This is a genomic window from Flaviflagellibacter deserti, from assembly GCF_042652085.1.
In the GTDB taxonomy this organism is placed as follows: Bacteria; Pseudomonadota; Alphaproteobacteria; order Rhizobiales; family Methylopilaceae; genus Flaviflagellibacter; species Flaviflagellibacter deserti.
The window spans coordinates 38,253-89,244 of sequence record NZ_JBHSJF010000008.1; the positions used below are offsets into that span (position 1 = coordinate 38,253).

The window sequence follows — 50,992 nt, forward strand, 5'->3', positions numbered from 1 at the left end:
GACCATGACCATGGCCGTGGCCGTGGCCGTGGCCGTGGCCATGTCCGGGATCGGGATCTGGATCTGGATCGGGATCTGGGTCAGGACCCGGACCGGGCCCCGGACCCGGACCTGGGCCCGGCCCAGGATCGCGGTCGTTATCGCCCCTCCGATCGCGGGCCGACGGAATCGCGGCTGTGGGGAGCAGCGAGCAGCGCTCGAAGTTCAGCGGGGTGATGCGAGGATTTCCTCGCTCGTCATAGCATTCCCGAAAATTGGGATCGATCACAGGGCCTGGGCCCGATCTCGTTTGAGCGGATGCACCTTGCATCATCAGCAATGAGATAGACGAACAGGCGCACAGAAGGACGATTTCTCTGGTAACGCGCATTTGCTTGCTCCGCGAGCTCGCTCGCCCCCACAAGCAAATGAAGTTCGTTTTTTAGGCAATTCGCAATAAACTAATTATAATACTTATATTTAGTTAGAATAGATGACGGATAAAGGTATTGGGCCTTAGGTCCTAATTACAACGATTTACATCCCATCGATTGACTGAACGGGCTTCTCGGCTACCCTATCCTCGGCAGTAGCCTTTGCAATCAGGGGGCAGAACTGTACGCGGGTGGTCCGATGAGCAGCGTTGTGAGCTCGGTGGAACAATCCTGTTCCGAGAGAGTCGTCCTAGTCGATCATCGCGAACTGACGAGGATCGCCCTGATCCGCTCCCTGAGCCACGCATTGTCCGGCACACTCGTCATCGGCGCCTCCTGCATATCCGACCTCTCCGGCCACGTGACGTCCGATATCCGCGCCGTCGTCATTCACGTCGACCAGTCCCCCAAAGCGGCACATTCGATGGCCGAGGTGATCCTCATGGCCCGGGCGCTGCTCGGCGCGGTGGCGATCGTGGTTCTGGCGGAATCGGATGATCGCGATGCGGTCGCTACGGCTTCCGACGCGGGCGCCAGCGCCTTCCTGACCACGTCGACACCGCTGGAACTGGCTGCCGCGACGCTTCGCTTCGTCATGGCCGGCGGAAGTTCGCTGCCAACGCCCGGTTCGGTCGGCTTTTCGCTGCCGCGGCTGGCATCCGCGATCTACCAATCCGATCCTCAACTCGAGAAACTGACCCAGAGGGAAGAGCAGGTCCTGCGTTTGGTCGGACAGGGCGCGCAGAACAAAACCATCGCCTTCATGCTGAACATGTCGGAGAATACGGTGAAGGTGCATCTTCACCGGATCATCCACAAATTCGGACTGCACAATCGCACCGAAGTCGCCCTTCTCTCCGGACGCTATTTCGCAACGACGGGTGCGCAAGAGAGAATCGACGTTGCATTGGCCTCGCCTCCGCCACCCGCTTTCGTGCTGGATCTCGGCGCATAGACCGCCGAAGACAATGCCACGCCTGATTCCCGGGCAGGCTGTTCCTGGCGCGGAGTTTCCGTTGCCCGAACAAGACGGTTTCGCTAATGTCCGCCCGCGTTCCTCGCGCATGCACCCGTAGCTCAGCTGGATAGAGCGTTGCCCTCCGAAGGCAAAGGTCACAGGTTCGAATCCTGTCGGGTGCGCCAGTTCGGTTTAAAACTGCGAGCCATGCCGAGCAAACTCGTATTGTTGGGGTTTCTTGTACTGGCACAGGCCCGATCTTTGAAATCCGCCAGCTATGGGCGGCACGGACTGCGAACTCGTTGACAAGAAACTGATACGACGTTCCGGGTGCCCGGCTGCGCCGATCGTGATTTGGGTGTGCGCGGTATCAGGCCCATCGGAACGATACGAATGGCAGCTTGATCATTGATCCTGCTCAGATGGGCAGGTCGGCGGCAGGAGAGCGACGGAATGCTGATCCGCGTGGGGAAAACTTCGCTGCAGCTTCGCCGACGCGTCGTATATCCTCATCAAGGTTGAGCCCGTTCTCCGCCCGCTTCAGGGAAATGAGGGAATGCTTTCGAGCGGCGTTGAAAAACTCGTCATCGTCGGTCCGCGACAGCGCGATGAAGGCCTTTTGAAGCCGAATCTGAACCTCGACCATAGCCGCGCCGTCGCGGGCGATCGGCGCGAATACATCGTCGAAGATATCTCCAACCTCGATAGCGGGTACCCATACATGCGGGTAGTCGATGACAGCATCGGGTTGAGACTGGTCCAGGCGCTCCCATCCCGCCAGCAACCGTACTGCCCGACCGACAACATCGATGGCCGTCCCGGGATCGTTTATGGCGGGCGAGAGCGCTCGCGACGCGATCTCGGCCAAAACGCAGAAGCCAAAACGTGGATCTTGATCGAATGTCCGCTCCGCGCCGACGGTAAAGGCTTTCGCGACCAAGCGGCTGACCTGTTCATCTTCGCCGCCGCGCACCATGGCTACCGGCCTTGCCGGGTCGGCAAATGCTCCGGGTAGCGCCATGACGAACACGTCGCGATCAGTTGCATTCGCGCAAGCTTCCAACGCTCCCATGTCGACATGCTGGACATAACCGATCGTCCCAGCGAAGACCGGCCGTGCGGCATCCGGGGCGCCCCGCCCTTCCATAGGTCGCCCTCCGAGGTAGCGATGAGCCAGGTGTGCTTCCATGGCTTTCCATGTCGCATCCTCGACCCGCTGAATCGTTTCCCCGAGCCGGCCGAACCGGGAGAGATAGTCGATCCAACGCAGGATGGTAACGGCGATCAACGCAATCAAGCCAACGGTTGCGACCAGCAAGACAGCTCGTCCCTGCGAGCCATAAAGACCGGTACTCAGCGCGATGATGCCGACAAGGCTGAAAAGGAATGATCCGATGAACGTGCCCAGCACATTCTGCGAGGTATCGTCCTCCATCAGCAGTTTTGTAGCGCGCGGCGTGACATTGTTGGTCGCCGCGCCATAGGCAGCTACCATCGTACTGACCGAAAACACCGTAACCGCCAGCATACTCGATGCAAGAACATTGAGGATTCCATCGATTGCTTGTGCGCCGATCTTGATGGTCCAATTGTCGGGAACATACGGCGCCAGCACGATGCCGGCCGCGGCGGTCCCTACGCCGATCAATGCCAGTATGGACACTCGCAGCCAGAGCTTTCGCGAGAGCAGCACGAACAGCCACTGCCAGCGCGGCATCATAGTGAGGCTTCCAGTTGGCCATCCTCGACGGTTAGCGGCGATTCAACCGCCGGCTCCCGCCCGAGCGACGACGCTCTGGCGCTAGACAAAGAGGCGTTTCGCCAGGAAGGCGAGCGCCGCCGAACCGCGAGCTCTATCGCGCGCAGAAGCGACGCCATGTCCGGCGCCGGGCCAGGACGTGTCACGGCTGCTCCTCTTCTCGAAACCGCTCGACCTCCTCAGGCTCCTCATTATCCAGCCGAGAGAGGCGGGTATCTGCGCCCGCCTGAACACGCAGCAGCTCGTCGATCTTGGCCTGCAATGCTTGCGTATCTCGATGTTCCGACCGTTGGATGAACAAGGTCATCATCCACGTGGCGAGCGTTGCGACGCCATGCCAGTCGAACGTCTCGCGCTCGAAGACCAGCCACAGAATGGCGTAGACGATGACGATCAGGAACGCCGTGGGGCGGGCGAAGAAGGTGCCGATTTGCGTGAGCCAAGGAAACGTCATGCAGTTCAACCGTGCGCACGGCAGGTTGTTCCTGCAGGCATTGCGAGCACCTGGGACGGCGAGCGGTCGGCGAAGAGCCGCTGAATGCTTTACGTGTGCCGGACCGGTATCGGGCCTGAACGCTCGTCGACGTCGGCACGCGCTTCGATCAATCCCGTTTCGGCTGATGGGTCCAGAGCGGGATGACGTGCTCCAGGAATAGAACCAGGACGACCAGTCCGAGAGCGATCGCGATAAACCAGCCGCCGGCCTCCTGAGCCGGCGCCATGCACTGCGTGATCTGTTGGGTCATTTCAGAGACCTCTCGCTAGCGTTTCTCTGCTAACGCCGACCGAGGCCTGACCGATGCGGAATGGATCGAATTTAATGCGGCCGATCAACAGCCTCGCCTTCGACCAACGTCGAGAGGCGGAAATTCGGCCGATGCTATAGACCGTTTCCGTCTAGATTCCGTTCCCTCGAACGGGTTCTATTCTTCCCATCTGCCCCGCCGGTTCGCCTGCGGGGCTTTTTTCGATGATGGGACAGGCCTGAGTGGTCGGGCCGCCGCCTCAGCCACGAAGGCGACGGCCCTGCGAGTTCGCGCTTGCAGGCGGGACATCTCGCATCCGGAGATTATCGGACGGGGCTTGGCCGGGTCTATCCGCAAGCCCTTGTCGGATCACGTTTTGTTCGCGTAAAACGTGTATTCCTTATTCATTTTACTGTTAACACTCAGTCCATGTTGCTGCCGGGCAACGCCGCAACCATGCCTAGTTGTAGGTCGGCCCGCGCTTCGCTTCCCCAAGAGCACGACCGAATTCATCGGCGAAAGCGGCGCGTTCGACAGGGGCCAGAAAGCCGCCGACATCGAGCAGGCGCTGGCGTTCCGCAATGGCCAGCCGCATCAATCCGTAATCATCGTCGACCTCGCGATGAAGCCGTACCCATGCCGGATTGAAGTGCCATTCCGAGGCTTGGCCCCAGTGCGAGATCTTCCTGACCGTCAGTTCGAACCAGGTCAGGATGACTTCCTCACGGGCGCGCGCGGTCCTGTAACTCCACTTGAAGGCCCAGTAGAGCAGGAGCACGTCGAGACCGAAAAAGCCGACGACCGGCCAGGCGCCCATGATGAAGAAAGGCAGGCTAGCGAACGCCGAGCCGAGCCCGACCGCAATCATCAGAATCCGGAACCCTCTCGGGCTGAGCGAACGGTGCGGCCTGAGAACCGTTTGATAGAGGGGGTCGGATGGGTTGCCGGGTTCCATTTCAGGGCATATTAGCGCGGTGATGCCCGCCCGCCAGTCACCGAACAATCCCAAAACCGCGATCAGGAAGCCGAAAAAGCTGAGTCGCGAGGAGATCGAGGAGGTCTTCCGCCGCTTCTCGGCGGCCAATCCCGAGCCCAAGGGCGAGCTGGAATACACCAACGCCTTCACGCTCCTCGTCGCTGTCGTGCTCTCGGCGCAGGCGACGGACGTCGGGGTCAACAAGGCCACACGCGACCTGTTCGCCGTCGCGGACACGCCCGAGAAGATGGCGGCGCTCGGGGTAGAGGGCGTCTCGCGCTATATCAGGACGATCGGCCTCTTCAACGGCAAGGCCAAGAATGTCGTCGCGCTGTCGGAGCTGCTGATCGAGCGCCACGGCGGCGAGGTGCCGACCACACGTGAGGAGTTGGAGGCCCTGCCCGGCGTCGGCCGCAAGACGGCGAACGTGGTGCTGAACATCTTCTTCGGCCAGCCGACGATCGCGGTCGACACCCACCTCTTCCGAGTCGGCAACCGCACCGGCCTCGCACCCGGCGCGAACCCGCTGAAGGTGGAACTGGCGCTGATGAAGGCCGTGCCCGGCTGGGCCATGCTGCATGCGCATCACTGGCTCATCCTGCACGGCCGGTACGTCTGCAAGGCGCGCGTGCCGGAATGCTGGCGCTGCCTCATCGCCGACATCTGCCGGCATGAGCCCAAGACGCCGGCGCCGGTGGCGAAGGGAGGCGGGCTCGCGCCGCCGCGGTAACCCCCCTCCTGCGAAGCGGGAGAGGCAAAGAAGCTCAGAACTGCACGCCGCGCGTCAGCGCACCGTCCACCACCAAATTCGTCCCCGTCGTGAAGCTCGCCGCCGGGCTGGCGATGAAGGCGACCGCGTTGGCGATCTCCTGCGGCTTCGCCATCCTGCCGGTCGGATTGAGCGCCAGCGAGGCGGAGAAGAGGTCCGGCAGGTTTTTCTCGATGTTCTCCCAGACGCCGCCGGCGAAATAGGTGTTGCCCGGCGAGACGGTGTTGGCGCGGATGTTCTTCGGCGCGAGATTGTAGGCGAGGCCCTGCGTGTAGTGGATGAGCGCCGCCTTGAACGCGCCGTAGGGACCGGAGGCGAAGTCGATCTCGCGGCCGGAGACGGACGAGATCGTGACGATCGAACCTGCCGCGCTCTTCTCCAGATAGGGCATCGTGGCGTCGACCAGCCGGACCGTGCCCATGATGTCGGTCTCGAAGCCCTTTCTCCAGCTCTCCTCGTCGGCCCCGACCGCCAGCGCGCTGACATTGGCGACAACGATGTCGATGCCGCCCAGTGCTTCCGCCGAATCCGCGACCCATCTGGTCAGCGCCGCGCCGTCGGACACATCCACCTGCGAGCCGACCGCCGTCACGCCCGAGGCGGACAGTTTCGCGGCGACATCCTTCGCCTCCTCGGCGTTGCGTGAGCAGATCGCCACATCGGCGCCCTCCGCCGCGAGGGTTTCGGCAATCTTGAGGCCGATGCCCTTGGTGCCGCCGGTGACGAGCGCCTTCAGGCCCTTGAGACCCAGATCCATGATTGAATTTCCATAGGTCAGCGCGCCCGAAACCGCTGGGGTTCACGAGCGAAGATGGGTCACGCCGGAGAGCATGGTCCGACATCGAACGTCTCGGAGCAACCAGTCATCGGATATTTTTTGAGCAGGCCAGATTTTAGGCAGGAGTTCAGCCGACGAGAACCGCCGTCACCAGACCACGGACCGAATTCCCGAGAAAAATCGCATCCGCATTTCTGAGGTCCGCCGGACGCAAGACCGACTCGCTCGCCTGCCCGGTCGCGATCAGCTCCGCGCGCAGCACGCCGGGCAGGAGCCCGGACGACAGCGGGGGTGTCAGCAAGATGCCGTGCTTCTCGACGAACAGATTGGTGAAGCTGCCTTCGGTCAGCTCACCCCGCTCGTTGACGAAGACGACCTCGTCGACGCCATGCAACTTCGCTGCCTCGGCGCGCGGCTGGTCGTAGACGGCCCGGCGCGTCGTCTTGTGCGCGAGTAGCGGATCTGTCGAATCCATCACCTGTGTGGCGATGAGGAAGCTGAGTTTCTCCGTCGGAGGCAGGGGAACGGCAACGGTCTCGACCCCACCGTCGGGCGCGAGAACCAGTCGAACGCGAAGCAGGTCTTCGCGATCCCGGACCACCGCATCGAGCGCGACCATGATCGCTGCTCGATCGAACGTCATGCCAAAATAGCCAGCCGACTTTTCGAGCCGTTCGAGATGGCGCTCCAGCAGCCAGAACCCGCCCACCTCCTTCCAGAGCAGCGTCTCGATCAGCCCCGGCGCGATCGCCGCCTCCCGGAAGAAGCCGAGCTTCAGCAGACATTCCTCGTATTCGGCGTTCAGCACCGAGTCCGCGACGATGCCGCCACCGATGCCGATCTCGCCGCGCCCGTCCGAATGGATCACCGCGGTGCGGATGGCAACGTTGAACGAGAAATCGCCGTTCGGCGCGACATGGCCGATGCTGCCGCAATAGACACCGCGCGATCTACTCTCGATCTCGCCGATGATCTGCATCGCCCGGATCTTGGGAGCGCCGGTCACCGAGCCGCACGGGAAGAGCGCGCGCAGCACCGCCCCCAGACCCGCACCGGGCTTGAGCCGCGCCGCCACCGTCGAGGTCATCTGGTGCAGGCTTTTATAGGTCTCGATTTCGAACAACGCCGGAACCTCGACGCTGCCCGTCTCGGCGACCCGACCGAGATCGTTCCGCAGGAGATCCACGATCATCAGGTTCTCGGCGCGGGACTTCTCGTCCGCCTGCATCGCCGCCTTGATCGCCTCGTCGTCCTCCGGCGTGGTGCCACGCGGAGCCGTGCCCTTCATCGGTCGGGTAACGATCCGGCCGGCGCGGTTTTCGATGAACAGTTCGGGTGACAGCGAGAGCACATGGTCCTCTCCGGTATTGACCAGCGCGCCGAACGAGACAGGTTGGCTGCGGCAGAGCTCGCGGTAGAACGAGACGGGATCGCCCGAAAAGCCGAAGCGGGCGAGCATGGTCAGGTTGATCTGATAAACATCGCCCGCGCGGATGTACTCCATGACATTGGCGAAGGCGGCGTCGTATTCTTCGCGCGACATCGAAAGCGATACTTTGCCCACTTTGGACGGGGCGGGCGAAGAATGCCCGGCGAGCCAGGCCCAGGCGGCCTCGCGGTCGAGTTCGACCGGAGCGTCATAGACGCCGAGCCAAACCAGTGGCATCTGTCTTGCGCTTGCCAGAAGCGGGACCAGCCGCTCCTCGAAGCAGAAGCCGAGTTCGTATGAGAGGAAGCCGGCGAGATGCCGGCCGTCGCCAATCGCCGCCTCGGCTTCGCCCAACAGGGCCGGCACGTCCGCCGGATTCCGCGTCGTCAGCACCCGGCGGGGATTTTCGAACAGCAGCGAGCGGCCGGCATTGGGCGCGTTGTCGTGCAGAAGGACGGTGCCGGCGGAGATCATGTTCGTAGTCTAGTACGACTAGCCGCGCGGTCCGGCGATGATGACCGCCGCGCCGACGAGGCAGATGCTCGCGCCGATGACATCCCAGCGGTCCGGCCGCGAGCCTTCGACCGCCCAGAGCCAGAGCAGCGATGCCGCGATGTAGACGCCGCCATAAGCGGCATAGGCACGGCCGGCAGCCGCCGAATCGACCAGGGTCAACAGCCAGGCGAACGCCGCGAGAGATACGCAGCCGGGGATGAGCCAGAGCGGCGACTTGTCGAGCTTCAGCCACACCCAGAAGGCGAAACAGCCGGCGATCTCGCAGAGCGCAGCGAGGACGTAGAAGACCGGCGTCATGCGGTGCGCCGCGATCCGTTCATACCCTTGAAGATGTGGACCATGAAAGCGGAGGCGACGAGCGGCGTCGCGAGATTGAGGACCGGGATCGCCATGAACGCCGCGACGAAGAGACCGGCAAAGAATACTCGGCCCTGCCGCTCTCTGCGCAGGTTCCGCGCCTGCGCCTCACCGAGGAAACGCATGGCCGCGAACTCGAAATATTCGCGGCCGAGCAGATAGGCGTTCGCTGCCCACCAGGCGATCAGGTTCACGCCCGGCACCAGCAGCAGGAGCAGCGCGCCGATATTCACCACGAGGACGAGCAGCGCGAACCGCATGGCGAGCAGGATCGAGCGGCCGGTCGGCAATTCCTTGCCCGGCGGGTCGCCCGGATAATGCTCCGCCTCGACCTTGGCGGCGATCTGGTCCTGGAAAAAACCGGCGACCAGCGAGACCACCGGGCCGACGAGGAAGAACAGCGCGATCAGTACACCCGCGCCGCTGAGGAGATCGGCGACGAAGTCCCAGGTCGTGCTCTCAAGATCGATCAGCTTCACCGCGAGCGTCTGCACCAGCACGCCGAGGAGGACGAGCAGCAACAGAGCGAGACCGACCGACTTGAAGAGGATCGAGCGGAAAGCGGGAGAGAAGGCTTCGCGAAGGGCGAGAGATGCGGACTGGATCATGCCAGCTCATCTTCCTTCGGCGCGCGCCGCCACACCAGTGCCTTGTAATCGAACCCGAATTCGATCGTCGGCTTGACGATCTGGAAATAGGGAGACAGGTCGAAATCGCGCGGCGCGTAGAGCGAATAATGCCGGATGTGCAGGATCTCGCGCCGCTGGCGGCGCTTGCGCCGGGTATTTGCCGAGGCGCGGGTGATCTTCGGCAGGACCGGATAGTTCACCGACTGGAAGGCCTGCGCCAGCAGGGTCGAGCAGATCGCGCGGGTCGGATCGCCCGAGCCGAGCGCCAGCAGACGACGGCGGAAGCGGACGGGAACCGGGGGACGCGGCAACAGGAAACGCGCTAGATCGAGGACGTTCTTGGTGTCGTAGCCAAGTCCGATCTTGCCGACCATGAACTGGATGAGAGCGTCGACCCCGGCCTCGTCGAGGCCGACCGGCCGGCAGATGCGCGTCTGAACGGCCTCATATTTCTCCAGCGGAACGGCGATGCAGCCATCCTCGACATCGACCTCGATCAGCATATGCGGCTTGCCGAGCGCGTTGCCGACATAGAGCGCGGAATGGCTCCAGGTCGATTGCGTCAGGTATTTGATGATGCCGGCAATGCGCGTCGAGCCCTCGACCAGAAGCACGTCGCCCGGTCTCAGCGCACGACGCATCTTCTCTGGATCGGACGTCGAGGCGGGCTCGAAGCCTTTGCTCTGCTGCGTCAGATAAGTGACGATTCGGCGGCCGATGGCCCGGCGCAGCGGGTCGAAGAGTCCCATATCCGACAGACAGCGGAAATATGTGACGGGATCAAGAGTGTCCCGGACAAACTGTGCACAGCACAGTGCAGATACGGGACCCGGCGCCTACTCGCGAAGCTCTTTGGCTATCGAGCACCGCCCCGGCGCGCTCATACGCTGGGCCTCGGATCACGCGACACGGCTGCGCCGTGCGCGGTCCGGAGAACGTCAGCTCCGAAGCGTCGCGCCGGTCGCCTTCGTCACCGCGGCGACGATCTTCTCGGCCACGGCCTCGATCTCGACGTCGGTCAAGGTCTTCTCACGCGGCTGCAGCGTGACCGCGACCGCGACGGACTTCTTGCCCTCGGGAACGCCCTGGCCTTCGTAGATGTCGAAGATGTCGGCACCGGTCACGAGCTTGCGGTCGACGCCGAGCGCGGCCTTCAGCACGTCCGCCGCCTTCACGGAGCGGTCGGCAAGGAAGGCGAAGTCCCGGCTGACCGGCTGGAGGTCGACCTTTTCGAGCGCGGGCTTCGCCTTGGTCGGCTTGGCCTTCGGCTCGGGCAGATTATCGAGAACGATCTCGATGGCGACAAGCGGACCGTCGACCCCGAGTGTCTTCAGCAGCCGGGGGTGAAGCTCGCCGAAATGGCCGAACACGTTCTGCGGACCGAGTTGCAGCGTGCCCGAACGCCCCGGATGGAACCATTCGGGTGCCGTCTGAGCGATCTGGACGCGATCGGCCGGAAGACCGAGCGCACCGAGCAAGGTCAGCGCATCGGCCTTGGCGTCGAACACGTCGACCGTCTCGGGCTTGGCCGACCAGTGACGGCCGGAGCCCACGGGCTTTGCCGAGGCACGGCGGAGCACGGTCGCGGCCATGCGCTGGTCTTTCGGACCGGCACCCAGGAATATCTGGCCGACTTCGAACAATGCGGAATCGGCGAAGCCGCGATCGGCGTTCTTCTGGGCGGAGGCGATAAGGCCCGGCAGCAGGCTTGGACGCATGTCGGAAAGGTCGGAGGCGATCGGATTGGCGAGCGCAAGCTCCGGCGCGCCGCCACCGAATGCATCGGCCTGCGCCTTCGAGACGAACGACCAGGTGACGGCCTCGACGAGACCACGCGCAGCAAGCGTTCGGCGGGCGGTGCGGACACGCTTCTGCAGCGGTGTCAGGACCGGACGGCTGACGCTTTCGATCTTCGGCAGCGGAACCGAGTGCACACGGTCGAGGCCAAGAATGCGGACGACCTCTTCGACGAGATCGGCCTTGCCGTGCACGTCCGGACGCCAGCTCGGCGCCGCGACGCGGACGACTTCGCCCGAACCGACCAGCGAGAAGCCGAGCGCCTGGAGGACGAGCTTCTGTTCGACGGCCGGCGCCTTGAGGCCAGTCAGGCGCTCCACTTCGTGGAACGGAAATTCGATCGCGTGGCGGTCGTCCGGGACTTCGCCGACGACGAAGACCTCGGAGGCCTCGCCGCCGCAAAGATCGAGGATCAGTTTCGTTGCGAGTTCGAGGCCGGGAATGGTGAAGACCGGATCGACGCCGCGTTCGAAGCGATGGCGGGCGTCAGAATGGATCGACAGCCGACGGCCGGTCTGGGCGATGTTGAGCGGATCCCAGAGCGCGCTCTCGATCAGGACGTCGACCGTCTCTTCGGTGCAGCCCGTGGCCTCACCGCCCATGATGCCGGCCATGCTCTCAGGGCCGTGCTCGTCGGCGATGACGACGATGTTCGGATCGAGATTGTAGGTCTTGCCGTCGAGCGCTAGCAGCGTCTCGCCGTCCTTCGCGCGGCGAACGGTGAGGTTGCCCTTCACCTTGGCGGCGTCGAAGACGTGCAGCGGGCGTCCACGGTCGATCGTCAGCAGGTTGGTGATGTCGACCAGCGTGTTGATGGGCCGGAGGCCGATCGCGCGGAGCTTCTTCTGCAACCAGTCCGGCGACGGGTCGTTCCTGACGCCGCGCACCATGCGCAGGCCGAACATCGGGCAGAGCTTCGGATCGTCGAGATCGAGTACGACCTTGACCGGACTCGGATAGGAGCCGCGCACCGGCTGGACCATTTTCGGCGTGGTCAGGACACCCAGTTCCGTCGCGGCGAGGTCGCGGGCGATGCCCGATACGCTGAGGCAATCCGGACGGTTCGGCGTCACCGCGATCTCGATCACCGGATCGTCGAGGCCGAGCAGCGGCGCGAACGGCTGGCCGATCGGTGTATCGGCGGCGAGATCGATGATGCCGTTGTGCTCGTTGGAGAGCCCCATCTCGCGCTCGGACACCATCATGCCCTGCGAGGCCTGTCCACGGATCTCGCCAGCCTTGAGGGCGACGCCCGTACCGGGCGGTACGGTGCCTTCCCTGGCGAACACGCCGACCATGCCGGCGCGTGCGTTCGGGGCGCCGCAGACGACCTGCATCAGCTTGCCGTCGCCGGCATCGACCTTGAGCACTCGGAGCTTATCGGCATTCGGATGCTGAGCCGCCTCGACCACCTTGGCGGTGACGAAGGGCGCGAGCGCCTTGGCGCGATCCTCGACCGCCTCGACCTCGAGGCCGACCTTGGTCAGCGTCTCGGTAACCTGATCGAGGGTCGCCGTGGTGTCGAGATGCTCCTTGAGCCAGGACAAGGTGAACTTCATGACTGATGATCCGGCTCGGAATCGGAGGAAATGTGCGGCGACCACTCCTCCCCCCCTGAGGGGGAGGTCGAGTCGCCGAAGGCGAACCGGGAGGGGGGTACCCCACGCACGGCGACCATGATCGCTTCCAGCACGCCATCCATGTTCGAGAAAATATCCGAGTTCCAAATCCGCAGGACGTGATAGCCAAGGCGGCTCAACTCCGCGTCTCGGATTGCATCGCGTGCGGCGTGTGCGTCCTCCGCATGCTGTCCGCCATCAAGCTCAATGACGAGGCGATGCTCGTGACAGACGAAATCGGCGATGTAGGCACCGATTGGAGTCTGGCGACGGAAAGACAGGCCGTCGAGACGGTGCGCGCGCAGTCGAAACCAGAGCTTCCGCTCAGCATCCGTCATGTCGCGGCGTAAGCGCTTCGCCGAGGAGCGCAGGCGGGCGGGGACAGAACGATGCGTCGGCATGCTTGGCACCCCCCTCCCGGTCGCGCTCCGCGCGCTCGGCCTCCCCCTCGCGGGGGGAGGCGAAAGGCGCGGCATCTCCCCGTTCACGAGCTCAGCCCTCCGATCAGGCCCGGCAGATCGAGCGGACGGAAACCGTAATGCTGCAGCCAGCGCTGGTCGGCCTCGAAGAAGGCGCGCAGGTCCGGCATGCCGTATTTCAGCATGGCGACGCGATCGATGCCCATGCCCCAGGCAAAGCCCTGCCACTCGTCGGGATCGAGCCCGCAATTCCTGAGTACGTTCGGGTGGACCATTCCGCAGCCGAGGATTTCCAGCCAGTCGTCGCCCTCGCCGAAGCGGATTTCGGACCCCTGGCGCGAGCAGCGGATGTCGACCTCCATCGACGGCTCGGTGAACGGGAAAAAGCTCGGACGCATCCGCATCTCGACCTTCGGCACTTCGAAGAAGGCCTTGCAGAACTCTTCGAGGATCCACTTCAGGTGGCCCATATGGGCCTGCTTGTCGATCACCAGCCCCTCGACCTGATGGAACATCGGGGTGTGGGTCTGATCGGAATCGTTGCGATAGGTGCGGCCAGGGCAGATGACCCGGATCGGCGGCTCCTGGCTCCGCATGGTGCGGATCTGCACGGGCGAGGTGTGGGTGCGCAGCACCTTGCGCTCGCCGTTCTCGTCGGGCGCGAAGAAGAAGGTGTCGTGCATCTCGCGCGCGGGATGGCCGACCGGGAAGTTCAGCGCCGTGAAATTATGCTCGTCGTCCTCGACGTCCGGGCCTTCGGCGACCGAGAAGCCGAGATCGGCGAAGATCGCGACGATTTCCTCGGTGACCTGGCTGACCGGATGGATGCGGCCGATGTCGATGCCGTTGGGGCGGACCGGAAGCGTGACATCGACGGCCTCGGAGGCGAGGCGCGCATCGAGCGCGGCCGAAGCAAGAGCCTCCTTGCGGTCGCCGAGCGCCGACTGGACACGGTCACGCAAGCCGTTGATGGCCGGGCCGAACGTCTTGCGTTCGTCGGGCGACATCTTGCCGAGCTGGCCGAGCTGTTCGGAGATGACGCCCTTCTTGCCGAGGGCGGACACGCGGACGGTTTCGAGTGCCGTCTCGTCGGAAGCCGAGGCGATCTCGGCGAGAATCTTGGATTCGAGCTCGTTCAGGTCGCTCATATGGCGAATTTTCCGGTGCGTCGCCCTCCGGCTCGACCGGAGGGCCCATCGAGAGATCGATATAGATGCTCCGGTCAAGCCGGAGCATGACGGCTGTGGCCGGAGGAAAACTCCGCCCCGAAGGGCGGAGAGAATTTTCAGCCGAGAGCGGTCTTCGCCTGCGAAACCAGCGCCTGGAAGGCAGCCGGCTCACGGATGGCGAGGTCGGAAAGGACCTTGCGGTCGATCTCGACGCCAGCCTTCGACAGACCGTCGATGAAGCGCGAATAGGTCAGGCCGGCCTCACGGACGGCAGCGTTGATGCGCTGGATCCAGAGGGCGCGGAAATTCCGCTTCTTCACCTTCCGGTCGCGATAGGCGTACTGCATCGAACGATCGACGGCGGCCTTGGCTGCGCGGATCGTATTCTTGCGACGGCCATAGAAGCCCTTGGCGGCCTTCAGCGTCTTCTTGTGCTTGGCGTGCGAGGTGACGCCGCGTTTCACACGGGACATATCAGTTCTCCTGTGTTGCTACGGGGCGGCTCAGCGAGCGCCGTACGGAAGGAAGGTCTTCACGATGTTCGCATCCGACTCGCAGAGCACCGAGGTGCCGCGCTGGTTGCGGATCTGCGCGTTGGTGCGCTTGATCATACCGTGACGCTTGTTGGCCTGGCCGGCTTTCACCTTGCCAGACGCCGTCAGACGGAAGCGCTTCTTGGCTCCCGACTTCGTCTTCATCTTGGGCATTTCGGCTCTCCTGAATGAGGAAGGCCGGCAAGCCAACGCTGCCGGCCGAGCAAAAACTCCCGCCACGGCAGCCCTTATCAGCCGGTCGGGAGAAGAGGCGGGGTTATTACAGTGGAGAATTGGGGAAGGCAAGCGCTGTTGCCGCCATCTTTGCCGCGGCGAAGCGGAGAGCTGGAACTGCTCTCCGCCCATAGCGACCCCGGATCGACCTGCGGTCGTCCGGGATGACGCCGGAATTACCTCGGCGAGAGGATCATCACCATCTGGCGGCCTTCGAGCGAGGGCTCGCTCTCGACCTTGGCAAGCGTCGTGACCTCGTCGCGGACGCGCCACAACAGCTTCAGACCGAGATCCTGGTGGGCCATTTCGCGGCCGCGGAAGCGGAGCGTCACCTTGACCTTGTCACCCTCGTCGAAGAAGCGGCGCATCGCCTTCATCTTCGTGTCGTAGTCGTGATCGTCGATGTTCGGACGCATCTTGATCTCTTTGACCTCGACGGTCTTCTGGTTCTTGCGCGCCTCGGCGGCCTTTTTCTGTGCGGCGAACTTGTACTTGCCGTAGTCCAGCAGCTTGCAGACCGGCGGCTCGGAATTCGGAGCGATTTCAACGAGATCAAGCCCGGCCTCTTCGGCGGCAGCCAGCGCGTCGTGGATTGGCACGACACCCCGGTTCTCGCCTTCGGCATCGATGAGCTGGACGGCTGGAACCCGGATTTCCCGGTTGGTGCGCGGTCCTTCTTTCTGGACCGGCTGAATAGATCTCATTGGACGACGAATGGCAGTCTTCTCCTGATTGTTGATACGGCCGGGGCGGCAAAGCGCCACGCGCGGCGGAGGATGGGTGATTTTCCTGCGAAGTCAACCAGCCCTACAGGTGGTTTACTTAACCGCCCCTCTCGGGCATGTCGCGGCTTGCGGAGGAAAGCCTTGGAAAGCCTCAATCATATAGTGACGGCATCGGGCCGGCGCATCGCCCTGAAATTCCAACCCGGCGAAGGGCCAACGGTCGTCTGGCTCGGCGGGTTCAAATCCGACATGGCCTCGACCAAAGCAAGCTTCATCACGGAATGGGGCAAGAATGCCGGTCGCGCTACCCTCCGGTTCGATTATTCCGGCCACGGCGAGTCCGAAGGCCGGTTCGAGGACGGCACGATCTCGCACTGGCTGGAGGATGCGCTCACCGTCGTCCGCGCTCATGCGGGCGAGGCGCCGATCCTCGTCGGCTCATCCATGGGCGGCTGGATCTCGCTGCTCGCGGCCCGCATCCTCGCCGCCGAGGGCAGGACGCTCTCCGGCCTCGTGCTGATCGCGCCCGCAGCCGACTTCACGGAAGACCTGATGTGGAAGCGCTTCACGCCGGCGCAGAAGAAGGCGATCGAGAAACACGGTGTCTACCGCCATCCCTCCGAATATTCCGACGAGCCGACGCCGATCACCCGCGCACTCATCCTCGACGGCCGCAATCACCTGATCCTCGGCGCCCCGTTCAAGGTCGGCGCCCCGGTCCGCATCCTGCAGGGCATGCAGGACCCGGATGTACCCTGGAAACACACGATGACCCTTGTCGAGCATCTCGCCGAGGACGATGTCGTCGTCGGCCTGATCAAGGACGGTGACCACCGTCTCTCGCGGCCGGAAGACTTGGACAGGTTGATCGCTGCCATCGAGGCGGTCGGGAAGTAACCCACCCTCGAATCGCCTCGATCCCTGCTAAAGTCGCCGCGTGCTGCGCCGTCTCTTCACTCCCGCTTCACCGCCTGAGCCCGAGCAGATCGGGGTGATGGTGCGTGGCCGGCCGGTCCAGATATCGGTTCGACGGACTGCTGCGGCGCGGCGGATGACGCTCCGGGTCAAGGGCGCCACGGGCGAAGTGGTGCTGACGCTGCCCGCCCGCGCGAGCTTCCGGTCCGGCAAGGCCTTCGTCGAACGGCAGGTCGACTGGATCGCCGCCCGGCTGGAACAGCGCCCGGCGGCTAAGCCCTTCGTGGAGGGCGCCGAGATCCCGTTGCGCGGCGAGCCGCATGTCCTGGTGCACCGCGGCCTTCGCGGCGTCACCCGCGTCGAGCCGGGTCTTCGTGGCCAGCCGCCGGTCATCGCCGTTTCGGGCCCGCGCGAGCACTTCTCCCGCCGCGTCACCGATTTCCTGAAGCGCGAGGCCAAGCACGATCTCGAACCGGCCGTCGCCCGCCACGCCGCCGCACTCAATGTCGCGATCGGGCGGATCAGCGTGAAGGATACGACGAGCCGCTGGGGCTCATGCTCGGCGAAGGGTGGCCTCGCCTTTTCCTGGCGGCTGATCCTCGCCCCGCCCTTCGTGCTCGATTACCTCGCCGCCCACGAGGTCGCGCACCGCCGCGAAATGAACCACGGCCAGGCGTTCTGGGATCTCGTCCATCGGCTCTGTCCGGAGACGGACGCGGCCGAGCGCTGGCTGAAGAAGAACGGGGTGGACCTGCACCGCTACGGGGCGGCGGAGTGATCTTCCCCTCTCCTGCGAAGCGGGAGAGGGTCGAGTGCGTGTCAACGCACCGGGGTGAGGGGCCAGCACGACGCTCATTGCAATCCTGCCCTCACCCGCTCGCTTCGCGAGTCGACCTCTCCCGTAAACGGGAGAGGCATTATCCCCCAAACAGGCGCTTCAGGAAATTGATCGGCGCGCGGATCGGCTGGGGCAGATCCTCGATCGGCCGGGCGCCCGCCCAGGCATCGTCGCGGGCGTAGCGCGGCTGCTGCTGGTCGGCGTAGGCCGGACCGGGGCCATAGAGACCCGGCAGACCCGCGACCGGCAGGCCGCGATGGGCGACCGTCATGAACCGGCTCCAAATCTCTACCGGCAGGCCGGAGCCCGATGCCTTCTTGGTCGGCGAATTGTCGTCATTACCGAGCCAGACCGTGGTTACGAGCTGCGCCGTATAGCCGACGAACCAAGCATCGCGGAAATCCTGGCTGGTGCCGGTCTTGCCCGCCGCCGGCCAGCCGTCGAACTCGGCCTTGCGCGCGGTACCGATGCGAAGCGTCTCCGACAGCATCTGGTTCATCATGCCGAGATAATGCGGATCGACGACCTGACCGAGGCCCGAGCCCCGGCGCTCGTAAAGCACGTCACCGTTTTCGCTGGCCCGGATGCGCTTCACCACATACGGCATGACGCCCCGGCCGCCATTGGCGAACGGAGCATAGGCACCGGCGAGTTCGAGCGGCGTCACCTCGGACGTGCCGAGCGCGATGGACGCGTTCGGCTGCAGCACCGAATTGATGCCCATGCGATTGGCCGTCGAGACGACGCTCTGCGGCCCGACATCGAGGGCGAGCCTGACCGCCACCGTATTCAGTGAGGTCGCCAGGGCCTCCGTCATCGTGACGGTGCCGCGATATTTCTTGTCGAAGTTCTCGGGCTGCCAGTTCTTGACCCGGATCGGCGCGTCCTGGACCAACGTATTCGGGGTCATGCCTTGTTCGAGCGCCGTGAGGTAGACGAACGGCTTGAACGCCGAGCCCGGCTGACGCTTCGCCAGAACGGCGCGGTTGAACTGACTTTGGGCGTAGGATTTGCCGCCGACCAGCGCCTTGATCGCGCCCTGGGGGTCGAGCGCGACCACCGCGCCTTGGCTGACGCCAAGCCGGACTCCATTTGCGCCGAGCCCGGCGACGAGGGCCTGCTCGGCCTCTGCCTGAAGGATCGGATCGATGGTCGTATCGACGATGACATCGCGGTCGACCTTTCCGGCGAGATCATCGATCTGATCGACCACCCAGTCGGCCACATAACCGACCGCGCCTTCGCTGCGGACGTTGGCGAGGTTCGCCGGGGCCGACATCGCCTTCGCGGCTTCCTTGTCCGATATGAAGCCCTGCTGCGCCATGGCGGTCAGGACCAGCTGGCCGCGCGCCTCGGCGGCATCCAAATCGCGCGTCGGCGCGAGCCGGGATGGTGCTTTCACGAGGCCTGCGAGGATCGCCGCCTCCGACAAGGTCACATAGCTCGCCGGTTTGCCGAAATAGCGCTGCGAGGCCGCCTGCACGCCATACGCGCCGGAGCCGAAATAGACGCGGTTGAGATAGAGTTCGAGGATCTGGTCCTTGGTCAGCTTGGTCTCGAGCCAGACCGCCAGGATCGCCTCCTGCACCTTGCGCTCGAAGGAGCGCTCGGGGGTCAGGAACAGGTTCTTTGCCAGCTGCTGCGTCAGCGTCGAACCGCCCTGCACCACCGACCCGGCGCGCATATTGATAAAGGCCGCGCGCATCAGGCCGATCGGATCGACGCCGAAATGGCTGCGGAAGCGCTGATCCTCGATCGCGACGAAGGCCTGCGGCAGATAATCCGGCAGGTGCTTAATCTCGACCGTCGAGCCGACGCCGTCGCCGCGGCGGGCGAGGACGGTACCATCGGTGCCGACAAGCGTCACGCTTGGCGGGCGCGGTGGAATCTTCAGATCATTAATGCTCGGAAGGTTCGTCGCTTCGTACGCGACGAATCCTGCCAGAACGACACCGCCCCAGACCGAGGCGACGAGGCCGTATTTGATCAGGCCGCCCAGCGCGAAAAAGCCGATGCCGGGACGCGAGCGGCGTTTCTTCTTCGAACGTCGCGCGGAGCCGGATCGAGACGAGGAGCGCTTCTTCCTGGGCTGCGGAGGCGGCGGTTCGTCCTCCATCTCGTCCTCGAAATCCTCGTCCTCATCATAGTCAGGTTCAGGCTCCGGCGCCCGGCGTGCGGAACGGCGCGGCGGCGGGGCCGGTTCGTCGTCTTCGTAGAAATCTTCTATGGGACGGCGGCGCGCACCGGCGCGGCCGTGACCGCCCGCCCGGTCCTCCGGGCTCAGACGGAGATCCAGCAGTTCCTCAGGATGGGAATCGAATCGGGGCTCGCGCTTCTTGCGCGGCTTCCCGCCGAAACCGAACATACCGCTAGCCCCGCTCAGCACAGACCGCGGCGCCACGCCGGCGCCGCCCTGCTCGCCCAGTGCCGCACCTTCACTTTGAATGCGGCGGGTTTATGGGGTGTTAACCCAATTGCGGTTTGGACTCAGGCCCGTTGCGGATCGAGCGTGATCGACCAGAGATCGGCGTCGGCGACGTCCTTCAGCGTTACCGTCATCTGCTCCGTGTCGCCGTCGATCGCGACCAGGCCGAAGAACTGCAGGCCAGCCGCGGGCGACAGATTCGCCTGTCCGTTTTCCGGTGCCTTCACGTAGCGAAGCTGCGGGCCGAACGTATTCTCGAGTTCGTTAGGACCGAACGTGCCGGAATGGATCGGGCCGGAGACGAACTCCCAGAACGGATCGAAATCCTGGAACTGGGCCTTGTCCGGATCGTAGTAGTGCGCGGCGGTATAGTGGACGTCGGCGGTGAGCCACACCGTGTTCTTGATGCCCGCATGCTTCATGAAGCTGAGGATATGCGCGAATTCGTGTTCGCGGCCGGCCGGCGCGCCATTGCCCTGCGCCACCCCCTCCTGCCGCATCGAGCCGTCGGCCTGCTTGTCGGGAACGATCAGTCCGAGCGGCATATCGGCCGCGATGACCTTCCAAGTCGCACGGGAATTGAGCAATTCGCGCTTCAGCCAAGCGATCTGTTCTGCGCCGAGGAACACCGTTTCCGCCGACTCCTTGGTCTGGCCATTAGCGGTGTTCGGGCCGCGGTAAGTGCGCATGTCGAGGAAGAAGATGTCGAGCAGCGGACCGTAATTGACCCGACGATAAACACGGCGCGGCTCGACGATCGAAGTGCGAAGCGGCATCATCTCATGGAAGGCGCGCGCCGCGCGGGCGGCCAGCACGCCGATGTTCTTTTCCTTGTAAGCATCACCGAGAATCTTCGAGGAAGACCAGTTGTTGGTGACCTCGTGGTCGTCCCACTGGGCGTATATCGGCACCGCCGCGTTGAAGGCGCGGACGTTCTCGTCCATCAGATTGTATTTGTACTGGCCGCGATATTCCGAGAGCGTCTCGGCGACCTTGGACTTCTCCTCGGTCGTGACGTTCTTCCACATCGTACCGTCGGGCAGTTTCACTTCCGACTTCAGCGGACCGTCGGCATAGACCGTGTCGCCGGAATGGATGAAGAAGTCCGGCTGGTGCTTCAGCATGGTGGCATAGGCCTTCATGCCGCCGCGATCGGCATCGATGCCCCAGCCCTGACCGGCGGTGTCGCCAGACCAGGTGAACTTGACACCGCGGCGATTGCCCGGCGCGGTGCGGAAGCGACCGACCAGGGGCTCGCCGATCACGTTGACGTCGGCAATGTCGCGGAAGCGGACGCGGTAGAAGATGTCCTGCCCGGACGGCAGGTCGTCGACGAGGAGCTTGCCGGTGAAATCCCCTTCCGGGTCGACGGTGAGGGCCGGCAGCGTGCGAGCGTTCTTGAAGCTCTCCGTCGTCGAGATTTCGACCATCATCTGCGACGGACGGTCGGCGCGTGCCCAGATCATGCCGGCGTCCGAGCCGATGTCGCCCGTCTGCAGGCCGTGCGTAATCAGCGGGCGATCGGCGGCGCGGCTGAGATAGGGGCGGGCGAGGCCGCCAGGCAGCGCGAAAGAAGCGGTCGCGGCTGCGCCGGTGAGGAGAATCTGACGGCGGGAAATGGTCGGCATGGAAGCGTCCTCCGGGTCTCGTCGAGTCCAGAAGACTTCTAAAAACCGCCGATGACGTGACTGTTTCGCGAAGGCGACGAAGCTGTGACGCGTGTTTTGTAGCCGCAGCTAAGAAAATGGGTTTCCCATTCGGCGCCTGTAAGTTTACGTTGGACTCGCAGCACGTGGCCAATCAGCCACAGGTCTGATTTAACCGGACTATCAGGGTTGCGGGTCACATTCGTGGCCCTGATCTACCCGCAAATTGCAGTTTCCATTTCACAGGCATCTTTATGTTGCGCCCGCTCCTTTCGGCCGTTGCCGCTTTCGCCATTCTCGCTCCAACCGTGGTCATCGCGCAGGCACCGCCAGCGCCTCCGGTCTCGGTGGCAAAGCCCGTGTCGCGCAAGGTCGTCGACTGGGTGGAGTTTCCGGGACGTTTCGAACCGGCCGCCTTTGTCGAAGTCCGCGCGCAGGTCGCGGGTGAACTTGCCCAGGTCGCGTTCACTGACGGTCAGGAGGTCAAGGCCGGCGATCTCCTGTTCAAGATCGATGACAAGCCTTTCGCTGCCACGCTGCGCCAGACGCAGGCAGCGGTAGTAGGTAACCAGACCCGCCTCGACCTCGCGACGTCGGAACTGAAGCGCGCACAGGAGCTGCGCCAGACCGGCAATATTCCGGAACAGACATTCCAGCAGCGCCAGCAGACCTTTCTCGAATCGCAGGCGAACCTGAACGCCTCGACCGCCGAGGTGGAGACCGCGCGCATCAATCTCGGCTATACAGAGATCCGGGCGCCGATCTCCGGCCGTATCGGCCGCAAGCTGGTCACCGAGGGCAACCTGATCTCGGCTGGCTCGTCTGGCACGCTGCTGACGACGATCGTCTCCTTCGATCCCGTGCACTTCTACTTCGACGTCGATGAGGGCTCGTTCCTCGCCTATACCCGCGCGAATAGGGGCATTTCGAGCAACAGCGACCAGAAGGTGTACGTCGCCCTCTCGGACGAGACCGACTTCACGCGCGAAGGCACGCTCGACTTCCTCGGCAACCGAGTCGACGCGCAGACTGGCACGATCCGCGTCCGCGCATCGGTTCCCAATCCGGAACACTTCATCACACCCGGTCTGTTCGGCCGCGTGCGTCTCGCTACCCGCCCCGCCTATGACGCTATGATCCTGCCGGACGAGGCGATCATGCTCGACCAGACTCGCCATCTCGTCATGACGGTTGCGGCCGACGGAACCGTTGTTCCGAAGCAGATCCAGGTCGGTCCGAAGCTCGGCCCGTACCGCGCGATCGCCAGCGGCCTCACCGCCGACGACACGGTTATCATCAATGGTCTGATGCGTGCCCGTCCCGGCGCCAAGGTGACACCCCAGCCGACGGAACTGAAGGTTCCCGACGATCTGACGCGCCCCAGCGTCACCCCGACTAACTGAGCGGACAGGGGAACAAATGCGCTTCGGTCATTTCTTCGTCGACCGCCCGATCTTCGCGGCGGTCGTTTCGATCGTGATGGTGGTTATCGGCGTCGTTGCGCTGGTGCAGCTTCCCATCGCCCAATATCCGCAGATCGCACCGCCGACGGTCGTGGTCAACGCGACCTATCCGGGCGCAAACGCCGAAACGATCTCCGAGACGGTGGCAACGCCGATTGAACAGCAGATCAACGGCGTCGAGAACATGATCTACATGTCCTCGCAGTCGACGTCGGACGGCTCGCTGCAGATCACCGTCACCTTCGAGATCGGCACCGACCTCGATATCGCGCAGGTTCAGGTCCAGAACCGCGTCAACCAGGCGGAACCCCGCCTGCCTGAAGACGTGCGCCGCCTCGGCATCACGGTCAACAAGTCGTCGAGCGACTTCTTGATGGTCGTGAACATGTTCTCGCCGGACAACAGCCTCGATGAGCTGTATGTCTCGACCTACACCTTCCTGAACATCCGCGACCGGCTCGCACGCCTCTACGGTGTCGGCGACATCTTCGTCTTCGGCGCCCGCGAATTGTCGCTCCGCGTCTGGCTCGATCCGCAGAAACTCGCGTCGTACAGCCTGAGCGCAGGCGAGGTCGTCGCATCTTTGCAGGAGCAGAACGTCCAGGTTTCGGGCGGCTCGCTCGGCCAGCCCCCGTCACCACAGGGCACCGATTTCCAGGTCATGGTGACGACCCAGGGACGTTTCCGCACGCCGGAGCAGTTCCAGCAGGTCATCATCAAGGCCGATCAGGGCCGCCTCTTGAGACTGAAAGACGTGGCGCGTGTCGAGTTCGGCGCGCAGCAATATGCCACCAACTCATATCTCGACGGCCGCTATTCGATCGGTCTCGGCATCAACCAGCGCCCGGGCTCGAACGCACTCGCGGCGTCGGAGGCCGTGATCCAGGAGATGGAGCGTCTCAAGAAGGACTTCCCGCAGGGCCTCGACTACGCCATCGCGTATAACCCGACCGAATTCGTGGCCGACTCGATCGAGGCGGTGACGCACACGATCTGGGAAGCGATTGCGCTCGTCGTACTCGTGGTCCTGATCTTCCTGCAGTCCTGGCGCGCGGCGATCATCCCGATCCTCGCGATCCCGGTCTCGCTGGTCGGCACCTTCGCGATGATGGCGGCCTTCGGCTATTCCATCAACATGCTGACCCTGTTCGGCCTGATCCTCGCGATCGGTATCGTCGTCGACGACGCCATCGTGGTGGTCGAGAACGTCGAACGAAACATCGCCGAGGGAAAATCGCCCCGTGAAGCGGCGCACATCACCATGGACGAGGTCGGCGTCGCGGTCATCGCGATCGCGCTCGTTCTGTCCGCGGTGTTCGTGCCGACCGCCTTCATCCCCGGCATTTCCGGTCAGTTCTACAAGCAGTTCGCGCTGACCATCGCCGGCGCAACGGTCATCTCGGCCTTCAATTCGCTGACCCTGTCGCCTGCCCTCGCGGCGCTTCTGCTGAAGCCGCATAAGCACGGCGGACACCGCAATCTGCTCGGGCGCGCGGCCGACGCCTTCAACCGGCGTTTCGACTGGCTGTCGCTGAAATACTCGCACGGCGTCCGCGGCGTTGTCGGCCACAAGGTCATCATGCTCGGCATCTATGGCGTTCTGGTCGCGGCGACGATCTTCGTGTTCGGCCGGGTTCCGGTTGGCTTCATCCCACAGAGCGACCAGAGCTACGCGATCATTGCCGTGCAGTTGCCGGAGGGGGCGTCGCTCCAGCGAACCGACGAGGTGGTGCGCCGCATCTCCGAAATCGCGCAGAAAACTCCGGGCGTTGCGCATTCGGTCGGCATCGCCGGTTTCTCCGGCGCGACTTTCACCGCAGCGTCGAACGCGGCGGCGATCTTCACGCCGTTCGACACGTTCGAAGAGCGCGTGCCGAAGGGCCAGACCGCGAACTCGATCATCGCCTCGCTGCAGGAGCAGATGGGCGCGATCGAGGAAGCCTTCGTCATCGTCATCGGACCGCCCTCGGTTCAGGGGCTCGGCAATGGCAGCGGCTTCAACATGCAGGTGCAGGATCGCGGCAATGTCGGCATCCGCTCGCTCGAAGCGGCCGCCGGCGAGGTAATTGCGGCCGCCGCGCAGGAGCCAACCCTGATGGGCGTCTTCACGACGTTCAACACACGCGCGCCGCAGGTCTACGTCGACATCGACCGTGAGAAGGCCCAGCAGCTGAACGTTCCGATCGGGAACATCTTCCAAGCCATGCAGGTCTTCATCGGCTCGGCCTATGTGAACGACTTCACCGCCTATGGACGTTCGTTCCAGGTCAACGCACAGGCCGACGGCCCATACCGCATCGCCAAGTCCGACATCACCCAGATCAAGGTCCGCTCGTCGGACGGCGCGCTGGTCCCGCTCGGCACGCTGGTGAAGCTCCGCGACGATACCGGCCCCTACACCGTCAACCGGCACAACCTCTACACCTCGGTGTCCATCCAGGGGCAGGCGGTGCCCGGCATCTCGTCTGGTACGGCGCTCGATAAGATGGAGCAGATCGCGGCCCGGGTGCTACCGCCCGGAGTCTCGTTCGAATGGACCGAGCTCGCCTTCCAGGAGAGAAGCGCCGGCAATCCGGTGTTCATCTTCGCGATCGGCGTGCTGTTCGTCTTCCTCGTTCTCTCCGCGCAATACGAGAGCTGGTCACTGCCGTTCGCGATCATCCTGATCGTGCCGCTGTCGGTGCTTGCCGCGCTGCTCGGCGTGATGCTGCGGGGACAGGACAATAACATTCTGACGCAGATTGGATTTGTCGTTCTGGTCGGCCTAGCCGCAAAGAATGCCATCCTGATCGTCGAGTTCGCCAGACAGCAGGAAGACGAAGGAAAGGCCATTGTGCCGGCCGTCGTCGAAGCCTGCCGCCAGCGCCTTCGCCCGATCCTGATGACCTCGCTCGCCTTCACGTTCGGCGTCATTCCGCTCGCCATCGCCAAGGGCGCGGGCGCGGAACTCCGCCAGGCACTCGGCACGGCGGTCGCTTTCGGCATGGTCGGAGTGACCGTGCTCGGCCTGTTCCTGACCCCGGTGTTCTACGTGACGATCCGCATGCTCGGCGAGAAGCTGCGTCCGTCCCATCCGCCGGTCCAGACGGCCGTGGCCGCTCACGACGACGACTAGTCACGGTTGCGACGGCGAGAATTAGGCGTAGAAGCGGGGCCATGAGAATGGCCCCGCTTCATTTGGTGCTGCTGCGCTGCATTCTCGGCTGGGTCCTCGTGCTCCAGCCGATGGCGCTCGGCGCACGCGCGGCCGAAGCCATCAACAGCCCGTTTGCGATGGAGATCTGCCGGGGCTCAGCGCCCGGGCAGACCCAGATCCCCGCGAACAACCGGCCCGGCCACGACACCTGCTGTCTCGCAGGCTGCACTTTCGGCGGTGGCATCGTTCCGATTGAGGTGCACGCCTCTGCTCTCTCCCGTCCGGTTCTCATCGAGATCGCCCGGGGCGTCCAGTTGGATGCTCCCTCGCTGCGGAACGCAGGCCTCGGCCCGCAATCGGCCCGCGCTCCGCCAGTCTGAACCCTCCGATCAAACGCGCGGCCCTCCGCGCATTCTCATTTCCGGAGAGTTCAATCATGTCGTTTCTCAATGGCCGCCGCCGCGGCCTAATCCTGTCCGCATTCCTTCTCGCGACACCTGTTTTCGCGCACGGCTACAAGGCCGGCACGCTCGAAATCAGCCACCCGTGGTCACGCGAGACACCCCCCTCCGCCACGACCGGCGTCGGCTATCTCTCGATCCACAATTCCGGCACTGACGCCGATCGCCTGGTATCGATCGAGACCGCCGCCGCGCAGAAGGTCGAGGTCCATGAATCCACGGTCGAGAATGGCGTCGCCAAGATGCGTCCCGTCGGCCCTCTAGAGATTCCGGCCGGCGGCGACGTCACGCTGAAGCCCGGCGGCCTGCATCTGATGATGGTCGGGTTGAAGGAGGGTCTCGCCGAGGGCGAGCGCGTTCCCGCGACCCTCGTCTTCGAAAAGGCCGGCCGCGTCGATATCGAATTCGAGGTCGATTCCATGGGCGCCAAGGGCCCGGACGCAAAAACCGACGTCGGACACCAGCACCACTGATCATCAAGGAGCCCGTTCCGGCGGGCTCCTTCCCCAAGGGAACAACTTGCCAACCCGTCGCCGAGCGGGTTTGGTTACCGAATGGAACAAAACGAGATTCTTTCAGGGCTCGCACCCGGCGACCGTCTCCGCCCGGACGGGCGGCAGTCCCCCGCCGCTTCCGACATCGCCCGCGGCACGATGCGGCTGATGCGTTCGCTTGGCCTCGCCTGCGTGCCGGAATTGCCGCTCGCCTCCGGACGCCGAGCCGACCTCGTCGCCGTCTGTCCGCGCGGCCGCATCTGGATCGTCGAGATCAAATCCTGCCTCGCCGACTACCAGGCCGACCACAAATGGGAGGATTACCGCGCCCATTGCGACCGCCTCTATTTCGCCGTCGATCCACGCTTTCCGCGCGACATCCTTCCCGAGGAAGCGGGGCTCATCCTCGCCGACCGCTACGGCGCGCAGGTCCTGCGCGAGCCGGAAGAACATCCGCTCGCCGGCGCGACGCGCAGGATGATGGCGCTGCATCTCGCGCACACGACCGCGATGCGGTTCCACGCGCTGTGCGACCCGGAAATGGATCGCGAGCTGATGTAACCGTCCCCCGGACAAGTGCGCGAAGCGCGCGGCGATCCGGGGTAGCGTCACCTCGCCGGCGGCGGGCGGCGCTTTTTCTTCGCAGGCTTCGGCTGGAATTCCTTCCGCTCGCCCGGCTTGAAGTCCTTGCGCGGCGGCCGCGCGGGGCGATCCGTCCTCGCATGCTCCTCGCGCTTCGGGCGCGGCCCCTGCTTCGCGGGCCGTTCCGTGGGCGCGGCAGCGCCGCCGTCCCGCAGCGGCACGATCTCGATATCGCCGTCCGCCTTGCGCACCGCATGCGCGAACCGGTCGGCCGCGGAGGCCGCGACCTCGAATTTGGTCTCGCGCTCGAAGATGCGGATCGCGCCGATCTCCTGACGCGTCACGTTTCCGCGCCGGCAGAGCATCGGCAGCAGCCATTTCGGATCGGCGTTCTCGCGCCGGCCGATGCGCATATGGAACCACGCGCCGTTCGCGAACGGTTCGCGCTGCGGGCGGGCTTCCTGCGGAGCGCGTTCCTGCCTCGGGTCGCGGGAGTCGCGCCGATCGCCGGGATCGAACACTTCTTCCGCCGCCGGAAGCTGCGAGCGCCACACCCGCACAAGCGCGGCGGCGATCTCCTCGGCCGAGCGGCTGACGAGAAGCGTCTGCGCCATCGCGATGTCTTCTTCGGCCGGTGCTTCCTGAAGCATCGGGTCCTGCATCAGGCGCTGCTGGTCGAGTTCGAGGATTTCCTCGGCCGTCGGCGGGCCGCTCCACACCGGAACGACGCGGGCGGACGCCATCAGGCCCTCCGCCTTGCGGCGCCGCGACAGCGGGACGAGCAGCACGCTCGTCCCCTTCTTGCCGGCGCGGCCGGTGCGGCCGCTGCGGTGCTGGAGCACCTCCGGGTCGCTGGGCAGTTCGGCATGGATGACGAGGCTGAGATTGGGCAGGTCGATGCCGCGCGCGGCCACATCGGTGGCGACGCAGACCCGGGCCCGGCCGTCGCGCAGCGCCTGGAGCGCGTGATTGCGGTCGTTCTGGCTGAGTTCGCCCGACAGCGCGACCACCGAGAAGCCGCGCTCCAGCAGCGTCGTCTGGAGATGCCTCACCGCGTTACGCGTATTGCAGAAGATGATGGCGCTCGGCGCCTCGAAGAACCGGAGCAGGTTGACGACCGCGTGCTCGATCTCGTTCGGCACGATGCGGACCGCGCGATATTCGATGTCGGCGTGGCCGCCGCTGTCGCCCTTGACCTCGATCCGCATCGCGTCGCGCTGGTAGCGCTTCGCCATGGTCTCGATGCTGCGCGGCATGGTGGCCGAGAACAGCAGGGTGCGGCGCTCGCGCGGCGTGGTCTCGAGGATGAATTCGAGATCCTCGCGGAAGCCCATGTCGAGCATCTCGTCGGCCTCGTCGAGGACGACGGCCCGGAGTTGCGAGACGTCGAGCCCGCCGCGCTCGATATGGTCGCGAAGACGGCCCGGCGTGCCGACGACGATGTGGGCGCCGGACTGGAGCTTTCTCCGCTCGACCTTGGGGTCCATGCCGCCGACGCAGGCGACGATCCGGCCGCCGGCCGGCTTGTAGAGCCATTCGAGTTCGCGATGGACCTGCAGCGCGAGTTCGCGCGTCGGCGCGACGATCAGGGCGACCGGCAGGGTCGCGAAATCGAGCCGCTCCGCTTCGCCGAGAAGCGTCCCGCCGATCGCGAGGCCATAGGCAACGGTCTTGCCGGAACCGGTCTGCGCCGAGACCAGGAGATCACGGTCGGCGGCATTGTCGGCCAGCACGGCGGACTGGACCGGTGTCGCCTCGATATATTCCCGCTCCGCGAGGGCGCGGGCGAGAGAAGGATGGGTAGATGGAAAGGCCATTGGGATTTGCCGCGCAGATTCGAGAAAACGAGCGCCGGCATAACGAAGACGCCGGCCCTGGAGACCGGTCGTCATTTCCCGCGCGTTGAAATTTTGGGCTTACTTGCCCGCTGCCGCTCTTAGAGCAGCATTGATGCGGTCCTGCCAACCCGCTCCGTCGGCCTGGAAGTGCTCGAGCACATCCTTGTCGATGCGAAGCGACACCATTTCCTTGGCGCCGGGCACGGACGGAGCCGAAACCGGCCCGGGGGCCGGCTTCGTCGTTGCGGACTTGAAGGCCGCCTCGGCGGCCTTGCGGGGATCGTAGCGGGGGCGATCGATCATCAGCGCGGCGCGCGCTTCGCGAGGATGCGCTGCAGCGTGCGGCGATGCATGTTCAGACGGCGCGCCGTCTCGGAAACATTGCGGCCGCAGAGCTCATAGACCCGCTGGATGTGCTCCCACCGGACGCGATCCGCCGACATCGGATTTTCCGGCGGCTTCGGCTTGTGGTCCGGCAGCGCCATCAGCGCGGCGTGGATCTCGTCCGCGTCGGCCGGCTTGGCGAGATAGTCGATCGCCCCGAGCTTCACGGCGGTCACGGCTGTGGCAATGTTGCCGTAGCCGGTCAGCACGATGCCGCGAGCGTCGGGACGGCGCTGCTTCAGAGCCGAAATCACATCGAGGCCGTTGCCATCGCCGAGGCGCATGTCGACCACGGCGAAATTCGGGGCGTGGGCGTCGACCTGCTGCAGGCCTTCCTTCACGGTTTCCGCAACGGCCACCTTGTAGCCGCGGCTCTCCATGGCGCGCGCGAGGCGCTGAACGAAGGCCTTGTCGTCGTCGACAATGAGTAAGGAAAGATCGCCGTTCGGCGCGTCATCAGTCATTTTCGGGTCCTCAGCGCAGACCAGCGCGATGTGCGCATGTACTGCCCAAAAGGCCCATCACACAAGAGCGGGCTGTAATTGCTTCAGTGTTTGGCTAACGCAAAAGCGGATTTCGGCCAGCTGATCGAAACCAGCGCGCCGATCTCTCCATTGGCAAATTCGACTTTGGCCCCGGAGCGTTCGAGCAGGGTCTTAGCGATGAATACGCCAAGACCGAGACCCGGGCGCTCATGATCTTCCTCCGATCGCCGCGCGCTGCGGGTCGTGAGATAGGGATCTCCCAGGCGCGCTAACACGTCGTAGGGGAAGCCCGGGCCGTCGTCCGAAATCGCGATCGTCACCCGATCGCCGCTCCAGCCGGCGTCGATCCGGACCCTCTCATTGGCGAAGTCGACCGCGTTCTCGACCAGATTGCCGAGCCCGTAGAGCACGCCCGGATTGCGTCGAAGCGCAGGTTCCTTGCCCGCGCCTTCAGCCACGATCTCGATGGCGACGCCGAACTCGCGGTGCGGCGAGACCACGTCCTCGATCAGATGGCGAATCGTCATGTGCTCGTGCGGTGCGTCTTCCTCGTGCAGCGAGGTCAGCTTCTGCAGAATCTCCCGGCAGCGGTCGACCTGTTCGCGCAGCAGCACGACATCGTCCTTCATCGGTCCGTCGGGCACCGCGCGTTCCAGCTCGCGGGCGACGAGGCGGATCGTGGCGAGCGGGGTGCCGAGCTCATGCGCGGCAGCGGCGGCAAGGCCATCGAGCGCCGAGATGTGCTGCTCGCGGGCAAGAACGAGTTCGGTCGCGGCGAGCGCTTCCGACAACTGCCGGCCCTCCTCCGCGACGCGCCAGGCGTAGATGCCGATGAATCCGAGCGCGAGCGACAGCGCCGTCCAGACGCCGACCACATAGAGCGTCGGCAGGTCGAAGCGCTGTTCCGGCCACGGCAGCGGCATGTGAGAGACGGTCAGTACGCTGACCAGCGCAAAGGCGAGCAGCCCAAGCAATGTCGTCGGCAGCGGCGGAAGGCTGGTCGCCGAGATCAGCACCGGCGCGAGGAAGAGGATCGCGAAGGGATTGTCGAGCCCGCCCGTCAGTGCGAGCAGCGCCGCCAACTGCACGATGTCGAAACCGAGCATCAGCGCCGCCCGCATCGCATCGAGACGTTCGGTGACCGGATAGGCCACGCGCAGGAGCACGTTCAGAATCGCCGACACCGCGATGACCGCGAGACAGGCCAGGAGCGGCAGCTCGACGCCGAATCCGTAATAGACGCCGAGCACCGTCAGCGTCTGGCCAACGATGGCGAGCCAGCGGAGCTTGATGAGCGTGTCGAGGCGCAGCCGGCGATGGGTCGGCGTGACGGTGTCGCGAGCCTGAAGATCGATCATCATGAGCGCCTTCTATTCACCGCGCTCCGTCGTGGAAAGAGCGTCGAGTCTCGATTATTCGCCCCTCCCGGCCTAGATAGACGGCTCCGTTCACCGCAGAGCGCGTCCGATGCACGCCCCGCCACCCGCCATCGAGGTCGAGAACCTCGTCAAAGTCTACCGCCGCACCACCGCCGTCGACGGCATCAATCTGTCGATCGCGTCCGGCAGCGTGGTCGGATTGCTCGGCGGCAACGGTGCCGGCAAGACCACGACCATCTCCAGCATCATGGGCCTGCTCCGACCAACCTCCGGCTCCGTCCGGGTGCTGGGCGCCGATATGATGCGTGACCGTTATCGCGTTCTGCACCGGATGAATTTCGAAAGCCCCTATGTCGACCTGCCCGGGCGCCTCACCGTGCGGCAGAACCTGCTGGTCTTCGCCCGGCTTTATGGCGTGCCGGACATCGTGGCCCGGATCGCGACGCTCGCCGACGAACTCGATCTCCTGGATTTCATCGACCAGCCCTTCGGTCGCCTGTCGGCGGGTCAGAAGACCCGCGTTTCCCTCGCCAAGGCGCTGATCAACGATCCGGAAGTGCTTCTCCTCGACGAGCCGACCGCCTCGCTCGATCCGGATACCGCCGATTGGGTCAGGGCCCGCATCGCACGCCACCGCGAGGAGAAAGGCGCAACGATCCTCCTCGCCTCGCACAACATGAACGAGGTCGAGCGACTCTGCGATCGCGTGATCTTCATGCGCAAGGGCAAGATCGTCGCCGACGCCACGCCTCATCAGCTTCTCGAACGCTACGGCCGCGACACGCTGGAAGAGGTCTTCCTTGATGTCGCCCGCGGCCGCGCCAAGGCTGCCGCACTGGCGGAAACATTATGACCCTCGCAACCTCGCCCAGCTTCTCGCCCGCCCGGATCGGCGCCATGGTAATGCGCCATTGGTATGTGCTCCGTTCGTCCTGGCCGCGCCTTCTCGAACTCGTCTACTGGCCAGCCGTGCAGATGCTGACCTGGGGCTTCCTCCAGGTCTATGTCGGACAGGCCTCGGGCCGCGTCGCCCTCGCCGCTGGCACGTTCCTCGGCGCAGTCCTCCTCTGGGACATTCTCTTCCGCGGCGGCCTTGGCTTCTCGATCTCATTCCTCGAGGAGATGTGGGCGAGAAACGTCGGCAATCTGATGATGAGCCCGCTGCGTCCGGCGGAGTTCATCGCCTCGCTCGCGATCATGAGCGTGATCCGGCTCGTCATTGGCGTCGTTCCGGTGACATTGATCGCCTGGCCGCTGTTCGGCTTCAATCTCTGGTCGATGGGTCTGCCGCTCGCCGCCTTCTTCGCCAATCTGATCCTGACGAGCTGGGCCTTGTCCCTGATGGTCTCCGGGCTGATCCTCAGGAACGGCCTCGGCGCCGAAGGGCTCGCGTGGACGCTGATGTTCATCCTGATGCCGCTTTGCGCGGTCTACTATCCCGTCTCGATCATGCCCGAATGGCTGCAATGGGCGGCCTGGACCATGCCTCCGACCTATGTCTTCGAGGGCATGCGCGCTCTCCTGCTCGATCATCAATTCAGAGGCGACCTCATGCTGATCTCGTTCGTCCTGAATCTTCTGCTCTTCGCGGTCGCGGTCGTGGTCTATCTTTATCTCCTGGAACGCTCCCGCGTCGCCGGCTCGCTTTTGGGTTCCGGCGAGTAGCGCTTGATTTTCACGACAACCCGCCTGATATCCGGACCACCATGACACAGAGCGATATCGACGACCGCGACGAGCGGACCGAGGCCATGCCCGAAAACGAGCAGACCGCGACCGAGCAGCAGCCGGACGAACTCACGCGGCTCCAGACCGAGCACGCGGAAATGCGCGACCGCGTTCTGCGCACGCTTGCCGAGATGGAGAACCTGCGCAAACGCACCGAGCGCGAGGTTGCCGACGCCAAGGCCTATGCGGTCTCGACGTTCGCGCGCGACCTCCTCAGCGTCGCCGACAATCTCGATCGCGCGCTGAGCGCCGTTCCCCCCGACGACGAGGATCCTGCGCTGAAATCGCTCGTCGAGGGCGTCGCGATGACCGGCCGCGAATTGCAGTCGACACTTGCCAAGCACGGCGTCACCAAGATCGAACCCGCGCCCGGCGAGAAATTCGATCCGAACCTGCATCAGGCCATGTTCGAGGTACCGGATCCGAACCAGCCCTCGGGGAGCGTCGTCCAGGTCGTCGTTCCGGGCTTCGCCATTTCCGGTCGCCTGTTGCGTCCGGCCATGGTCGGCGTGTCGAAGGGTGGGCCCAAGGCCGCCGCCAACGGCGAAGGCGCCGGAATCGACAAATCGGCCTGATCAGACCCTTAATGGCTCGTTAACTCTGGATTTATTGGGCGGGATCAAATCCTTCGCTGCGCGATTGACAAAATGTCGCAGCAGCGGAGGGTTAGGCCATGCCGCGTTTCAATCTCAGGAATCACTCCGATCCTGGCGAAGTTTGCGTCACGATCAGCAGATCGGGCGCCACGGCTTCGATCACGCCGCCGGCGAGCTATCGGCCCGACCTCGACATCCGCGACATGCGGCTTTCGACCGCGCTGCACGTGGCCGCCGCCCTCGCTCTGCGGCTCGGGACCGACGTCACCATCGTCGACGAGAACGATGCGGTCTTCTTCATCGAGGACGATTTGTCGGATCTGACTTTCGTGGATGCCGGACCGACCGACCTTCTGCCGTTCAAGCGGGCTTCGTAACCCGCCTCAGCGTCAGGTTGATCCTTCCGCCCTGCGGCAGGAGGCTCGACGAACCGGCGATCACCCGGTCCACACCGTGAAAAGCAAGCCGGGACGCTCCGCCGAGCACGAAGGCGTCGCCGCTTTCCAGACGAATCGAGCGCGTCGGGTGCTTGCGATCCTGTCCGCCGATTCGGAACACCGCCGTATCGCCCAGCGACAGCGACACGACCGGCGCATGGAAATCCTCTTCGTCGCGGTCCTGGTGCAGACCCATTCGCGCACCCTCATCGTACCAGTTCACGAGGCATGCCTCGGGCGGATGAGGATAATCCGCGAGTCTGTCCCAGGTATTCCGCACGACCTCCGGCATAGCGGCCCACGGCCGCCCGGTATCTGGATGCTCGGCCTGATAGCGGTAGCCGGTTTCGTCCGACACCCACCCAAGCGCACCGAGATTCGTCATGCGAACCGAGAACGGTTTGCCGGTTTTCGGCATGCGCGGCTGGAACAAGGGGTTTTCGCGCAGCAGGGCTCGCAAGTCATCGACAAGCTTTTCTTGCGCCGATCGGTCAAGGAATCCGGGCACATAGCGTGCTCCGGGGGCCAATAATATCTCGCCGCTCACCATTCTACGATCTGCCCTCTTGCCGAGCGGCTTTTTTGCGCTTTCTCTTATAGTTAGGGCACGTCAGAGGCCCGGAGGAAACGCGCATGACCAGCTATGTCATGAAGAACCTGCAGGTCGATCTCGTCGGCAATACAGCATCCGTTTGCATCTCCTGCGATGGTGGCAAGGGACCGACGGTCATCAACATGAACTTCCCGATGCATGTCAGCTCGCAGCTCGGCGAGAAGGATCTTCGCGCACTAACACGCGATAAAGTGAAGCTCGTACTGACCCGCGCGCTGGAGTGCATCCAGCAGGAAGCGTGATGGGATTCATCACAGAGGCTTGATGAGGCTCCTTGCGGCCAAATTGACCCTTCTTATATAGCTGCCATCGCTGCGCAGAGGGCGCGGCTCAAGGGGACCGGCCTCCCGTTTGCTGAAAACGGGCCGGGCTTCGAACCCGGGCCGCTTCGGGGCCCGATCATGGTCTCGCTTAAGAGAAGGGAACAGACACATGGCCAAGGTCATTGGCATCGACCTCGGAACGACCAATTCATGCGTCGCCGTCATGGACGGCTCGACGCCCAAAGTCATTGAGAACGCCGAGGGCGCGCGCACGACGCCCTCGATCGTCGCATTCACCGATGATGGCGAACGCCTCGTCGGCCAGCCGGCCAAGCGCCAGGCGGTCACCAACCCGGAACACACCATTTTCGCGGTGAAGCGCCTCATCGGCCGTCGCTACGACGACGCCGAGGTCGTGAAGGCCCGCAATCTTTCTCCGTTCAAGATCGTCAAGGGCGACAACGGCGACGCCTGGGTCGAGATCGAGGGCAAGAAATATTCGCCCGCCCAGATCTCCGCCTTCACCCTGCAGAAGATGAAGGAGACCGCGGAAGCCCATCTCGGCCAGCCGGTGACGCAGGCCGTCATTACGGTTCCCGCCTATTTCAACGACGCGCAGCGCCAGGCGACCAAGGACGCAGGCAAGATCGCGGGTCTTGAGGTTCTCCGCATCATCAACGAGCCGACGGCGGCGGCGCTTGCCTACGGCCTCGACAAGAAGAATTCCGGCGTCATCGCGGTCTACGACCTCGGCGGCGGCACCTTCGACGTGTCGATCCTCGAGATCGGCGACGGCGTGTTCGAGGTGAAGTCGACCAACGGCGACACCTTCCTCGGTGGCGAAGACTTCGACAACCGCCTTGTCGGCTACCTCGCGGACGAGTTCAAGAAGGAGCAGGGCATCGACCTGCGCAACGACAAGCTCGCGCTGCAGCGCCTGAAAGAGGCGGCCGAGAAGGCGAAGATCGAGCTGTCGTCCGCCCAGCAGACGGAGGTCAACCTGCCGTTCATCACGGCCGATGCCTCCGGCCCGAAGCATCTGACGCTGAAGCTGACCCGCGCCAAGTTCGAGGCTCTGGTCGACGATCTCGTCCAGAAGACCGTCGAGCCGTGCCGCAAGGCGCTGAAGGATGCCGGCCTGTCGGCGTCCGACATCGATGAAGTGGTCCTCGTCGGCGGCCAGACCCGCATGCCGAAGGTCCAGGAGATCGTGAAGCAGTTCTTCGGCAAGGAGCCGCACAAGGGCGTCAACCCGGACGAAGTCGTCGCCATCGGTGCCGCCGTCCAGGCCGGCGTTCTCCAGGGCGACGTCAAGGACGTGCTCCTGCTCGACGTGACCCCGCTGTCGCTCGGCATCGAGACGCTCGGCGGCGTGTTCACTCGTCTGATCGACCGCAACACGACGATCCCGACCAAGAAGTCGCAGACCTTCTCGACGGCCGAGGACGGCCAGACGGCGGTCACGATCCGCGTCTTCCAGGGCGAACGTGAGATGGCGGCCGACAATAAGGCGCTCGGCCAGTTCGATCTCGTCGGCATCCCGCCGGCGCCGCGCGGTACGCCGCAGATCGAGGTCACGTTCGACATCGACGCCAACGGTATCGTGAACGTCACCGCGAAGGACAAGGCGACCGGCAAGGAGCAAGCGATCCGCATCCAGGCCTCTGGCGGTCTTTCGGATTCCGACATCGAGAAGATGGTCAAGGAAGCCGAGGCACACGCCGAAGAGGACAAGAAGCGCCGCGCGCTCGTCGAGGCCAAGAACCAGGGCGAGAGCCTTGTCCATCAAACCGAAAAATCGATCGCCGATCTCGGCGACAAGGTCCCGGCGGCCGACAAGTCGGCAGCGGAAGGCGCGATCGCGGAACTCCGCACCGCGCTCGAGGGCGAGGACGTCGACGACATCCGCGCCAAGACCGCGACCCTGATGCAGGTCTCGATGAAGATCGGCGAAGCCGCCTATGCGGCCGGCCAGGGAGGTGGCGAGAGCGCCTCCGGCGCCTCGCAGGGCCCGAACGAGGATGTGGTCGACGCCGACTTCGAGGAAGTCGACGACGACAAGAAGTCGGCGTAATAGCTCGCCGGAACTGACGATGCGCGCCCGTCCGCACCACGTGGAATCCGCGACTGCGGACGGGGCACATCCTTTGCAGGCCCCGTCGGGCGAGATGCGTCTTGCGTGTCTCCGGACGGGGTTTTCTGTTTTTGGGGCTGAAGACTGACCGATGGCCATGCGCTGCTTTTACGAAACGCTCGGTGTCGATCGCACCGCCAAGGATGGAGAGCTGAAATCGGCCTTCCGCAAGCTCGCGATGGAATGCCATCCGGATCGCAATCCGGGCGATGCTGCCGCCGAGGCGAAATTCAAGGAAATCAATGCCGCCTATGAGGCGCTGAAGGATCCGCAGAAGCGTGCGGCCTATGACCGTTTCGGCCACGCGGCGTTCGAGAACGGCGGCGGCATGGGTGCCGGCGGCTTCGGCAACGATTTCGGCGCCTCGATGTCGGACATCTTCGAGAGCATGTTCGGCGACATGATGAGCGGCGGCGGACGCCGCGCCGGACGCTCGTCCGGCCGCGAGCGCGGCTCTGATCTCCGCTACAACATGGAGATCACGCTCGAGGACGCCTTCAATGGCAAGGTTGCACAGATCAAGCTGCCGACGCCGGTCACCTGCGAGAAATGCAGCGGCTCAGGCGCCAAGGCCGGCTCGAAGCCGCACACCTGTCACACTTGCGGAGGCGCCGGAAAGGTCCGTGCGAGCCAGGGCTTCTTCCTGCTCGAGCGCACCTGCCCGACCTGCCACGGCCGCGGCGAGACGATCGACGATCCTTGCGATGCCTGCGCGGGCGCGGGTCGTGTGACACGCGAGCGCACGCTCCAGGTCAACATCCCGGCAGGCGTCGAGGAGGGGACCCGCATCCGGCTCGGCGGCGAGGGCGAAGCCGGCCTGCGCGGCGGTCCGTCGGGCGACCTCTACATCTTCCTCACGATCGAGGAACATCCCTTCTTCCAGAGGGACGGGGCGGATCTCTATTGCCGGGTCCCGGTGGCGATGTCGGAGGCCGCTCTCGGCACCGAAATCGAGGTACCGACTATTGGCGGAGAGCGCTCGAAACTGAAGATTTCTGAGGGAACGCAGCCCGGAAAACAGTTTCGCCTTAAAGGAAAGGGGATGCCGGTCTTGCGTTCGCGCGAATTCGGCGATCTTTATATCCAGGTCGACGTCGAGATTCCGAAGAACCTCAGCAAACGGCAGCGCGAACTTCTCGAGGAATTCCGGCAGGCTTCATCTGAAGCCAACCATCCCGAGTCATCTGGCTTCTTCGCCAAGGTGAAGGACCTGTTCGGCGGCTGAGGAACAACGGAGTTGCGACGCGGCGTCCGGGCGGATGGAACCCGGAGCGCGTCAGTTCTGTTCACATCCGCGATAAGACATGCCTCGCCCAGCACCCCTCGCCGAACGCCAGAAGAAACCGGTCTTTCAAGACGAGGCGCGCTTCATTCGTTCGTGGCTCGAAAAGCCACTTTCGATAGGCGCTGTCAGCCCGTCCGGAAAAGCGCTCGCCCGCATGATGGCGGCGCCTATGGATCCGGACCGAGATGGACAGATACTCGAACTGGGACCCGGCACGGGACCGGTCACTGAAGCCCTCATCGAGCGCGGGGTGCCCGAGGAACGGCTTCTACTCATCGAGTATAACCCGGGCTTTGTGACACTGCTGCGAAACCGTTTCCCGCGCGCCACGATCCTGCAGGGCGATGCCTACAACGTCCGTGGTGTTCTTCATGGCGTGCTCGACACACCGCTTGCGGGCGTCGTCTCCAGCCTGCCGCTGCTGACGCAGCCGGTGCCGCGCCGCGTTCGCCTGCTGCGCCATTGTCTGGCGCTGACTCAGCCGGGCGCGCCGTTTAGCCAATTCACCTATTCGGTCGCGCCACCTATCCCGCTTCTCACCATCGGCGACGCCAATGCCGAAGGCAGTCCAGTCGTTTGGCGCAATATTCCCCCGGCAAGGGTCTGGACCTACCGTCTTCCCTCCGCGTAAACCTTGAGGAATATTCTCGGAGGCGTGCGTACATGGCTGGCCCGAAAATCCTCGTTTTCGCGGGCAGCTTGCGCACCGGCTCGTTCAACGAGACGCTCGCGGCCTATGTGGCGCGGAAGCTGACCGAACTCGGCGCCGAGGTAACGCATGCCAGCCTCCGCGATTATCCGATGCCGCTCTATGACGGCGACCTCGAAGCGCGCGAGGGCGTTCCGGAGCGCGGCCAGGCTTTCGCGCTCCTGATGAGCCAGCACCTGGGCATTTTCATCGCCGGGCCGGAATACAATGCCGGCATCACGCCGCTGATGAAGAACACGCTCGACTGGGTCTCGCGGGTCGATCGCGGCTCGGCCTATAAGAACCGCATCTTCGCACTCGGCGCCGCCTCCGACGGTCCGCGCGGCGGCTATCGCAGCCTGATCCACACCCGCCACGTCCTCGAGCTCGGCTGCGCGGCCATGGTCCAGCCGGAGATGGTCGCGGTCTCGGGCGCCTCGAAGGCCTATGACGAGAACGGCGAGTTGATCGGCCCGACGGCGAAGGTCGCCGCGAACACGCTCTCGGCCCTTGTCGCCAACGCGAAGCGGTACGCCGCGTGAGCCAAATACCCGCCCGCGACCGGCTGATCGTCGCCCTCGACATTCCGGACGTCGAACGCGCCTCGCGACTCGTCGCGGAACTCGGCGACAGCGTCACCTTCTACAAGATCGGCTACGAGCTCGGCTTCGCCGGCGGCCTCCCGCTCGCCGAGCGGCTGGCCGGCGAGGGCAAGCAGATCTTTCTCGATTTCAAACTGCACGACATCGGCAATACCGTCGCCCGCGGCGTCGCTAGCCTGTCGAAGATCGGCGCGACCTTCCTTACCGTGCACGCCTATCCGCAGACCATGCGCGCGGCCATCGAGGGCCGGGGCGACGCCCAGGTGAAGCTCCTCGCCGTGACCGTCCTGACCTCCTATGACGACCAGGACGCCGCCGAGGCGGGCTATGCGCTGGCCATCCGCGACCTCGTCCGGCTGCGCGCCGAACAGGCCCGCACCATCGGCATCGACGGCGTCGTCTGCTCGGCGGCGGAAACCTCTCTCGTCCGCGACGTCGCCGGCTCGTCCATGGCGATTGTCACGCCCGGCATCCGCCCGGCTGGCGCCGCGACCGGCGACCAGAAACGCACGCTCACCCCCGCCGAAGCGATCGCCGCCGGCGTCGACTACCTCGTCGTCGGCCGTCCGGTGACGGCATCGCCCGACCCGAAGGCATCGGCCGAAGCGATCGTTCAGGAAATCTCGGTCGCGCTTTGACGCGCGCCGCATAACAAAGGAAACGCCATGGCAAAGGGTTACTGGATCGGCCGGCTGACGGTCACCAATCCGGACGGGTTCCAGGACTACGCCGCGATCAGCGCCGGCATCGTTCAGGGACATGGCGGCAAATATCTCGTTCGCGGCGGCAAGTTCGATGCGGTCCAGGGCGATGCGCGCGAGCGCAACGTCGTCATCGAATTCGAAAGCTACGAAGCGGCGCTCGCCGCCTGGAACTCGTCCGATTACCAAGACGCCAAGAAAAAGCGCGACGGGAACTGCGAAGCCGAATTCGTGGTTGTCGCGGGCTATGAGCCCTGAGATTGTGCGACCCAACAAGTGCTGGCCGGCTAGGAAATTTTGATGAGTGACATGCGTCTTGTGGTGGTCGGGGCGGCGGGCCGGATGGGCCGCGCCTTGATCCGCGCCATCACCGAGACCCCCGGCGCGGTACTGGCGGGCGCAATCGAGCGCCAAGGCTCGTCGGAAATCGGCCAGGATGCAGGCATCTTGGCGGGCCTGCCTCCGGGTGGCGTCAAGGTGACTGACGATCCGCTGCCGGTCTTTGCCGCGGCGGAGGGTGTGCTCGATTTCACGTCCCCGGCCGCGACAACTGCCTTTGCTAGTCTGGCAGCCCAGGCGCGCATCGTCCATGTCATCGGCACGACCGGCCTTGTCGAGACCGATCTCGACAAGCTCGATGCCGCCGCCCGTCATGCCGTCCTGGTCCGCTCCGGCAATATGAGCCTCGGCGTCAATCTCCTGGCGGCACTAGTCAAGCGCGCCGCAGCCGCTTTGCCGGACTTCGACATCGAAATTCTCGAAATGCATCACCGCCACAAGGTCGATGCGCCGTCTGGCACCGCACTGCTTCTCGGGGAGGCCGCGGCCGAGGGCCGCGACATCGATCTGTCGTCCTCCTCGGTTAGGAGCCGGGACGGCCATACCGGCGCAAGGCCCGGGGGTGCCATTGGTTTTGCCACCTTGCGCGGCGGGTCGGTCGTCGGCGAACATTCAGTCATTCTCGCCGGTCCCGGTGAACGCATCGAACTCAGCCACAAGGCTGAGGACCGCGCGATCTTCGCCAACGGAGCCGTCCGGGCTGCGCTCTGGGGGCGCGGAAAAAAGCCGGGTCACTATTCCATGGCCGACGTGCTCGGCCTCGCGGACGTCTGAAAGGGTCACCGATGGAGCGTACTCTGGTCCTTGTCCGCCACGGCCAAAGCGAGTGGAACCTCAAAAACCTGTTCACGGGCTGGAAAGATCCGGACCTGACCGAACTCGGCATCGAAGAGGCGAAGAAGGCCGGCGCACGGCTCCAGCACGACGGATATCGCTTCGACCTCGCCTTCACCTCCGAGCTCGTCCGCGCCCAACACACGCTGAATCTAATTCTCGAGGAACTCGGCCAGACCGGCATCCCGATCCGGTACGACATCGCCCTGAACGAGCGCGACTACGGCGACCTCAGCGGGCTCAACAAGGAAGAGGCCGCGAAAAATTGGGGCGAGGAACAGGTCCACACCTGGCGCCGCTCGTTTGCGGTGGCGCCACCCGGTGGCGAAAGCCTGCGCGACACGCTCGCTCGCACGCTCCCCTATTATGTCCGCGAGATCCTGCCGGAAGTCCTCTCGGGCAAGAACGTCATCGTCACGGCGCACGGCAATTCGCTGCGCGCACTGATCATGGTCCTGGAAGGCCTGAGTCCGGACGGCATCGTCGCCCGTGAACTCGAAACCGGGAGACCGATGGTCTATCAGTTCGACGCGGTTGGTCGCGTTATCGAGCACAAAGACCTGCTCGCTTAACCGCGCGGAGCGGTGGCATACCAGAAATGCTTGCGGGCCTTACACCTGTTTTGATACTGTGAATTTAATCGATCTCCGCCTCGGGCGGATTTTCCTTGTTTGAAGAGTGGAATTGAGCGAATGGCCGACGAGGCATCCAACAAGACCCTGGATTGCGGGCTTCGCCCCAGCGCCTGCGTTGCGCGCGATGTCGGCGGCCTGCTGCGCGGCGTCGGCCTGCGCCCGACACGTCAGCGAATCGCGCTCGGCCGCATGCTCTACGCCAAAGGCGACCGTCACGTGACGGCGGAAATCCTGCATGAAGAGGCGATGCGCGCCCGCGTCCCCGTCTCGCTCGCGACCGTCTACAACACGCTTCACCAGTTCACCGAGGCTGGCCTCCTGCGCGAAGTCGCGGTCGACGGCGCCAAGACCTATTTCGACACGAACGTCTCCGATCACCACCACTTCCTGATCGAGGGCGAAAACCAGCTGATGGACATCCACGGCGACCACATCACCCTCGACGGTCTGCCCGAGGCGCCGGAAGGCATGGAGATCGCCCGCGTTGACGTCGTCGTTCGCCTGCGCCGCAAGGGCAAGAACAGCTGATCGAATTCGCTTCGCGCGATGAAGAAACGGGAGCCTTTCGGCTCCTGTTTTCGTTTCAGGCCGGCAATTCGGCGAGGATGCTGTCCAGCCGCTCGTAACTAGCGGAAACGCCGCTCTCCATCGGGCTGTTGAGCACCGTGTCGCGCGCCTCTGTCGATTCGTAGAGGATGGTGACGCGCAACTCGGTCGTACTGTCCTTTTCGGTGAACGTCGTCGTCAGCAGAGCCTCGCCCGGATACCAGGGATCGTCGAAACGCTCGGTGTTGACCAGCCGTCCCGGCGGATCGATCTCACGGTAGACGCCACCGGCGCCCATCTCCTGCCCGCTCTCGTCGTTCCTCCAGACATACCGGTACTTGCCCCCAGGCCGCAGATCGACCTCGCAGACCGGCATCGACCATCCATCCGGTCCGAGCAGCCAGCGCCTGATGAATTCGGGCTTGGTATAGGCGTCGAAGACCAGCTGGCGCGGAGCTTTGAAGATACGCTCCATCACAAGCTCTCTATCGGCTTGCGCCGTGATCGTCAGCCTCTTCATGAATCGCTCCCGGTGTTTGTGGCCTTCAGGTCGTCGAGCAACGCGTCGAGGCGCTGGAAATTCGCCTCCCAGAGCGCCCGATAGCTCTCAAGCCACGCATTGGCCTGTTCGAGCGGCTTCGCTTCGATCCGGCACGGCCGCCGTTGACCGTCCCGACCTCGAGAGATCAGCCCGGCCTGTTCGAGCACCTTGAGATGCTTGGAGATCGCGGGCTGGCTCATCGAAAACGGTTTGACCAGATCGGTCACCGATGCGTCGCCGGAGGCGAGCCGGGCAAGGATCGCCCTGCGGGTGGGGTCCGCCAGAGCCGCGAAGGTCACGTCCAGATTTGCCGAAGCCAGCATCCATCACCAGTCAGTTATATAACTGACTGGTTATTACAATGGCTTCGCAGGCTCGTCAACCGACGAGGCGCGGCGTCAGGCCAACGCGGCCAAGCGCTTTTCGAAATCCGCGCGGATCTTCGGATGAATCGGCGAAGCCAATCCGCGCTTCAGCATATCGATCTCGATGTCCCGCTTGCCTTCCAGCGCCAGAAGATCACTGACCAGGACCGGCTCACCCATAAAGGATGTGTATTCGATCGGTTGTCCGGCCTGAAGGGCTCCCTCCTGAAGCACCCGGGCATAGGCGCCGGGCCGTCCTGCCTTGAAGAAACGCTTGGCCCAGGTCCTGTCGCCCATCCGCGCCGCGAATGTATTGCATGGCGTGCGATGCGAGGTGACTTCGAGCAGGACGGAGCCGATCGCGAAGCGGTCGCCGACCGAAAGCCGCCCTCCGTCGACACCGGATATCGTCAGGTTTTCGCCGAACGTTCCTGGTTCGAGTACTCGGCCCAGTTCCCCGGCCCAGAAGTCGTAATCGCTCTGCAGGTAGATGTAGACGGCCTGATCCGGCCCGCCGTGGTACTTGCGATCGATGATGGCGTCGCCAAGGAGTCCGAGCCTGCCGATTTCAACGGGCCCGTCGACCGGACGCTTGATGATCCCGGTCGGCGCGTGATGACCGGGCACATGCTCCGGCCGGCCGATATTGACGCTGAGAAGTCGGGCCATTCCGTCCTGCCTTTAGCCAAGCGTGCGTGAGGTCAGGATGTAGGCGTGCGCGCGCCCGGCGCAATCCGCCGGATGCTAGTCGAACTGTTCGCCCGGATAGATGCCCCAGAGCTTGTCCTGCTGCATCCAGCCGTCGAAGCCATCGCCCCAGATCCGGCACCACGAGCCGTCGCAGGCGGACACGCTGGCGAGGACCTTCGGCTGCAGCATCGCCACCACGGTCGCCTCGGAGGAACCGTTTCTGCGGAGCGGCAAGGTCGCCTCTTTCGACCAGGGCTCGATCAGGGCGGTACGGCGACCGGACAGGAGGCTATGGAAGACCCAGCCTTCGGCGCCGTCCTGATCGCGGATGCGTCGCCAATTGTCCCATTCGGCGGTGATTTCGACCGGCAGGCCGGCCCGGCTGAAGACCCAGGCGACATCCTGGTCGTTCGCGGGGCCGCGGCGGACATTCACCTTATCGGATTTCAGGCTGACGAAGCGCGGAATGGGCAGGCCACTGACAGGGCCGAGCGCCAGGGCGCCTCCCGCCGGCGAGGGTACTGCCTTGGCTGACTGCGCCTGCGCGATCACTGCACTGGACTCGCCGCCCCAATAGGTCACGGCAATACCGGTGCCTGCCACGATGGCGAGCACCGCCCCGATCCTGAACAGCTGACCGATACTCATTACTCAGCCCCGCTACGCCCCGCGCCCCGGATTGTCTTTGGAGCCCCGTTGATGGAAACTCCGGCGCGCCAGCGCCAGGACCGCTACAATACGATCCTCGCCGTTTACGAAAACCTAACCAGGCGGACGGCCGCCGGCCATCCACACTTCGCTTATGACCCGAAGCGCCAACGTCTTCGTCACCCGCAAACTGCCCGACTGCGTGGAAGCACGCATGCGCGAGCTGTTCGACGCACGGCTGAACGCCGACGACCGGCCGCTGACGCGAGACGAACTCGCCTCCGCGATGAAGACGGCGGACATATTGGTTCCAACCGTCACCGACAAGATCGACGCGGAACTTATCGATAGAGCGGGTCCAAACCTCAAGCTGATCGCGAATTTCGGGAACGGCATCGACCATATCGACGTCGCGGCGGCCCTCGCCAAGGGCATCACCGTCACCAACACCCCAGGGGTGCTGACCGAAGACACCGCCGACCTGACCATGGCGATGATCCTGGCAATGCCCCGCCGTGTCGCCGAGGGCGTGCGCATCATCCCCGACGGTCTGGATTGGCCCGGCTGGTCGCCGACCTGGATGCTCGGCCGGCGGCTCGGCGGCAAGCAGCTCGGTATTCTCGGCATGGGTCGCATCGGCCAGGCCGTCGCCCGCCGCGCCCGCGCCTTCGGGCTCGACGTGCACTACCACAACAGGAAGCCGGTCGCGGCCCGGATCGAGCAATCGCTGAACGCCACCTATTGGGAGAGCCTCGACCAGATGCTGGCCCGGGTCGACATCGTCTCGATTCACTGCCCGCGCACGCCCGCGACCTATCACCTGCTGGCATCGCGGCGGCTGAAACTCCTGAAGCCCGATGCCTACGTCATCAACACCGCGCGCGGCGAGATCGTCGACGAGGACGCCCTGATCGACCTCTTGCAGACCGATGCAATCGCCGGCGCCGCGCTCGACGTCTTCGAGGGCGAGCCGACGATCGATTCCCGCTGGGTCGAGCTCGCACGCAAGGGCAAGGTCCTCTTGATGCCGCATATGGGTTCGGCGACGATCGAGAGCCGCGTCGACATGGGCGAGAAGGTCATCGTCAACATCCGGACCTTCCTCGACAAGCACCGGCCGCCAGACCGTGTTTTGGCGAGTATGCTCTGAACGGCAAAGATTTCTGTTCCCTTTCTGTTCTGATTGTGGCTACATGCTCCGAGCATTTTCCGGAGGTCCAGCCATGTTGAAAGCCGCTTACGTCACCACGGCCCTGCTCGCGCTCGTCGGCCCCGCTCTTGCCTTGGAACTGATCCCGCCGTCCGACCTCAGCCAGTCATTCTTCGACGCCAAGCCGATCACGTCGACGGACGCGAAGGGTCGTGACGCGAAACTGATTTTCGCTCCCGGCGGCGCGGTCACCTTCACCAATGCCTCCGGCAGGGCATCGGAAGGTACGTGGCGTCTATCGGACGAGGGTTTCTGCATGACCGTCGGTGGCGCAAAACGCGAGAGCTGCTACATCGTCGTCAAGCAGAACGACGGAAAGCTCTCGGCGCTGAAGCGCTCTGGCCAGCCGTACACCTGGTCACGGTAGTTTCCCTCTCCTGCGAAGCGGGAGAGGGTCGAGTAGTCGTCAGACGACTGGGGGAGGGCAAGCACGATGCTCATTACCTCGATCATGCCCTCACCCGCTCGCTGCGCGAGTGACCTCTCCCGTAAACGGGAGAGCACTAAGGTCCGCCCGTAAAGCCGCTCAGCGGATTATCGGCATCCCAGCCATAGCTCACCGTCTCGAAGCGCATCGACCGCGCATCGATCATCAACAGTTTGCCGACCAATCCCTCACCGAAGGGGGCGATCTCACGGATTGCCTCCAGCGCCATCAGCGAGCCAGCGACGCCCGCCAGCGCACCGAGAACCCCGGCCTGTTCGCAGGCCGGGATCGATCCGTCCGGCGGCGGTTCGGGGAACAGGCAGCGATAGGTCGGGTTCGGCTTCCCCTCCGGACCGTTCTCATGCGCGCGGATGGTCGTGATCGCAGCATCCATCGTGCCGAGCCAGCCGATGACGAGAGTCCGCTTGGCGCTATAGGCGGCGTCGGAGACCAGATAGCGCGTCGAGAAATTGTCCGAACCGTCGAGAACGAGATCGTATTGGCCGATCAGCGCCTCGGCGTTGTCCGGTGCGATCCGGAACGCATGCTGCTCGACCGTGACATTCGGATTGATGTGCCTGAGTGCATCCGCGGCACTTTCGACCTTCAACCGCCCGGCGTCCGGCGTCCCATGTGCGACCTGCCGCTGGAGGTTCGACAGCGAAACGGTGTCATGGTCGACGATGCCGAGCGTGCCCACGCCTGCCGCCGCGAGATAGAGAAGAGCCGGGCTGCCGAGCCCGCCCGCGCCGATGACCAGAACCCGTGCTGCTTTCAGCTTCTGTTGCCCCGGTCCACCGATCTCACGCAGCACGATATGGCGGGCGTAACGCTCCAGTTCCTCGGATGACAGCACGGCCAGACTACTCCCGGCCGGCGAACGCGGCCTCGCGCCTCATATCGGATGTTCGGAGGCCGCTGCCAAGCCATCGATCTGACATCGAGAACCGAGCTCTCTCCGTCGCCGTCCTCCCTGAAACAGGTGCATCAGCCCTTCTTCGTCGCCCAGTCGAGCGCGTCTTCCATCCGGTCATGGCCCCAGAAGGGCTCCCCGCCGCCGGTGATGAAGAACGGCGCACCGAACACTTCGAGTGCTTCGGCATGCTCGGTTTGATGCCGCAATGCGAGCTTGATCGCGTCGTCCCGCGTTCTGTCGATCAACGCCGCGTCATGGCCGAGCGCGGCCAGCACGCCCGCGATGACCTCGACCTCGGAGATCGTCTTCCCCTCCCCGAATTGCGCCCGATAGACCGCAACCGTGAAATCCGGACGCGCCGTCTCGTCGAGTACGAGCGCGACCCGAGCCGCCAGAAGACTGTTCTGCGGAAAGCCCGGCGGTTCGGCGAATGGAAGACCGTATCTGGCGCAGATCCGGCCGAGATCGCGCCAAGCATAGGCGCCCTTTACCCGATCAGTCTTCAGCGGAGAGGTCGGCAGCCCCTTCCTGTTGAAGATCGGTCCGAGCAGAAACGGTCGCCACGTCACCGAGACGCCGCGATGTGCGGCTTCGTCCGCAATTCGCGCAGCCGCGGGATAGGAATAGGGCGAGGCGAAATCGTACCAGAAGTCGACATGCGGCATCGGATGCCCGCGCTCCCTATGAATCTAAACTTGCGCCGCGACCGCGCCTGACTAAGGTGCGCGCCAATTAGCGATATCGCTAACTAGCGATATTGCCTCCCGCCCTCGCACGGATCCTACGCATGGACAAGAAGTCCCCCAAGAAGGTGGTGCTCGCCTATTCAGGCGGCCTCGACACCTCGGTCATCCTGAAATGGCTGCAGACCGAATACGGCGCGGAGGTCGTCACCTTCACCGCCGATCTCGGCCAGGGCGAGGAGCTGGAACCCGCGCGCAAGAAGGCGGAACTCCTCGGCATCAAGCCGGAAAACATCTTCATCGAGGACCTGCGCGAGGAGTTCGTCCGCGATTTCGTGTTCCCGATGTTCCGCGCCAACGCGCTGTATGAGGGCCAGTACCTGCTCGGCACTTCGATCGCACGGCCGCTGATCTCGAAGAAGCAGATCGAGATCGCCCGGAAGACCGGCGCCGACGCGGTGGCGCACGGCGCGACCGGCAAGGGTAACGACCAGGTCCGTTTCGAGCTGGCCTATTACGCGCTCGAGCCCGAGATCACCATCATCGCCCCCTGGCGCGAATGGGACCTGACCTCGCGCACGCGCCTCCTCGAATTCGCCGAGGAGCACCAGATCCCGATCGCCAAGGACAAGCGCGGCGAGGCACCATTCTCGGTCGACGCCAATCTCCTGCACTCGTCCTCCGAGGGCAAAGTGCTGGAAGATCCGGCCGATGAGGCGCCCGAGCTCGTCTACCAGCGCACGATTTCGCCAGAGGACGCACCGGACAAGGCGACGATTATCACGATCGACTTCGAGGCCGGCGATCCGGTCGCCATCGACGGCGAGGCGCTGTCGCCGGCAACCCTCCTCACCCGCCTGAACGAGCTCGGTAAGGAGAACGGCATCGGCCGTCTCGATCTGGTCGAGAACCGTTTCGTCGGAATGAAGTCGCGCGGCATCTACGAGACGCCCGGCGGAACGATCCTGCACAAGGCCCATCGCGGCATCGAATCGATCACGCTCGACAGGGAGGCGCTCCACCTCAAGGAGAGCCTGATGCCGAAATATGCCGAACTCGTCTATTACGGCTTCTGGTTCGCGCCCGAGCGCGAAATGCTGCAGGCGCTCGTCGACAAGAGCCAGGAATTAGTCACCGGCCAGGTCCGCGTGAAGCTCTACAAAGGCAATGTCGACATCGTCGGCCGCTCCTCGCCGTATTCGCTCTACGACAAGGAGCTCGTCACCTTCGAGGAAGGCGCGGTCGCCTACGACCACCGCGATGCAGCGGGCTTCATCAAGCTCAACGCGCTGCGCCTGCGCACGCTCGCCGCGCGGAAACGCAAGACGGGCACCTGAGCGCGCCCGTCACGGCTTCAATTATCGCTGCCGAGCATCGTCCTGAGTGCTTCGGCGACATGACGTGTCACCCGGCGCTTGTACTTGCGGTGCACGAGTTGGCCGTTGTGGTAGATGTCCTGCTCGACATAGAGCGTCTGGCCGTCCCAGCGCAGCACATTGTCCGATTCGATCGTCTCGATGACGCCGAGATCGATCTTGATCTCACCTTCAGCCGCCTGGCCCATTCGTGTCCTCCGATCACGTCTTGTGCGTGAATGAACCGAGGATAGCCGACTATGCCTCGTCGGCAAGCAATCGCTTCAGCCGGCGTCACAAATCAGTCTTGTGGCGGTCCTAGGCGTGGACTCGAACTCGTCGGCCGATCCGCCCCCGCCTATGCCGGCGCCGGCACTTCGACCAAGATCATTGACCAGACATTCACCTGAACGGGATATTTGCCTCCCAATATCCGCGAATCCACCTCGCAGCCACGCTCCAGAAGGATGACTTCATGACGGTCCTCGTTACCGGCGGCGCCGGCTATATCGGCAGCCACATGGTCCTCAACCTGGTGGATCGCGGCGTGCCGACGATCGTACTCGACGATCTCTCCACGGGCTTTCGCTGGGCGGTCCCTCCGGGCGTGAGTTTCGTCGAGGGCGATGCCGGCGATACGCCGTTCCTGGAACGTCTGATCAAGGAGCACGGCGTCCAGTCGGTCATCCATTTCGCCGCGAAGATCGTGGTGCCGGATTCGGTTTCCGATCCGCTCGGTTATTACCGCTCGAACACGATGAAGACCCGCAACCTGCTGGAGGCAGTGGTCAATGGCGGCGCAAAGCGCTTCGTCTTCTCGTCGACTGCCGCCGTCTACGGCAATCCACCGGTCAATCCGGTGGGAGAGGACATCGCCCCCGCGC

General features: G+C 64.3%; 56 protein-coding genes and 1 tRNA gene. 28 read left to right on the forward strand and 29 right to left on the reverse strand.

Features of this window, described 5'->3' with window-relative positions; genetic code table 11:
- Positions 1-612 precede the first annotated feature (612 nt).
- Both ACFPFW_RS15805 and ACFPFW_RS15810 read left to right on the forward strand, forming a co-directional pair.
- Complete coding sequence (locus ACFPFW_RS15805; RefSeq protein ID WP_114958307.1) at positions 613-1,368, forward strand: response regulator transcription factor; 756 nt, start codon at positions 613-615, stop codon at positions 1,366-1,368.
- Positions 1,369-1,479: 111 nt separating this feature from the next.
- Positions 1,480-1,556, forward strand: a tRNA-Arg gene (locus ACFPFW_RS15810).
- Positions 1,557-1,789: 233 nt separating this feature from the next.
- Here ACFPFW_RS15810 and ACFPFW_RS15815 read toward each other — a convergent pair.
- The 4 genes from ACFPFW_RS15815 to ACFPFW_RS15830 all read right to left on the reverse strand — a co-directional run bounded on the left by ACFPFW_RS15815 (position 1,790) and on the right by ACFPFW_RS15830 (position 4,831).
- Positions 1,790-3,091 (reverse strand): DUF2254 domain-containing protein, encoded by a 1,302-nt coding sequence (locus ACFPFW_RS15815; RefSeq protein WP_114958308.1) that lies wholly within the window; start codon positions 3,089-3,091, stop codon positions 1,790-1,792.
- A gap of 181 nt (positions 3,092-3,272) precedes the next feature.
- Positions 3,273-3,584 carry a low affinity iron permease family protein gene (locus ACFPFW_RS15820; protein ID WP_114958309.1) on the reverse strand — a complete coding sequence of 104 codons (312 nt, stop codon included), beginning with the start codon at positions 3,582-3,584 and terminating at the stop codon, positions 3,273-3,275.
- Between the two features lie 148 nt (positions 3,585-3,732).
- Positions 3,733-3,876 (reverse strand): hypothetical protein, encoded by a 144-nt coding sequence (locus tag ACFPFW_RS15825; RefSeq protein ID WP_162799775.1) that lies wholly within the window; start codon positions 3,874-3,876, stop codon positions 3,733-3,735.
- A gap of 460 nt (positions 3,877-4,336) precedes the next feature.
- Positions 4,337-4,831: a DUF2244 domain-containing protein gene (locus tag ACFPFW_RS15830; protein ID WP_114958310.1), complete on the reverse strand. Its 495-nt coding sequence runs from the start codon at positions 4,829-4,831 to the stop codon at positions 4,337-4,339.
- A gap of 22 nt (positions 4,832-4,853) precedes the next feature.
- On the opposite strand from ACFPFW_RS15830, the gene nth reads away from it, so the two are divergent.
- A complete protein-coding gene (gene nth, locus ACFPFW_RS15835; protein ID WP_114958358.1) occupies positions 4,854-5,582 on the forward strand; it encodes an endonuclease III in 729 nt (242 codons plus the stop codon).
- Positions 5,583-5,616: 34 nt separating this feature from the next.
- Here the strand turns inward: nth and ACFPFW_RS15840 are convergent, their stop codons facing one another.
- The 11 genes from ACFPFW_RS15840 to infC form a co-directional block, all read right to left on the reverse strand.
- Positions 5,617-6,378 carry an SDR family NAD(P)-dependent oxidoreductase gene (locus tag ACFPFW_RS15840; protein WP_114958311.1) on the reverse strand — a complete coding sequence of 254 codons (762 nt, stop codon included), beginning with the start codon at positions 6,376-6,378 and terminating at the stop codon, positions 5,617-5,619.
- A 148-nt stretch (positions 6,379-6,526) separates the two neighbouring features.
- Complete coding sequence (locus tag ACFPFW_RS15845; RefSeq protein ID WP_114958312.1) at positions 6,527-8,302, reverse strand: aminodeoxychorismate synthase component I; 1,776 nt, start codon at positions 8,300-8,302, stop codon at positions 6,527-6,529.
- A gap of 18 nt (positions 8,303-8,320) precedes the next feature.
- Positions 8,321-8,641, reverse strand: a complete 321-nt coding sequence (locus ACFPFW_RS15850; RefSeq protein ID WP_114958313.1) for a YnfA family protein — start codon at positions 8,639-8,641, stop codon at positions 8,321-8,323.
- The gene (locus tag ACFPFW_RS15855) at positions 8,638-9,309 is read right to left on the reverse strand and encodes a sulfate transporter family protein (protein WP_114958314.1); all 672 of its coding nucleotides are present in this window, start codon (positions 9,307-9,309) and stop codon (positions 8,638-8,640) included. Before ACFPFW_RS15855 ends, ACFPFW_RS15850 begins: the two co-directional genes overlap by 4 nt.
- A complete protein-coding gene (locus ACFPFW_RS15860) occupies positions 9,306-10,079 on the reverse strand; it encodes a C40 family peptidase (RefSeq protein ID WP_114958315.1) in 774 nt (257 codons plus the stop codon). Before ACFPFW_RS15860 ends, ACFPFW_RS15855 begins: the two co-directional genes overlap by 4 nt.
- Before the next feature lie 189 nt (positions 10,080-10,268).
- Positions 10,269-12,686 carry a phenylalanine--tRNA ligase subunit beta gene (gene pheT, locus ACFPFW_RS15865; RefSeq protein WP_114958316.1) on the reverse strand — a complete coding sequence of 806 codons (2,418 nt, stop codon included), beginning with the start codon at positions 12,684-12,686 and terminating at the stop codon, positions 10,269-10,271.
- The gene (locus ACFPFW_RS15870; protein WP_114958317.1) at positions 12,683-13,147 is read right to left on the reverse strand and encodes an endonuclease domain-containing protein; all 465 of its coding nucleotides are present in this window, start codon (positions 13,145-13,147) and stop codon (positions 12,683-12,685) included. The genes pheT and ACFPFW_RS15870 overlap by 4 nt, the downstream gene beginning before the upstream one ends.
- 83 nt (positions 13,148-13,230) lie before the next feature.
- Positions 13,231-14,313 carry a phenylalanine--tRNA ligase subunit alpha gene (gene pheS, locus ACFPFW_RS15875; protein ID WP_114958318.1) on the reverse strand — a complete coding sequence of 361 codons (1,083 nt, stop codon included), beginning with the start codon at positions 14,311-14,313 and terminating at the stop codon, positions 13,231-13,233.
- A 137-nt stretch (positions 14,314-14,450) separates the two neighbouring features.
- Positions 14,451-14,807: a 50S ribosomal protein L20 gene (gene rplT, locus ACFPFW_RS15880; RefSeq protein WP_114958319.1), complete on the reverse strand. Its 357-nt coding sequence runs from the start codon at positions 14,805-14,807 to the stop codon at positions 14,451-14,453.
- Positions 14,808-14,837: 30 nt separating this feature from the next.
- On the reverse strand, positions 14,838-15,041 hold the full coding sequence (gene rpmI / locus ACFPFW_RS15885; protein ID WP_114958320.1) for a 50S ribosomal protein L35: 204 nt from the start codon (positions 15,039-15,041) through the stop codon (positions 14,838-14,840).
- Between the two features lie 236 nt (positions 15,042-15,277).
- Entirely contained in the window at positions 15,278-15,805 is a 528-nt protein-coding gene (gene infC / locus ACFPFW_RS15890; RefSeq protein WP_114958321.1) for a translation initiation factor IF-3, read from the reverse strand.
- Between the two features lie 162 nt (positions 15,806-15,967).
- Between infC and ACFPFW_RS15895 the strand changes: the two genes are divergently transcribed.
- Positions 15,968-16,723 (forward strand): alpha/beta hydrolase, encoded by a 756-nt coding sequence (locus tag ACFPFW_RS15895; protein WP_379771561.1) that lies wholly within the window; start codon positions 15,968-15,970, stop codon positions 16,721-16,723.
- Between the two features lie 40 nt (positions 16,724-16,763).
- Entirely contained in the window at positions 16,764-17,519 is a 756-nt protein-coding gene (locus ACFPFW_RS15900; RefSeq protein WP_379771565.1) for a M48 family metallopeptidase, read from the forward strand.
- Positions 17,520-17,658: 139 nt separating this feature from the next.
- On the opposite strand, the gene ACFPFW_RS15905 is transcribed toward ACFPFW_RS15900, so the two are convergent.
- The gene (locus tag ACFPFW_RS15905; RefSeq protein ID WP_114958324.1) at positions 17,659-19,944 is read right to left on the reverse strand and encodes a transglycosylase domain-containing protein; all 2,286 of its coding nucleotides are present in this window, start codon (positions 19,942-19,944) and stop codon (positions 17,659-17,661) included.
- A gap of 122 nt (positions 19,945-20,066) precedes the next feature.
- Positions 20,067-21,632 carry an alkaline phosphatase D family protein gene (locus ACFPFW_RS15910; protein ID WP_114958325.1) on the reverse strand — a complete coding sequence of 522 codons (1,566 nt, stop codon included), beginning with the start codon at positions 21,630-21,632 and terminating at the stop codon, positions 20,067-20,069.
- Positions 21,633-21,904: 272 nt separating this feature from the next.
- On the opposite strand from ACFPFW_RS15910, the gene ACFPFW_RS15915 reads away from it, so the two are divergent.
- The 5 genes from ACFPFW_RS15915 to ACFPFW_RS15935 all read left to right on the forward strand — a co-directional run bounded on the left by ACFPFW_RS15915 (position 21,905) and on the right by ACFPFW_RS15935 (position 27,765).
- A complete protein-coding gene (locus ACFPFW_RS15915; RefSeq protein WP_114958326.1) occupies positions 21,905-23,053 on the forward strand; it encodes an efflux RND transporter periplasmic adaptor subunit in 1,149 nt (382 codons plus the stop codon).
- Positions 23,054-23,069: 16 nt separating this feature from the next.
- Positions 23,070-26,228 (forward strand): efflux RND transporter permease subunit, encoded by a 3,159-nt coding sequence (locus tag ACFPFW_RS15920; protein WP_114958327.1) that lies wholly within the window; start codon positions 23,070-23,072, stop codon positions 26,226-26,228.
- A gap of 47 nt (positions 26,229-26,275) precedes the next feature.
- Positions 26,276-26,629, forward strand: a complete 354-nt coding sequence (locus ACFPFW_RS15925; RefSeq protein ID WP_114958328.1) for a hypothetical protein — start codon at positions 26,276-26,278, stop codon at positions 26,627-26,629.
- 56 nt (positions 26,630-26,685) lie between these two features.
- Positions 26,686-27,183 (forward strand): copper chaperone PCu(A)C, encoded by a 498-nt coding sequence (locus ACFPFW_RS15930; protein ID WP_114958329.1) that lies wholly within the window; start codon positions 26,686-26,688, stop codon positions 27,181-27,183.
- Between the two features lie 81 nt (positions 27,184-27,264).
- The gene (locus ACFPFW_RS15935; RefSeq protein ID WP_114958330.1) at positions 27,265-27,765 is read left to right on the forward strand and encodes an MmcB family DNA repair protein; all 501 of its coding nucleotides are present in this window, start codon (positions 27,265-27,267) and stop codon (positions 27,763-27,765) included.
- A 47-nt stretch (positions 27,766-27,812) separates the two neighbouring features.
- Here the strand turns inward: ACFPFW_RS15935 and ACFPFW_RS15940 are convergent, their stop codons facing one another.
- The 4 genes from ACFPFW_RS15940 to ACFPFW_RS15955 all read right to left on the reverse strand — a co-directional run bounded on the left by ACFPFW_RS15940 (position 27,813) and on the right by ACFPFW_RS15955 (position 31,854).
- The gene (locus ACFPFW_RS15940; RefSeq protein ID WP_114958331.1) at positions 27,813-29,603 is read right to left on the reverse strand and encodes a DEAD/DEAH box helicase; all 1,791 of its coding nucleotides are present in this window, start codon (positions 29,601-29,603) and stop codon (positions 27,813-27,815) included.
- 99 nt (positions 29,604-29,702) lie between these two features.
- A complete protein-coding gene (locus tag ACFPFW_RS15945) occupies positions 29,703-29,927 on the reverse strand; it encodes a BrnA antitoxin family protein (protein WP_114958332.1) in 225 nt (74 codons plus the stop codon).
- The gene (locus ACFPFW_RS15950) at positions 29,927-30,472 is read right to left on the reverse strand and encodes an ActR/PrrA/RegA family redox response regulator transcription factor (RefSeq protein WP_114958333.1); all 546 of its coding nucleotides are present in this window, start codon (positions 30,470-30,472) and stop codon (positions 29,927-29,929) included. Before ACFPFW_RS15950 ends, ACFPFW_RS15945 begins: the two co-directional genes overlap by 1 nt.
- 83 nt (positions 30,473-30,555) lie before the next feature.
- Positions 30,556-31,854: an ActS/PrrB/RegB family redox-sensitive histidine kinase gene (locus ACFPFW_RS15955; RefSeq protein WP_379771569.1), complete on the reverse strand. Its 1,299-nt coding sequence runs from the start codon at positions 31,852-31,854 to the stop codon at positions 30,556-30,558.
- A gap of 106 nt (positions 31,855-31,960) precedes the next feature.
- Between ACFPFW_RS15955 and ACFPFW_RS15960 the strand changes: the two genes are divergently transcribed.
- The 4 genes from ACFPFW_RS15960 to ACFPFW_RS15975 all read left to right on the forward strand — a co-directional run bounded on the left by ACFPFW_RS15960 (position 31,961) and on the right by ACFPFW_RS15975 (position 34,573).
- Positions 31,961-32,725, forward strand: a complete 765-nt coding sequence (locus ACFPFW_RS15960; RefSeq protein ID WP_114958334.1) for an ABC transporter ATP-binding protein — start codon at positions 31,961-31,963, stop codon at positions 32,723-32,725.
- Positions 32,722-33,537 (forward strand): ABC transporter permease, encoded by an 816-nt coding sequence (locus ACFPFW_RS15965; RefSeq protein WP_379771572.1) that lies wholly within the window; start codon positions 32,722-32,724, stop codon positions 33,535-33,537. Before ACFPFW_RS15960 ends, ACFPFW_RS15965 begins: the two co-directional genes overlap by 4 nt.
- A 41-nt stretch (positions 33,538-33,578) precedes the next feature.
- Positions 33,579-34,175, forward strand: coding sequence for a nucleotide exchange factor GrpE (gene grpE, locus ACFPFW_RS15970; protein WP_114958335.1), 597 nt, complete (start codon positions 33,579-33,581; stop codon positions 34,173-34,175).
- 98 nt (positions 34,176-34,273) lie between these two features.
- Entirely contained in the window at positions 34,274-34,573 is a 300-nt protein-coding gene (locus ACFPFW_RS15975; RefSeq protein ID WP_114958336.1) for a hypothetical protein, read from the forward strand.
- On the opposite strand, the gene ACFPFW_RS15980 is transcribed toward ACFPFW_RS15975, so the two are convergent.
- Positions 34,557-35,183: an alpha-ketoglutarate-dependent dioxygenase AlkB family protein gene (locus tag ACFPFW_RS15980; protein WP_379771575.1), complete on the reverse strand. Its 627-nt coding sequence runs from the start codon at positions 35,181-35,183 to the stop codon at positions 34,557-34,559. The genes ACFPFW_RS15975 and ACFPFW_RS15980 overlap by 17 nt on opposite strands.
- A gap of 83 nt (positions 35,184-35,266) precedes the next feature.
- On the opposite strand from ACFPFW_RS15980, the gene ACFPFW_RS15985 reads away from it, so the two are divergent.
- The 10 genes from ACFPFW_RS15985 to irrA all read left to right on the forward strand — a co-directional run bounded on the left by ACFPFW_RS15985 (position 35,267) and on the right by irrA (position 43,255).
- Positions 35,267-35,488 (forward strand): hypothetical protein, encoded by a 222-nt coding sequence (locus ACFPFW_RS15985; RefSeq protein ID WP_114958337.1) that lies wholly within the window; start codon positions 35,267-35,269, stop codon positions 35,486-35,488.
- A gap of 190 nt (positions 35,489-35,678) precedes the next feature.
- Complete coding sequence (gene dnaK / locus ACFPFW_RS15990) at positions 35,679-37,583, forward strand: molecular chaperone DnaK (RefSeq protein WP_114958338.1); 1,905 nt, start codon at positions 35,679-35,681, stop codon at positions 37,581-37,583.
- A gap of 151 nt (positions 37,584-37,734) precedes the next feature.
- The gene (dnaJ, locus tag ACFPFW_RS15995; protein ID WP_114958339.1) at positions 37,735-38,868 is read left to right on the forward strand and encodes a molecular chaperone DnaJ; all 1,134 of its coding nucleotides are present in this window, start codon (positions 37,735-37,737) and stop codon (positions 38,866-38,868) included.
- Between the two features lie 79 nt (positions 38,869-38,947).
- Entirely contained in the window at positions 38,948-39,559 is a 612-nt protein-coding gene (locus ACFPFW_RS16000; RefSeq protein WP_114958340.1) for a class I SAM-dependent methyltransferase, read from the forward strand.
- 32 nt (positions 39,560-39,591) lie between these two features.
- Complete coding sequence (locus ACFPFW_RS16005; RefSeq protein ID WP_114958341.1) at positions 39,592-40,158, forward strand: NADPH-dependent FMN reductase; 567 nt, start codon at positions 39,592-39,594, stop codon at positions 40,156-40,158.
- Positions 40,155-40,856: an orotidine-5'-phosphate decarboxylase gene (pyrF, locus tag ACFPFW_RS16010; RefSeq protein ID WP_114958342.1), complete on the forward strand. Its 702-nt coding sequence runs from the start codon at positions 40,155-40,157 to the stop codon at positions 40,854-40,856. The genes ACFPFW_RS16005 and pyrF overlap by 4 nt, the downstream gene beginning before the upstream one ends.
- Before the next feature lie 27 nt (positions 40,857-40,883).
- Positions 40,884-41,177 carry a DUF1330 domain-containing protein gene (locus ACFPFW_RS16015; protein ID WP_114958343.1) on the forward strand — a complete coding sequence of 98 codons (294 nt, stop codon included), beginning with the start codon at positions 40,884-40,886 and terminating at the stop codon, positions 41,175-41,177.
- Between the two features lie 42 nt (positions 41,178-41,219).
- Positions 41,220-42,032 (forward strand): 4-hydroxy-tetrahydrodipicolinate reductase, encoded by an 813-nt coding sequence (gene dapB, locus ACFPFW_RS16020; protein ID WP_114958344.1) that lies wholly within the window; start codon positions 41,220-41,222, stop codon positions 42,030-42,032.
- A gap of 11 nt (positions 42,033-42,043) precedes the next feature.
- Complete coding sequence (locus ACFPFW_RS16025) at positions 42,044-42,664, forward strand: 2,3-bisphosphoglycerate-dependent phosphoglycerate mutase (protein ID WP_114958345.1); 621 nt, start codon at positions 42,044-42,046, stop codon at positions 42,662-42,664.
- Positions 42,665-42,784: 120 nt separating this feature from the next.
- On the forward strand, positions 42,785-43,255 hold the full coding sequence (gene irrA, locus ACFPFW_RS16030) for an iron response transcriptional regulator IrrA (protein ID WP_114958346.1): 471 nt from the start codon (positions 42,785-42,787) through the stop codon (positions 43,253-43,255).
- Positions 43,256-43,310: 55 nt separating this feature from the next.
- On the opposite strand, the gene ACFPFW_RS16035 is transcribed toward irrA, so the two are convergent.
- The 4 genes from ACFPFW_RS16035 to ACFPFW_RS16050 all read right to left on the reverse strand — a co-directional run bounded on the left by ACFPFW_RS16035 (position 43,311) and on the right by ACFPFW_RS16050 (position 45,517).
- On the reverse strand, positions 43,311-43,793 hold the full coding sequence (locus tag ACFPFW_RS16035) for an SRPBCC family protein (RefSeq protein WP_114958347.1): 483 nt from the start codon (positions 43,791-43,793) through the stop codon (positions 43,311-43,313).
- Positions 43,790-44,137: an ArsR/SmtB family transcription factor gene (locus ACFPFW_RS16040; RefSeq protein WP_114958348.1), complete on the reverse strand. Its 348-nt coding sequence runs from the start codon at positions 44,135-44,137 to the stop codon at positions 43,790-43,792. Before ACFPFW_RS16040 ends, ACFPFW_RS16035 begins: the two co-directional genes overlap by 4 nt.
- A 75-nt stretch (positions 44,138-44,212) precedes the next feature.
- Positions 44,213-44,848, reverse strand: a complete 636-nt coding sequence (locus ACFPFW_RS16045) for an MOSC domain-containing protein (protein ID WP_114958349.1) — start codon at positions 44,846-44,848, stop codon at positions 44,213-44,215.
- Between the two features lie 75 nt (positions 44,849-44,923).
- On the reverse strand, positions 44,924-45,517 hold the full coding sequence (locus ACFPFW_RS16050) for an SH3 domain-containing protein (RefSeq protein WP_114958350.1): 594 nt from the start codon (positions 45,515-45,517) through the stop codon (positions 44,924-44,926).
- 154 nt (positions 45,518-45,671) lie between these two features.
- Here ACFPFW_RS16050 and ACFPFW_RS16055 point away from each other — a divergent pair, with 154 nt between their 5' ends.
- Positions 45,672-46,667, forward strand: a complete 996-nt coding sequence (locus ACFPFW_RS16055) for a 2-hydroxyacid dehydrogenase (RefSeq protein ID WP_114958351.1) — start codon at positions 45,672-45,674, stop codon at positions 46,665-46,667.
- A gap of 73 nt (positions 46,668-46,740) precedes the next feature.
- Positions 46,741-47,094, forward strand: coding sequence for a hypothetical protein (locus ACFPFW_RS16060; protein ID WP_114958352.1), 354 nt, complete (start codon positions 46,741-46,743; stop codon positions 47,092-47,094).
- Between the two features lie 136 nt (positions 47,095-47,230).
- On the opposite strand, the gene ACFPFW_RS16065 is transcribed toward ACFPFW_RS16060, so the two are convergent.
- Together ACFPFW_RS16065 and ACFPFW_RS16070 are read right to left on the reverse strand one after the other, a co-directional pair.
- Positions 47,231-48,010 carry a HesA/MoeB/ThiF family protein gene (locus tag ACFPFW_RS16065; RefSeq protein WP_379771581.1) on the reverse strand — a complete coding sequence of 260 codons (780 nt, stop codon included), beginning with the start codon at positions 48,008-48,010 and terminating at the stop codon, positions 47,231-47,233.
- Between the two features lie 131 nt (positions 48,011-48,141).
- Positions 48,142-48,735, reverse strand: a complete 594-nt coding sequence (locus ACFPFW_RS16070; RefSeq protein ID WP_114958354.1) for a 2-hydroxychromene-2-carboxylate isomerase — start codon at positions 48,733-48,735, stop codon at positions 48,142-48,144.
- Between the two features lie 122 nt (positions 48,736-48,857).
- Between ACFPFW_RS16070 and ACFPFW_RS16075 the strand changes: the two genes are divergently transcribed.
- Complete coding sequence (locus tag ACFPFW_RS16075; protein ID WP_114958355.1) at positions 48,858-50,090, forward strand: argininosuccinate synthase; 1,233 nt, start codon at positions 48,858-48,860, stop codon at positions 50,088-50,090.
- A 17-nt stretch (positions 50,091-50,107) separates the two neighbouring features.
- Here the strand turns inward: ACFPFW_RS16075 and ACFPFW_RS16080 are convergent, their stop codons facing one another.
- The gene (locus ACFPFW_RS16080) at positions 50,108-50,317 is read right to left on the reverse strand and encodes a hypothetical protein (protein WP_114958356.1); all 210 of its coding nucleotides are present in this window, start codon (positions 50,315-50,317) and stop codon (positions 50,108-50,110) included.
- Between the two features lie 266 nt (positions 50,318-50,583).
- On the opposite strand from ACFPFW_RS16080, the gene ACFPFW_RS16085 reads away from it, so the two are divergent.
- A partial coding sequence (locus ACFPFW_RS16085; RefSeq protein WP_379771584.1) for an NAD-dependent epimerase/dehydratase family protein occupies positions 50,584-50,992 on the forward strand: 409 nt, incomplete at its 3' end.

Coding starts and splice junctions, on each gene's coding strand:
- ACFPFW_RS15805 (WP_114958307.1), top strand. CDS start 613: ATGAGCAGCGTTGTGAGCTCGGTGGAACAATCCTGTTCCGAGAGAGTC.
- ACFPFW_RS15815 (WP_114958308.1), bottom strand. CDS start 3,091: ATGATGCCGCGCTGGCAGTGGCTGTTCGTGCTGCTCTCGCGAAAGCTC.
- ACFPFW_RS15820 (WP_114958309.1), bottom strand. CDS start 3,584: ATGACGTTTCCTTGGCTCACGCAAATCGGCACCTTCTTCGCCCGCCCC.
- ACFPFW_RS15825 (WP_162799775.1), bottom strand. CDS start 3,876: ATGACCCAACAGATCACGCAGTGCATGGCGCCGGCTCAGGAGGCCGGC.
- ACFPFW_RS15830 (WP_114958310.1), bottom strand. CDS start 4,831: ATGGAACCCGGCAACCCATCCGACCCCCTCTATCAAACGGTTCTCAGG.
- nth (WP_114958358.1), top strand. CDS start 4,854: ATGCCCGCCCGCCAGTCACCGAACAATCCCAAAACCGCGATCAGGAAG.
- ACFPFW_RS15840 (WP_114958311.1), bottom strand. CDS start 6,378: ATGGATCTGGGTCTCAAGGGCCTGAAGGCGCTCGTCACCGGCGGCACC.
- ACFPFW_RS15845 (WP_114958312.1), bottom strand. CDS start 8,302: ATGATCTCCGCCGGCACCGTCCTTCTGCACGACAACGCGCCCAATGCC.
- ACFPFW_RS15850 (WP_114958313.1), bottom strand. CDS start 8,641: ATGACGCCGGTCTTCTACGTCCTCGCTGCGCTCTGCGAGATCGCCGGC.
- ACFPFW_RS15855 (WP_114958314.1), bottom strand. CDS start 9,309: ATGATCCAGTCCGCATCTCTCGCCCTTCGCGAAGCCTTCTCTCCCGCT.
- ACFPFW_RS15860 (WP_114958315.1), bottom strand. CDS start 10,079: ATGGGACTCTTCGACCCGCTGCGCCGGGCCATCGGCCGCCGAATCGTC.
- pheT (WP_114958316.1), bottom strand. CDS start 12,686: ATGAAGTTCACCTTGTCCTGGCTCAAGGAGCATCTCGACACCACGGCG.
- ACFPFW_RS15870 (WP_114958317.1), bottom strand. CDS start 13,147: ATGCCGACGCATCGTTCTGTCCCCGCCCGCCTGCGCTCCTCGGCGAAG.
- pheS (WP_114958318.1), bottom strand. CDS start 14,313: ATGAGCGACCTGAACGAGCTCGAATCCAAGATTCTCGCCGAGATCGCC.
- rplT (WP_114958319.1), bottom strand. CDS start 14,807: ATGTCCCGTGTGAAACGCGGCGTCACCTCGCACGCCAAGCACAAGAAG.
- rpmI (WP_114958320.1), bottom strand. CDS start 15,041: ATGCCCAAGATGAAGACGAAGTCGGGAGCCAAGAAGCGCTTCCGTCTG.
- infC (WP_114958321.1), bottom strand. CDS start 15,805: ATGAGATCTATTCAGCCGGTCCAGAAAGAAGGACCGCGCACCAACCGG.
- ACFPFW_RS15905 (WP_114958324.1), bottom strand. CDS start 19,944: ATGTTCGGTTTCGGCGGGAAGCCGCGCAAGAAGCGCGAGCCCCGATTC.
- ACFPFW_RS15910 (WP_114958325.1), bottom strand. CDS start 21,632: ATGCCGACCATTTCCCGCCGTCAGATTCTCCTCACCGGCGCAGCCGCG.
- ACFPFW_RS15915 (WP_114958326.1), top strand. CDS start 21,905: ATGTTGCGCCCGCTCCTTTCGGCCGTTGCCGCTTTCGCCATTCTCGCT.
- ACFPFW_RS15920 (WP_114958327.1), top strand. CDS start 23,070: ATGCGCTTCGGTCATTTCTTCGTCGACCGCCCGATCTTCGCGGCGGTC.
- ACFPFW_RS15925 (WP_114958328.1), top strand. CDS start 26,276: ATGGCCCCGCTTCATTTGGTGCTGCTGCGCTGCATTCTCGGCTGGGTC.
- ACFPFW_RS15930 (WP_114958329.1), top strand. CDS start 26,686: ATGTCGTTTCTCAATGGCCGCCGCCGCGGCCTAATCCTGTCCGCATTC.
- ACFPFW_RS15935 (WP_114958330.1), top strand. CDS start 27,265: ATGGAACAAAACGAGATTCTTTCAGGGCTCGCACCCGGCGACCGTCTC.
- ACFPFW_RS15940 (WP_114958331.1), bottom strand. CDS start 29,603: ATGGCCTTTCCATCTACCCATCCTTCTCTCGCCCGCGCCCTCGCGGAG.
- ACFPFW_RS15945 (WP_114958332.1), bottom strand. CDS start 29,927: ATGATCGATCGCCCCCGCTACGATCCCCGCAAGGCCGCCGAGGCGGCC.
- ACFPFW_RS15950 (WP_114958333.1), bottom strand. CDS start 30,472: ATGACTGATGACGCGCCGAACGGCGATCTTTCCTTACTCATTGTCGAC.
- ACFPFW_RS15955 (WP_379771569.1), bottom strand. CDS start 31,854: ATGATGATCGATCTTCAGGCTCGCGACACCGTCACGCCGACCCATCGC.
- ACFPFW_RS15960 (WP_114958334.1), top strand. CDS start 31,961: ATGCACGCCCCGCCACCCGCCATCGAGGTCGAGAACCTCGTCAAAGTC.
- ACFPFW_RS15965 (WP_379771572.1), top strand. CDS start 32,722: ATGACCCTCGCAACCTCGCCCAGCTTCTCGCCCGCCCGGATCGGCGCC.
- grpE (WP_114958335.1), top strand. CDS start 33,579: ATGACACAGAGCGATATCGACGACCGCGACGAGCGGACCGAGGCCATG.
- ACFPFW_RS15975 (WP_114958336.1), top strand. CDS start 34,274: ATGCCGCGTTTCAATCTCAGGAATCACTCCGATCCTGGCGAAGTTTGC.
- ACFPFW_RS15980 (WP_379771575.1), bottom strand. CDS start 35,183: ATGGTGAGCGGCGAGATATTATTGGCCCCCGGAGCACGCTATGTGCCC.
- ACFPFW_RS15985 (WP_114958337.1), top strand. CDS start 35,267: ATGACCAGCTATGTCATGAAGAACCTGCAGGTCGATCTCGTCGGCAAT.
- dnaK (WP_114958338.1), top strand. CDS start 35,679: ATGGCCAAGGTCATTGGCATCGACCTCGGAACGACCAATTCATGCGTC.
- dnaJ (WP_114958339.1), top strand. CDS start 37,735: ATGGCCATGCGCTGCTTTTACGAAACGCTCGGTGTCGATCGCACCGCC.
- ACFPFW_RS16000 (WP_114958340.1), top strand. CDS start 38,948: ATGCCTCGCCCAGCACCCCTCGCCGAACGCCAGAAGAAACCGGTCTTT.
- ACFPFW_RS16005 (WP_114958341.1), top strand. CDS start 39,592: ATGGCTGGCCCGAAAATCCTCGTTTTCGCGGGCAGCTTGCGCACCGGC.
- ACFPFW_RS16015 (WP_114958343.1), top strand. CDS start 40,884: ATGGCAAAGGGTTACTGGATCGGCCGGCTGACGGTCACCAATCCGGAC.
- dapB (WP_114958344.1), top strand. CDS start 41,220: ATGAGTGACATGCGTCTTGTGGTGGTCGGGGCGGCGGGCCGGATGGGC.
- ACFPFW_RS16025 (WP_114958345.1), top strand. CDS start 42,044: ATGGAGCGTACTCTGGTCCTTGTCCGCCACGGCCAAAGCGAGTGGAAC.
- irrA (WP_114958346.1), top strand. CDS start 42,785: ATGGCCGACGAGGCATCCAACAAGACCCTGGATTGCGGGCTTCGCCCC.
- ACFPFW_RS16035 (WP_114958347.1), bottom strand. CDS start 43,793: ATGAAGAGGCTGACGATCACGGCGCAAGCCGATAGAGAGCTTGTGATG.
- ACFPFW_RS16040 (WP_114958348.1), bottom strand. CDS start 44,137: ATGCTGGCTTCGGCAAATCTGGACGTGACCTTCGCGGCTCTGGCGGAC.
- ACFPFW_RS16045 (WP_114958349.1), bottom strand. CDS start 44,848: ATGGCCCGACTTCTCAGCGTCAATATCGGCCGGCCGGAGCATGTGCCC.
- ACFPFW_RS16050 (WP_114958350.1), bottom strand. CDS start 45,517: ATGAGTATCGGTCAGCTGTTCAGGATCGGGGCGGTGCTCGCCATCGTG.
- ACFPFW_RS16055 (WP_114958351.1), top strand. CDS start 45,672: ATGACCCGAAGCGCCAACGTCTTCGTCACCCGCAAACTGCCCGACTGC.
- ACFPFW_RS16060 (WP_114958352.1), top strand. CDS start 46,741: ATGTTGAAAGCCGCTTACGTCACCACGGCCCTGCTCGCGCTCGTCGGC.
- ACFPFW_RS16070 (WP_114958354.1), bottom strand. CDS start 48,735: ATGCCGCATGTCGACTTCTGGTACGATTTCGCCTCGCCCTATTCCTAT.
- ACFPFW_RS16075 (WP_114958355.1), top strand. CDS start 48,858: ATGGACAAGAAGTCCCCCAAGAAGGTGGTGCTCGCCTATTCAGGCGGC.
- ACFPFW_RS16080 (WP_114958356.1), bottom strand. CDS start 50,317: ATGGGCCAGGCGGCTGAAGGTGAGATCAAGATCGATCTCGGCGTCATC.